The sequence below is a fragment of the Butyricimonas sp. DFI.6.44 genome (genome assembly GCF_022132345.1).
Taxonomy (GTDB): Bacteria; Bacteroidota; Bacteroidia; order Bacteroidales; family Marinifilaceae; genus Butyricimonas; species Butyricimonas muris.
The window spans coordinates 56,166-111,974 of sequence record NZ_JAKNJD010000002.1 but is presented as its reverse complement, the minus strand read 5'-3'; the positions used below and the strand labels follow the sequence as shown (position 1 = coordinate 111,974).

At 47.3% G+C, this 55,809-nt stretch carries 62 protein-coding genes and 6 pseudogenes (2 of these 68 running past the window's edge); 33 read left to right on the top strand and 35 right to left on the bottom strand.

Annotation, left to right across the window (positions count from 1 at the left end):
* A protein-coding gene (locus L0M98_RS03775; protein ID WP_004289476.1) for a recombinase family protein crosses the window boundary here: on the bottom strand, positions 1-222 show its 5' end (the start). The gene continues 438 nt to the left of window position 1, outside the view; the window shows 222 of its 660 coding nt (coding positions 1-222); the start codon lies at positions 220-222; the stop codon falls past the left edge of the window.
* Positions 223-276: 54 nt separating this feature from the next.
* Here L0M98_RS03775 and L0M98_RS03770 point away from each other — a divergent pair, with 54 nt between their 5' ends.
* Together L0M98_RS03770 and L0M98_RS03765 are read left to right on the top strand one after the other, a co-directional pair.
* Entirely contained in the window at positions 277-549 is a 273-nt protein-coding gene (locus tag L0M98_RS03770; RefSeq protein WP_227215008.1) for a hypothetical protein, read from the top strand.
* A 332-nt stretch (positions 550-881) separates the two neighbouring features.
* Positions 882-1,796: a hypothetical protein gene (locus L0M98_RS03765; protein WP_004289474.1), complete on the top strand. Its 915-nt coding sequence runs from the start codon at positions 882-884 to the stop codon at positions 1,794-1,796.
* 204 nt (positions 1,797-2,000) lie between these two features.
* On the opposite strand, the gene L0M98_RS03760 is transcribed toward L0M98_RS03765, so the two are convergent.
* From L0M98_RS03760 to L0M98_RS03745, 4 genes are read right to left on the bottom strand one after another with little or no spacing between them, the layout of a single operon-like run.
* A complete protein-coding gene (locus tag L0M98_RS03760; RefSeq protein ID WP_004289473.1) occupies positions 2,001-3,365 on the bottom strand; it encodes a WG repeat-containing protein in 1,365 nt (454 codons plus the stop codon).
* Between the two features lie 12 nt (positions 3,366-3,377).
* Positions 3,378-4,433 carry an SH3 domain-containing protein gene (locus tag L0M98_RS03755; RefSeq protein WP_227186572.1) on the bottom strand — a complete coding sequence of 352 codons (1,056 nt, stop codon included), beginning with the start codon at positions 4,431-4,433 and terminating at the stop codon, positions 3,378-3,380.
* Entirely contained in the window at positions 4,430-5,143 is a 714-nt protein-coding gene (locus tag L0M98_RS03750) for a hypothetical protein (RefSeq protein WP_224200305.1), read from the bottom strand. Before L0M98_RS03750 ends, L0M98_RS03755 begins: the two co-directional genes overlap by 4 nt.
* Before the next feature lie 19 nt (positions 5,144-5,162).
* Positions 5,163-6,059: a BatD family protein gene (locus tag L0M98_RS03745; protein WP_004289470.1), complete on the bottom strand. Its 897-nt coding sequence runs from the start codon at positions 6,057-6,059 to the stop codon at positions 5,163-5,165.
* Between the two features lie 659 nt (positions 6,060-6,718).
* Between L0M98_RS03745 and L0M98_RS03740 the strand changes: the two genes are divergently transcribed.
* The 3 genes and pseudogenes from L0M98_RS03740 (at position 6,719) to L0M98_RS03730 (ending at position 9,537) form a co-directional block, all read left to right on the top strand.
* Complete coding sequence (locus L0M98_RS03740) at positions 6,719-7,942, top strand: site-specific integrase (RefSeq protein ID WP_004289468.1); 1,224 nt, start codon at positions 6,719-6,721, stop codon at positions 7,940-7,942.
* A 31-nt stretch (positions 7,943-7,973) separates the two neighbouring features.
* A pseudogene (locus L0M98_RS03735) lies at positions 7,974-9,083 on the top strand (site-specific integrase); the annotation flags it as partial.
* Positions 9,084-9,273: 190 nt separating this feature from the next.
* The gene (locus tag L0M98_RS03730; RefSeq protein WP_227215004.1) at positions 9,274-9,537 is read left to right on the top strand and encodes a hypothetical protein; all 264 of its coding nucleotides are present in this window, start codon (positions 9,274-9,276) and stop codon (positions 9,535-9,537) included.
* Positions 9,538-9,756: 219 nt separating this feature from the next.
* On the opposite strand, the gene L0M98_RS03725 is transcribed toward L0M98_RS03730, so the two are convergent.
* The 14 genes from L0M98_RS03725 to L0M98_RS03660 form a co-directional block, all read right to left on the bottom strand.
* Entirely contained in the window at positions 9,757-9,894 is a 138-nt protein-coding gene (locus L0M98_RS03725; protein ID WP_153882950.1) for a hypothetical protein, read from the bottom strand.
* A gap of 1 nt (position 9,895) precedes the next feature.
* On the bottom strand, positions 9,896-12,586 hold the full coding sequence (locus L0M98_RS03720; protein ID WP_004289464.1) for a calcium-translocating P-type ATPase, PMCA-type: 2,691 nt from the start codon (positions 12,584-12,586) through the stop codon (positions 9,896-9,898).
* 26 nt (positions 12,587-12,612) lie between these two features.
* A complete protein-coding gene (locus tag L0M98_RS03715; protein ID WP_004289463.1) occupies positions 12,613-12,786 on the bottom strand; it encodes a hypothetical protein in 174 nt (57 codons plus the stop codon).
* A gap of 46 nt (positions 12,787-12,832) precedes the next feature.
* Positions 12,833-13,153, bottom strand: coding sequence for a hypothetical protein (locus L0M98_RS03710; RefSeq protein ID WP_004289462.1), 321 nt, complete (start codon positions 13,151-13,153; stop codon positions 12,833-12,835).
* Positions 13,154-13,202: 49 nt separating this feature from the next.
* Positions 13,203-14,681, bottom strand: coding sequence for a helix-hairpin-helix domain-containing protein (locus L0M98_RS03705; RefSeq protein ID WP_004289461.1), 1,479 nt, complete (start codon positions 14,679-14,681; stop codon positions 13,203-13,205).
* Between the two features lie 12 nt (positions 14,682-14,693).
* Positions 14,694-16,076 carry a PP2C family serine/threonine-protein phosphatase gene (locus L0M98_RS03700; protein ID WP_004289460.1) on the bottom strand — a complete coding sequence of 461 codons (1,383 nt, stop codon included), beginning with the start codon at positions 16,074-16,076 and terminating at the stop codon, positions 14,694-14,696.
* A gap of 2 nt (positions 16,077-16,078) precedes the next feature.
* Positions 16,079-17,125 carry a TerY-C metal binding domain-containing protein gene (locus L0M98_RS03695; protein ID WP_032597359.1) on the bottom strand — a complete coding sequence of 349 codons (1,047 nt, stop codon included), beginning with the start codon at positions 17,123-17,125 and terminating at the stop codon, positions 16,079-16,081.
* A 6-nt stretch (positions 17,126-17,131) separates the two neighbouring features.
* On the bottom strand, positions 17,132-17,767 hold the full coding sequence (locus L0M98_RS03690) for a vWA domain-containing protein (protein ID WP_032597360.1): 636 nt from the start codon (positions 17,765-17,767) through the stop codon (positions 17,132-17,134).
* Between the two features lie 61 nt (positions 17,768-17,828).
* Entirely contained in the window at positions 17,829-18,467 is a 639-nt protein-coding gene (locus L0M98_RS03685; protein WP_004289457.1) for a vWA domain-containing protein, read from the bottom strand.
* On the bottom strand, positions 18,464-19,075 hold the full coding sequence (locus tag L0M98_RS03680; RefSeq protein WP_004289456.1) for a TerD family protein: 612 nt from the start codon (positions 19,073-19,075) through the stop codon (positions 18,464-18,466). The genes L0M98_RS03685 and L0M98_RS03680 overlap by 4 nt, the downstream gene beginning before the upstream one ends.
* 29 nt (positions 19,076-19,104) lie before the next feature.
* On the bottom strand, positions 19,105-19,740 hold the full coding sequence (locus L0M98_RS03675) for a hypothetical protein (RefSeq protein ID WP_004289455.1): 636 nt from the start codon (positions 19,738-19,740) through the stop codon (positions 19,105-19,107).
* Positions 19,741-19,750: 10 nt separating this feature from the next.
* Complete coding sequence (locus L0M98_RS03670; protein ID WP_004289454.1) at positions 19,751-20,446, bottom strand: TerD family protein; 696 nt, start codon at positions 20,444-20,446, stop codon at positions 19,751-19,753.
* Positions 20,447-20,449: 3 nt separating this feature from the next.
* Positions 20,450-21,007, bottom strand: a complete 558-nt coding sequence (locus tag L0M98_RS03665; RefSeq protein WP_004289453.1) for a TerD family protein — start codon at positions 21,005-21,007, stop codon at positions 20,450-20,452.
* A 112-nt stretch (positions 21,008-21,119) separates the two neighbouring features.
* Positions 21,120-22,517, bottom strand: a complete 1,398-nt coding sequence (locus L0M98_RS03660; RefSeq protein WP_004289452.1) for a hypothetical protein — start codon at positions 22,515-22,517, stop codon at positions 21,120-21,122.
* Between the two features lie 781 nt (positions 22,518-23,298).
* On the opposite strand from L0M98_RS03660, the gene L0M98_RS03655 reads away from it, so the two are divergent.
* On the top strand, positions 23,299-23,595 hold the full coding sequence (locus L0M98_RS03655) for a helix-turn-helix domain-containing protein (protein ID WP_004289450.1): 297 nt from the start codon (positions 23,299-23,301) through the stop codon (positions 23,593-23,595).
* Between the two features lie 32 nt (positions 23,596-23,627).
* Positions 23,628-23,921: a helix-turn-helix domain-containing protein gene (locus L0M98_RS03650; protein WP_039953117.1), complete on the top strand. Its 294-nt coding sequence runs from the start codon at positions 23,628-23,630 to the stop codon at positions 23,919-23,921.
* Between the two features lie 88 nt (positions 23,922-24,009).
* Here L0M98_RS03650 and L0M98_RS03645 read toward each other — a convergent pair whose 3' ends face one another.
* Genes L0M98_RS03645 through L0M98_RS03635 form a run of 3 tightly spaced genes read right to left on the bottom strand, consistent with a single transcriptional unit; the run spans position 24,010 to position 26,898 of the window.
* Positions 24,010-24,390, bottom strand: a complete 381-nt coding sequence (locus L0M98_RS03645; RefSeq protein ID WP_004289448.1) for a hypothetical protein — start codon at positions 24,388-24,390, stop codon at positions 24,010-24,012.
* A gap of 7 nt (positions 24,391-24,397) precedes the next feature.
* A complete protein-coding gene (locus tag L0M98_RS03640) occupies positions 24,398-25,648 on the bottom strand; it encodes a site-specific integrase (RefSeq protein WP_004289447.1) in 1,251 nt (416 codons plus the stop codon).
* A gap of 20 nt (positions 25,649-25,668) precedes the next feature.
* Positions 25,669-26,898, bottom strand: coding sequence for a site-specific integrase (locus L0M98_RS03635; RefSeq protein ID WP_004289446.1), 1,230 nt, complete (start codon positions 26,896-26,898; stop codon positions 25,669-25,671).
* 285 nt (positions 26,899-27,183) lie between these two features.
* Here L0M98_RS03635 and L0M98_RS03630 point away from each other — a divergent pair.
* Together L0M98_RS03630 and L0M98_RS03625 are read left to right on the top strand one after the other, a co-directional pair.
* A pseudogene (locus L0M98_RS03630) lies at positions 27,184-27,426 on the top strand (tyrosine-type recombinase/integrase); the annotation flags it as partial.
* 28 nt (positions 27,427-27,454) lie between these two features.
* Complete coding sequence (locus L0M98_RS03625; protein WP_004289443.1) at positions 27,455-27,820, top strand: hypothetical protein; 366 nt, start codon at positions 27,455-27,457, stop codon at positions 27,818-27,820.
* A gap of 36 nt (positions 27,821-27,856) precedes the next feature.
* Here the strand turns inward: L0M98_RS03625 and L0M98_RS03620 are convergent, their stop codons facing one another.
* The 3 genes from L0M98_RS03620 to L0M98_RS03610 form a co-directional block, all read right to left on the bottom strand.
* The gene (locus tag L0M98_RS03620) at positions 27,857-28,168 is read right to left on the bottom strand and encodes a helix-turn-helix domain-containing protein (protein ID WP_004289442.1); all 312 of its coding nucleotides are present in this window, start codon (positions 28,166-28,168) and stop codon (positions 27,857-27,859) included.
* Positions 28,165-28,458, bottom strand: a complete 294-nt coding sequence (locus L0M98_RS03615; RefSeq protein WP_004319131.1) for a helix-turn-helix domain-containing protein — start codon at positions 28,456-28,458, stop codon at positions 28,165-28,167. The genes L0M98_RS03620 and L0M98_RS03615 overlap by 4 nt, the downstream gene beginning before the upstream one ends.
* 91 nt (positions 28,459-28,549) lie before the next feature.
* Positions 28,550-28,768 (bottom strand): hypothetical protein, encoded by a 219-nt coding sequence (locus tag L0M98_RS03610; protein ID WP_173022753.1) that lies wholly within the window; start codon positions 28,766-28,768, stop codon positions 28,550-28,552.
* 232 nt (positions 28,769-29,000) lie between these two features.
* On the opposite strand from L0M98_RS03610, the gene L0M98_RS03605 reads away from it, so the two are divergent.
* The 8 genes and pseudogenes from L0M98_RS03605 to L0M98_RS22755 all read left to right on the top strand — a co-directional run bounded on the left by L0M98_RS03605 (position 29,001) and on the right by L0M98_RS22755 (position 33,793).
* The gene (locus L0M98_RS03605; protein ID WP_004303766.1) at positions 29,001-29,252 is read left to right on the top strand and encodes a hypothetical protein; all 252 of its coding nucleotides are present in this window, start codon (positions 29,001-29,003) and stop codon (positions 29,250-29,252) included.
* Between the two features lie 12 nt (positions 29,253-29,264).
* Complete coding sequence (locus L0M98_RS03600; protein ID WP_004289438.1) at positions 29,265-30,257, top strand: hypothetical protein; 993 nt, start codon at positions 29,265-29,267, stop codon at positions 30,255-30,257.
* Positions 30,258-30,302: 45 nt separating this feature from the next.
* Positions 30,303-30,713: a PcfK-like family protein gene (locus L0M98_RS03595; protein ID WP_009132163.1), complete on the top strand. Its 411-nt coding sequence runs from the start codon at positions 30,303-30,305 to the stop codon at positions 30,711-30,713.
* 2 nt (positions 30,714-30,715) lie between these two features.
* Positions 30,716-31,999 (top strand): PcfJ domain-containing protein, encoded by a 1,284-nt coding sequence (locus L0M98_RS03590; protein ID WP_004289436.1) that lies wholly within the window; start codon positions 30,716-30,718, stop codon positions 31,997-31,999.
* A 42-nt stretch (positions 32,000-32,041) separates the two neighbouring features.
* Positions 32,042-32,359, top strand: coding sequence for a hypothetical protein (locus tag L0M98_RS03585; RefSeq protein ID WP_004289435.1), 318 nt, complete (start codon positions 32,042-32,044; stop codon positions 32,357-32,359).
* 45 nt (positions 32,360-32,404) lie between these two features.
* Positions 32,405-32,545, top strand: a pseudogene (locus L0M98_RS03580) (DUF6956 domain-containing protein); the annotation flags it as partial.
* A gap of 153 nt (positions 32,546-32,698) precedes the next feature.
* On the top strand, positions 32,699-32,941 hold the full coding sequence (locus tag L0M98_RS03575; protein WP_039953114.1) for a hypothetical protein: 243 nt from the start codon (positions 32,699-32,701) through the stop codon (positions 32,939-32,941).
* Positions 32,942-33,331: 390 nt separating this feature from the next.
* Complete coding sequence (locus L0M98_RS22755; RefSeq protein WP_004289433.1) at positions 33,332-33,793, top strand: hypothetical protein; 462 nt, start codon at positions 33,332-33,334, stop codon at positions 33,791-33,793.
* A 288-nt stretch (positions 33,794-34,081) separates the two neighbouring features.
* On the opposite strand, the gene L0M98_RS03560 is transcribed toward L0M98_RS22755, so the two are convergent.
* From L0M98_RS03560 to L0M98_RS03540, 5 genes are all read right to left on the bottom strand, one after another.
* On the bottom strand, positions 34,082-34,942 hold the full coding sequence (locus L0M98_RS03560; RefSeq protein WP_039953202.1) for an RteC domain-containing protein: 861 nt from the start codon (positions 34,940-34,942) through the stop codon (positions 34,082-34,084).
* Positions 34,943-35,122: 180 nt separating this feature from the next.
* The gene (locus tag L0M98_RS03555; protein WP_004289431.1) at positions 35,123-37,870 is read right to left on the bottom strand and encodes a fimbrillin family protein; all 2,748 of its coding nucleotides are present in this window, start codon (positions 37,868-37,870) and stop codon (positions 35,123-35,125) included.
* An 18-nt stretch (positions 37,871-37,888) separates the two neighbouring features.
* Entirely contained in the window at positions 37,889-38,209 is a 321-nt protein-coding gene (locus tag L0M98_RS03550; RefSeq protein WP_004289430.1) for an HU family DNA-binding protein, read from the bottom strand.
* Between the two features lie 193 nt (positions 38,210-38,402).
* A complete protein-coding gene (locus L0M98_RS03545) occupies positions 38,403-39,359 on the bottom strand; it encodes a DUF5119 domain-containing protein (RefSeq protein ID WP_004289429.1) in 957 nt (318 codons plus the stop codon).
* Positions 39,356-40,654 (bottom strand): DUF3575 domain-containing protein, encoded by a 1,299-nt coding sequence (locus L0M98_RS03540; RefSeq protein WP_039953199.1) that lies wholly within the window; start codon positions 40,652-40,654, stop codon positions 39,356-39,358. Before L0M98_RS03540 ends, L0M98_RS03545 begins: the two co-directional genes overlap by 4 nt.
* A gap of 340 nt (positions 40,655-40,994) precedes the next feature.
* Between L0M98_RS03540 and L0M98_RS03535 the strand changes: the two genes are divergently transcribed.
* From L0M98_RS03535 to L0M98_RS03495, 9 genes and pseudogenes are all read left to right on the top strand, one after another.
* Complete coding sequence (locus L0M98_RS03535) at positions 40,995-41,651, top strand: recombinase family protein (RefSeq protein WP_004289426.1); 657 nt, start codon at positions 40,995-40,997, stop codon at positions 41,649-41,651.
* 59 nt (positions 41,652-41,710) lie between these two features.
* Positions 41,711-42,145: a VOC family protein gene (locus L0M98_RS03530; RefSeq protein WP_039953112.1), complete on the top strand. Its 435-nt coding sequence runs from the start codon at positions 41,711-41,713 to the stop codon at positions 42,143-42,145.
* A 197-nt stretch (positions 42,146-42,342) separates the two neighbouring features.
* A pseudogene (locus tag L0M98_RS03525) lies at positions 42,343-42,816 on the top strand (DinB family protein).
* A 159-nt stretch (positions 42,817-42,975) separates the two neighbouring features.
* Complete coding sequence (locus tag L0M98_RS03520) at positions 42,976-43,311, top strand: DUF3795 domain-containing protein (RefSeq protein WP_199176032.1); 336 nt, start codon at positions 42,976-42,978, stop codon at positions 43,309-43,311.
* A gap of 187 nt (positions 43,312-43,498) precedes the next feature.
* Positions 43,499-43,660, top strand: a complete 162-nt coding sequence (locus tag L0M98_RS03515; protein ID WP_004289420.1) for a VOC family protein — start codon at positions 43,499-43,501, stop codon at positions 43,658-43,660.
* 8 nt (positions 43,661-43,668) lie between these two features.
* Entirely contained in the window at positions 43,669-44,220 is a 552-nt protein-coding gene (locus tag L0M98_RS03510; protein ID WP_004289419.1) for a ClbS/DfsB family four-helix bundle protein, read from the top strand.
* 60 nt (positions 44,221-44,280) lie between these two features.
* Positions 44,281-44,880: a GyrI-like domain-containing protein gene (locus tag L0M98_RS03505; protein WP_227215002.1), complete on the top strand. Its 600-nt coding sequence runs from the start codon at positions 44,281-44,283 to the stop codon at positions 44,878-44,880.
* Between the two features lie 19 nt (positions 44,881-44,899).
* Positions 44,900-45,514 carry a DNA alkylation repair protein gene (locus L0M98_RS03500; protein WP_004289417.1) on the top strand — a complete coding sequence of 205 codons (615 nt, stop codon included), beginning with the start codon at positions 44,900-44,902 and terminating at the stop codon, positions 45,512-45,514.
* A 16-nt stretch (positions 45,515-45,530) separates the two neighbouring features.
* Positions 45,531-46,120: pseudogene (locus L0M98_RS03495) on the top strand (type 1 glutamine amidotransferase family protein).
* Between the two features lie 512 nt (positions 46,121-46,632).
* On the opposite strand, the pseudogene L0M98_RS22645 reads toward L0M98_RS03495, so the two are convergent.
* Together L0M98_RS22645 and L0M98_RS03485 are read right to left on the bottom strand one after the other, a co-directional pair.
* Positions 46,633-47,226, bottom strand: a pseudogene (locus tag L0M98_RS22645) (N-acetyltransferase).
* A 2-nt stretch (positions 47,227-47,228) separates the two neighbouring features.
* A complete protein-coding gene (locus L0M98_RS03485; protein ID WP_007219681.1) occupies positions 47,229-47,396 on the bottom strand; it encodes a hypothetical protein in 168 nt (55 codons plus the stop codon).
* A 459-nt stretch (positions 47,397-47,855) separates the two neighbouring features.
* Here L0M98_RS03485 and L0M98_RS03480 point away from each other — a divergent pair, with 459 nt between their 5' ends.
* The 7 genes from L0M98_RS03480 to L0M98_RS03450 all read left to right on the top strand — a co-directional run bounded on the left by L0M98_RS03480 (position 47,856) and on the right by L0M98_RS03450 (position 52,032).
* Positions 47,856-48,341 carry a hypothetical protein gene (locus tag L0M98_RS03480; protein WP_007219816.1) on the top strand — a complete coding sequence of 162 codons (486 nt, stop codon included), beginning with the start codon at positions 47,856-47,858 and terminating at the stop codon, positions 48,339-48,341.
* Positions 48,342-48,358: 17 nt separating this feature from the next.
* The gene (locus L0M98_RS03475) at positions 48,359-48,784 is read left to right on the top strand and encodes a PcfK-like family protein (protein WP_004289410.1); all 426 of its coding nucleotides are present in this window, start codon (positions 48,359-48,361) and stop codon (positions 48,782-48,784) included.
* A gap of 2 nt (positions 48,785-48,786) precedes the next feature.
* A complete protein-coding gene (locus L0M98_RS03470) occupies positions 48,787-50,052 on the top strand; it encodes a PcfJ domain-containing protein (protein ID WP_004289409.1) in 1,266 nt (421 codons plus the stop codon).
* A gap of 441 nt (positions 50,053-50,493) precedes the next feature.
* Positions 50,494-50,844, top strand: coding sequence for a hypothetical protein (locus L0M98_RS03465; protein WP_004289407.1), 351 nt, complete (start codon positions 50,494-50,496; stop codon positions 50,842-50,844).
* The gene (locus L0M98_RS03460; RefSeq protein WP_004289406.1) at positions 50,841-51,035 is read left to right on the top strand and encodes a hypothetical protein; all 195 of its coding nucleotides are present in this window, start codon (positions 50,841-50,843) and stop codon (positions 51,033-51,035) included. Before L0M98_RS03465 ends, L0M98_RS03460 begins: the two co-directional genes overlap by 4 nt.
* Before the next feature lie 12 nt (positions 51,036-51,047).
* Positions 51,048-51,332 (top strand): hypothetical protein, encoded by a 285-nt coding sequence (locus L0M98_RS03455; protein WP_005776176.1) that lies wholly within the window; start codon positions 51,048-51,050, stop codon positions 51,330-51,332.
* Between the two features lie 331 nt (positions 51,333-51,663).
* On the top strand, positions 51,664-52,032 hold the full coding sequence (locus L0M98_RS03450; RefSeq protein WP_004289403.1) for a hypothetical protein: 369 nt from the start codon (positions 51,664-51,666) through the stop codon (positions 52,030-52,032).
* 58 nt (positions 52,033-52,090) lie between these two features.
* Here L0M98_RS03450 and L0M98_RS03445 read toward each other — a convergent pair whose 3' ends face one another.
* The 3 genes from L0M98_RS03445 to L0M98_RS03435 form a co-directional block, all read right to left on the bottom strand.
* Positions 52,091-53,776: a zincin-like metallopeptidase domain-containing protein gene (locus tag L0M98_RS03445; RefSeq protein WP_004289402.1), complete on the bottom strand. Its 1,686-nt coding sequence runs from the start codon at positions 53,774-53,776 to the stop codon at positions 52,091-52,093.
* 5 nt (positions 53,777-53,781) lie between these two features.
* The gene (locus L0M98_RS03440) at positions 53,782-54,393 is read right to left on the bottom strand and encodes an OB-fold nucleic acid binding domain-containing protein (RefSeq protein ID WP_004289401.1); all 612 of its coding nucleotides are present in this window, start codon (positions 54,391-54,393) and stop codon (positions 53,782-53,784) included.
* A gap of 273 nt (positions 54,394-54,666) precedes the next feature.
* On the bottom strand, positions 54,667-55,809 hold the 3' portion of the coding sequence (locus L0M98_RS03435; protein ID WP_004289399.1) for a glucosaminidase domain-containing protein. The gene runs 366 nt beyond the window's last position; the window shows 1,143 of its 1,509 coding nt (coding positions 367-1,509); its start codon lies beyond the right edge, outside the window — the gene reads right to left on this strand; its stop codon occupies positions 54,667-54,669.

Sequence of the window (55,809 nt, the reverse complement as noted above, 5' to 3'; positions counted from 1 at the left end):
GCTTAGACGCGATATTTCTGTGACAATCAGCGTGTCGCCATGCTTCATGCGCCGTATCAGCCCTCCTAATTTGCGGTCGCACTCCTTCTTCTTGCCGCTGGCGACCTCCGTTACCCATTGGCTGACGGAAAGATTTCTACTGTCGGCGAAACGCCGGATCTCGTCTTGCTGGTTAGCCGGATTCTGTTTGCCCGTACTGACCCTTAAATAACCTATTATCATAGTCCTTAATTATTTTACGGGAGCGACATTGCTCCCGTCCGGTATAAATAAGGCATGATGGTTCGATATGAAAGGATTTTGTATATAATTGTAGGCGTAACATCTTATTTTACAATTATTTTATATCTTTCCGCTATACCCTTTTCCCTTTTCTTCCCGTTAACATTCTCTCGCCGGTTGGATTTTTCCATGCAAAGGTACAGCAGTCGTCCGGCGTCAAGCACCGCCATGCTAACGGCTCGTGGATTTGCCCGGCAGCCTTCCCAAATCAGAGATGTCCTTTCAGTCCCCCGCCATGTCGTACCTGTCGGGTTGGGTATTCCGTGAAATCCCCGGTCGTTTGCTTGCCTTTCCGTCCTTTCCCTACTGTCTGACTTGCATGTAAAATCTCTCCCGGCAAGGAAAGCCGAAAAGCTTCCGAAGAGAGGGAAAAGAAAAACGATGTTTAATTTAACTTTTATGTATTATGCGTACAAATGTTAGTCAAATTACGGACAGGAAAATTTGGGACGGATAGGAAGTGTCTCCGAATGCTATGCTTTAAGCAGAATTTGGACAAACTGTTTGGTTGAAAAGGAATTGCAGCTGTTGGTAGAACCTTATCGACAAGTTCAAAATAGCGGATAGAAGGATATATTAATTTTTAATCTTATCAAAATATGAGTATAATATGTACACGATGTGGCGGCACGCAGGTAGTATGCGAAGCCACGATAAACCCCAACACTAAAGTGATAACGGAAATTTCCGACGATTCTTTGCAATTCGGCCGGTGCGAAACTTGTAAGGTACGAAGCGTCCTGACGGATGTAGAGAAGACAAAGGCCGCCATCAAGAGCGGATTTGCCGGATTTGTCGAGGCAAACGGCAGGAATCCCCATTATGCAAGCTGTCGGATAGTATGGAAGTACACCAACGATTCCGAAGACGTAAAAATCCGGCTGCTGGAAAGCGGTGAAAGTATTGGAAACGACATGTTCTTCTCCTGCAACAGCCTCCATGCCCTCGAATCTCTGGCGAAGTTCGGAAAAGAACCGTTCATCGTAACGGAATGTTACGGGTTCAAGACCTTTACAGAAGAGGAAATCTCCGATGAAAAAGCGTATGAATACGAGTTCGGAGACGAGAAAATCGTTGTTACAGGTAAAGAAGTACGTGCATTTTACTCGGAAGTATATAGGCTGACGGCACAGGACATCGAACAGTTTGCAGCCTATAATACGGCAAAACGCAAGTATTATCGGAAAAATGATTGTCAGCTTACCCCGGAGTTTGTCCGACGGCTGCTTGATGAAGAACATTTGATGAAAGCAGGTGAATCCGACAGTTTCACGATTCAGTTGTTCTTCCTGTGGTATGTGCGGATTCGGAGAGAACCTGAAAATCTTGCACCGTTCAAATACGCTTTGGAAGCCTGTTGCTTGGATAATGTACAGACTTTCAGTCGCCGATACATCACGCTCGAAAAAGCATTGCTTCATTGCCTGAACGGTTTCAATGAGAATGCGGTCATTCCGAACCGTTACCAATCCCTGCAAAACTATTTTTGCAGACATACACATGGCAAACGCTAATCCCCGGCAGAGGATTGTCTTGCAGTACAAGTCTCCGATCCTGTAAAACAGGTTTCGGAGACTTTATTCTGCACGGTCATTTCTCCGGTTGTCTTTCTATGTCGGCAGCTTCCTTGTTTAAGCCGGTACTCTATTCCTTTTATATTCAGCCGAATTATTTTTTATTCTATGATTTTTATTATAATTGTGTATACTTTAATGTTGCTATTCATTCAATTTTACCCACTTTCGCTGGTTAGTACCAGACTCCATGACAAGACATTTTCCGTTTTCTATCATGTAAATGTGGATATATTGGCAAGGGACAACCTCTTTTCCCTGCCGGTTGACAACACCGTTCCGGTACGTGTATTTGGCGACAGCTTTGACCGCTTCGGCATACTGGCCGCCACCCAAGTTGAAGCTTTCAATGCGGACATATCTGTCACAAGGAATAACCAACTTGGCTTCTTCTACGGTAGCACGTCCGGCAAAACCATCCTTTCCGCTTCCTTTGATATAAAGTTTCAGCCAATCGTCATATACATACATTTCATCATAGATTGGTTCGAGCACAATATTTCCGTCCGGGTCTATCATGCCATATTTCCCATCAAGGGAAACTTTGAGCAGGTTGTCCCTATATTGCTCTATTTTGTTATAAACTTGGGATGTGACTTGCTTGCCTGTCCGGTTATCCACCAGATAACAAAGACCGTCTTTATAAAGCGCATACCTGTTTCCCGGCAGCGTTCTCGAATAGTCGTATATGGGCGGAATGACCTCTTTTCCGTTCGAGTCAATGTAGCCAACCTTGTCGTTGAGAATGACATGGGCAAGGTTTCCGTCTGTAAACGCACCTATTTTCTCGTATTTGCATGGTGTCAGTACATTGCCTTCAAAGTCCATCAGACCGTATCTGGAATTATACGAGATGCGGTAATAGGGAGTGTCGTCTTTTGTGCGCAGCACTATCAGGGGCTTGCCTTCTTTATCCTCTATGGTATAGTAACCGTATTGGCAGGGCAGAATCATTTGTTTCTGCGCATTGAGGAAACCCTCCCTGCCGGCTTGGTTAACAACGAATAGCCCGCTTTTCAGTTGTTCTATTTTATCGTATTCAAACGGCACGAGCACTTTACCCTCCGTATCGATGATGCCTGTCTTTCCGTTCTTTACCGCATAGGCTTCGTGTGAGGCAAACGGCGTGATACGTTCATAAATACAGGGAATGATTTCCCTGTTTTCCTTGTCGATGAAACCATACAGTTCCTCTTTTGCCACCAATGCCCTGCCTTGGAGGAAGTAAGCAGCCTGAGTATATTGTAGCGGGATGACGATTTCTCCTTTACGGTCTATGTACCCAAAGTACCTGCCCACTTGCACTACTGCCAAATCTTCGGAAAATTCTTCGGCATAATCGTATTTGCCTTCTATACATTCCTTGCCTTTTTCATCGACATAGCCGAATTTCCCGTTTTCGCAACGGTGCGGTATAAGGGTAGATGGTGGTTGACTGTTACATGACACTATGAGCATAAGCGGAACAGCCAAGAATAAATGTTTGAGCATACTTCTGATCGTTTTCATAATGGACGATGTTTAATTTATTCTGATATATTGAGAATCCTCCTTTCGCCACGTCTTGCCTGAACCTGTTACATCTTTGTAGATTCCAAAGCCATGTTCGTAGGCTTCATACGTACCGTCATAATCTTCAATTATGATATTTCCGCGACTTCCATTGCTCCCTCCACTGCCGGAGAATGCTGCCAGCCCCAGCCACAGTAAAGCTCCAAGTATCAAGGTGCTCAACATTCCAAGAAAAGAAATTCCCAAACCAAAAGCAAACACCGTGAACGAAAGGCTCATCCAAATACCACAATCTCTTAACAAATAGAGCAATACTGCCATATAGGCAACGAAAGCAAGTACGAAATGCCAAGTCTCGTTAAAGAACGGAGTTTCTGGCGAATCAGGGGTGATACTGTCGTATCTATTGTAATTAAAAATACCTAAGAACAGGATTACTCCTACAATGATAAAGATACCAAACAGAAGTTTTCTCCAAAAGCCATCGAAAAGACTGCCCGTAAACTCCCGGTAAATAGTGTACTGGAAGAACAGGATGCCAATAGCTACAAAAAAAATGATAATAGTAAATATCCATCCTACATCCGAAGGGTCGCAGAACCAGACGAGTGCGCTGTCACTCCCAGCTCCGAACATGAACAGTTCAGCCCCGCCCCATAAAAGGCAACCTGCGTGGAACAACGATCTGGTATCTGTACGTAGTCCGATGAAGGCAATGACGGCAAACAGCAATATGGCAAAAGGGGTATAATGCCGGAGTTCGGAAAGACCGACTGTGGAGTAAGATGTTCCAGCCGGAGCAGCCAGAGTGGAGAAAGGCTCAAGGTATTGTTCATGCACATAGCCCGTGCGACCGTCATTCAAAGACACTTGTGCCCAATCATCTTCGCACGCCGTCACCTGCACGAGATCTCCATTGGACAACGATCCGATTTTAGCCCCACCCGGTGCATTGCGCACATTGAGCGTGGAGTTAACGTTTACCCGATATAGACCGGGAGCAATGGCGGCAAAAGCGGTCATCGCAAAAAGGACTACCGCCAGTATTAATAAAAATCTTCTCATGGCAAAACGAACGGTTTATCAAATGACGACTGGCGCAATCTCCATAAGACTGCCGCACATAATGCAATCCAACACAGGTCGATGGCAATATACCCGCATGGCAGCAGAAACATGTTCAGCAGGATAGATACCACCATAACTGTCGCACCCGCAATGCCTAATACTTTGTCTTTCTTAAACAGTAAGGCAAAGACAATGGCAAATGCCAAGAAAGCTGCCCAAAGCGCCCAATTACCGTAATAATTCAAATCGTTCATCCAATTCCGATTATTCCCTACACGGGACGAAAGCAGAAGCCACATAAAAGGATAATCAGACTTGCCTTCCGTTTCCCAATAATTCTCCAAAGAACGGTACATTTCATCTCCGTCAAAACTGGATACCATATACAAGTCGTAAACGGTATTCACCAAAATCGGAACGAGACTGACACACCACAGCACAAAAGCCGTTTCGCCCAGCCACTTGTTTACGTGTACTTTCACTTTGGCGAAGAAAAGCGTCGTGAAGAAATAAAAGCAAACTGTGTAAGGAAAGTTAAGCCACACATAAAGAGGATATAGGGTAGTCGTGCTGTTTCCTCCGAACTCACTATACCAACCAACCTTTACCATTTCATCCTTACCGAAACCGGACAGGAACATCAGATTGACTAACAGCACATACGCCGTAGCCAGCAGCATTGCGGTTACAATTGTTTTCGTTTTCATATCCATAAGTTTTAGCTGTTTATTCGTGTGCATGGAGAGTGATGCCCTGACAGTTCACCCGTTGTTTTACGAATTGGTGGTTGCCGTCCTCAAAAAATGCTTCAAACGGGTCTGAAGAAAGATTGTACCGCCTGATATAAACATCCATGTACAGGTCTCCTATACGAAGTTCTCCCGCCCGTAGGGGATAGAGTAATAACTTCCGGAACACCGCCACCTGATAATTCTTTCCATTCCGATGCTCTATTTGCCATGCGCTGCCCCGCAAATCTATCGGTTCTATTTTGAAATCGTCCGAAGAGATGAGTTGTTCCATATTGGCGAGGCTATCTGCAAGGGATGTGGTATATAACTTGCATTCCAACACGACGGGTTCATTTATACGAGGAGAGCGTTCTGATACGTTCATTGTCATAAAGACATCCGGTTTTGGTTGTGGGTCGGAAGAAGGAGGTAATTTCCCGTCAGGTACGACATTCACTGCGAGTTGCTGCGAATGTAGCTGATGCCCGTTCACCACAATACTTGCAGAGGGAATGGAACACCTGCCCACCTGTAATGCCTGCAACACATAAGTATAAGACTCTTGATATTTCCGGTTTATTTCTCCATCTACTTTTTCCACATTGGTGGCACTGCTTTTGGTGGGGCCAAGTAACACCTTAAGGCCTTTCAATTCGGGCACAGCAAGATTCTGTATTTCAACAGTAGCAGGTTTCTCCGGGAAAGATACAATAAATGTCAGCCGGAACTGTTTATTAATTTCGATATTCTCCGGAGCAGAAACTGTAAACGTAGGATCATTATTTGCGTATGCTTTTGCCGCTGTTCCGATAGCGCATAAGCAACATACCCATGCAATAAGTCGTTGGGAAAGAAATGTCTTTTTTGCGTGAACCGATAATTTATCCATCATCCTAAGTTCTTTTATGTCTTCCCAGTCCTTAGAAGGCTGTTATTAAATAATAAAAGCGTGAACTGCAAATGCCACGTCTTAAATCGAAGGTCGTAGGAAACCTGTAGTACAGATATGGATATAGCAGCCCACGCTATAGCGTGAGAACCACTATGCCTTCCTTGTACTACATCTGAAAATTTCCTACGTTTTCGATTTACAAGATAAGCATAACGCTTCTTTCTTTTCTAAATATGTCTTGGATAGAGTTGTCTCAATCCGATTGCAAATATACGAAGAACTCGCAAAAAAACGACAAAATTTGGATAAATAAAGTAAGTGTTTGGTATTGAGGAGAGTTAAGCCAAATTCTTCTATGCCTTTCCAAATCGCTAAAATGCAGGATAATGAAAGGTTAAGAGACAGATTTGCTACTTATCCGTTGCCTTTTTTAGCCCCGGATAATCCGGCAAAATAACGCTTGACCACCCGCGGTTTTACCGTTCACCATGCAAAGAACCCTATATTTTGCCCGTAAAGATAACCGTTTTTTTCCGTTTTTCATGGAAATACAGGTTATGTTACCGGCATCCGGGGTTTTATTCTTTGTTCCGCTATAATTTTCATAACTGTAAATAACTCTATATCAAGTAATTTTGCAACATAAAAAAAATAGAGTTATGAAACAGACGGATGTAACGGTTACGTTCTACCTCAAAAAGAGCGAAATGAATGACGAGGGACATTGCCCGGTCATGGCGAAACTTGTTGTCGGCAAATTTTCAGAAGCGGCTTTTAGTGCGAAAATGTCCGTACCCGCTGCACTGTGGGCATCCGGACGTGCCACGGGTAAAAGTAACGCCGCGCGGGAAATCAACCGGCAACTGGACGATTTGCGAGCTTCAGCCATTTCCATTTATGACGAACTGTCAGCCACCCGTGAGAATGTAACGGCTGAAGAAATAAGGAATCTGTTGTTGGGGAGGGCTTTCGGGCAGGAAACCCTGTTGGGTTATTTCCGGACGTTCATCGAACATTTCGAAAAACGTGTCGGCGTGAACCGGGAAAAGGGAACAGCGCAATCTTACCGCTATGCTTGTAACTGTGTGGCTGCTTTCATCCAGGAGAAATACAAGTTGTCGGATGTTCCTTTCACGGCCCTGAACCGTTCATTCATCGACAACTATGACCTCTACCTACGCACGGAGCGCCGCTTTGCCCTGGGAACTATCGTGTTGCTTGTCACACGGTTGAACACGATTGTCGGGGAAGCCATCGCGGAAGGGATTATCACTGCCGACCCATTCGCGGGTTATGAAGCCGAACATCCCGAGCGGGAACAGAAATACCTTACCGCAGCGGAGTTACAACGGCTGATGACCACACCCCTGCACGACCCGAAACTCTACCATATCCGCGACCTGTTCCTCTTCTCCTGCTACACGGGTATCCCTTACGGGGACATGTGCCGCCTGACGACGGAGGATCTGGAAGTGGCCGAGGACGGTGAGGTATGGATCAAGACCGCCCGCAAGAAGACGAAAATCGACTATGAAGTGCCGTTGCTCGACATACCGTTGCTCATCCTCGACAAGTACCGGGATATGGCCCCGGAAGGAAAACTGCTGCCGATGTACAGCAACAACGAACTCAACCGGACACTGAAACGTATTGCCGCCATTTGCGGAATTGAACGGAAGCTCGTCTTTCACTGCGGACGCCATACCTACGCCACCGAGATCACGCTTTCGCATGGTGTCCCGCTTGAAACCGTCAGTAAAATGCTGGGGCATAGCCGCATTTCCACGACGCAGATTTACGCCAAAGTGACCGATGACAAGATCGACATGGATACCCGGTCTTTAGAGGAAAAGATTGCCGACCGCTTCTCCGTAGCTATTTAATCTATCATTGACAATCAAATTCACAACGATTATGGAAACGAATAATAAAGAGATAAAACGTCGCAGCACGTTCTCCCTGCTGTTCTACATCAACCGCACGAAAGTCCGCAAGGACGGAACATGTAAATTGTTATGCAAGGTAAGCATCGACACCAAGTCGGCCCCGATCAATATCAACGCGTTTGTCGATCCATCGCTTTGGAATCCGGAAACCAAAAGGGCGAACGGACGAAGCGAGAACGCCCGAACGGTAAACCTGGCAATAGAGAAACTGACCGAAAAAATCACCGGACATTACCGTCATATTCGTAAAAGCCTCGGTTTCGTGACGGCCGAGCTGGTCAAAAACGCCGTGGAAGGAATCGGGCAGAAACCGTTCACCCTCCTTGCCTTGTTCCGCGAGCATAACGAGGAGTTCCGCAAGCGTGTCGGCGTGGATCGCAAGGAAGAAACCTATGAAAGTTACGAGAACTCCTATAATATTTTAGCCTCCTTCGTGAAAAAAAGGAAGGAAAAGGAGGATGTAGCGTTGCGGAGCCTTGACCGGGAGTTCTACGATGATTTTGAAATATTCCTGCGTACAGATCGTGAAATGAAACCCAAGACAGTACACGAGCATCTTTACCGGTTGAAGAAAATGACCAAGCGGGCTGTCAGTCAGGGTACACTCCGGCGCGACCCTTACGGGAAGCTGCACCCGGAACTGCCCCGGCGCAAGAGCCGCCATTTGAAACTCGAAGACCTCAAAAAGCTGATGGAAACTCCCGTCGATAAACCCAACCTCCAGCGGGTGCGGGACTGGTTTCTCTTCGCTACCTTCACGGGGTTGTCCTACGCCGACCTGAAACGCTTGTCCGAAAAAGACATCACGCAGTCGGACGACGGAACGTACTGGATACACATCCGGCGCCAGAAGACCGAAACGCCCTCGGCCATCCGCCTGCTGAACGTGCCGTTGCAGATCATCGAGAAATACCGCCACGAGCGTAAAAGTGACAGGATTTTCAACCTCTATTGCCGGGGGTATCTCATCAAGCTCACCAGAGAACTGGGACGGACATACGGCTTCGACATGACCTTTCATTGCTCAAGACATATTACTTTCTCTTACTCATTGAAAACAAGGGACTTACAAAGATTGTCAGCTTGACAGGTAACGACTTGGAAACCAGCAGGCTTCTATATTCTGCTATGTTCTGCACTAATCATAAGAACGCTTTTCTCATTTGCAAAAGTAGTGTTTTTCTTCCTTATTGCCAAAGTTATTCCTCTGAAAAATAGAGTAAATCAAACATCTTGTCATTATTGTACATTTGTTGCACATCTTGCTGATGAAAATCAGTAGCACTGTCCTACTTTTAATTCAATACCGTTTCCACATTGTATTTGAGCCTAATCGTTTGCGAATAGCCTGCCTGCGCGCTTGTCTGTGTGCCGGCAGGCAGGCACGCAGGCAGACCGGTCGGCAGGCAAGCAGGATGGCTGGCAGGTCGGAGTGCGGGCAGGCTTGCAGGCCAGTGTGTGTATGTCCGCACGTGTTTGCATTCACGAGAACCCACACGCAGTCTGGCTTGCAAGCATTCATGCGGATATAACCACTCTCTTATGCCCTCTTATACCCTCATTTCCTTTCTTCTTTTGGGCAGCTTGGGCATCGGGAAACGATGCTTTGAAATCCGAAATAACAGCACTAATTCAAATCCGTTTGCTGACGGATTTCTTGTGCTCTCAAAAGCACAGCAAGGTGTCCTTCGAGTTACCCGAAGGCTTTTCGGTTACTGCCGAAAAGTGGCAGCAGCAAGGTATGTTTCGAGTTACTCGAAACCTTTCGGGTTACTCCCGAAAGCCTTGCCGCCGGGCTGCTCCTCCGAAGTCGGGCAACCTGTATATATTGAAAAAGAGGATATAGGTTTATACCCCACATCCTCTTTACTTGTTTTCTTGAAAAGCAATTTATCCCCTTTTGGTTAGTAAGTGCCATAACTCTCTTGCCCAAAGAACCAGTGAGGAAAGAACCACTATTATCACCCAGTCTATAAGTTTCATTGGAGTACAGTTAAAGAAATCATAAAGGACTTCAACTATCACTATCTGCCCAATGAAAATAATAGCGACAATAGTAAAGAACTCTTTGCTCATCTTAAGTTGGAAGAAACTTTTTCCTGTTTCAAATGAACGGGTATTGAACATATACCAAAGGTGCGTCCACACAAAAATTGAAAACAATAGAGTCTGTTCGTATGGTGACAATCCATTGGCTTCACCGAGCTTGCAATGCAACAGGTCTGTCATTTGCGTGATTTCAGTGTGCTGGAATATATAAAGGAACACAACAAGCAGCAAGAAGAAAAATCCGCCAACACCGAGAATGTCTTTCATCATAGGTTTGGTAAGGATGAAGGCTTTACGGTCACGAGGTTTGTCTTTCATTACAGATTGTGAAGGTGGTAATGAGGCAAGAGCCATAGCACCGAATGTATCCATTATCAAGTTCACCCACAGCATTTGCGTCACGGTCAACGGAGATTCTGTTCCCATGAATGCACCCACCAACACGATAAAACATGCAGCCACATTGACCGTGAGTTGGAACAATAAAAAACGCTGAATGTTTTGATAAAGCGAACGCCCCCACATTACTGCACGACAAATACTGCTGAATGAATTATCTATAATGGTAATGTCCGAGGCTTCTTTGGCTACGGAAGTGCCGTCACCCATTGACAAGCCCACATGAGCCGCCTTGAGTGCAGGAGCATCATTCGTACCGTCACCTGTTACTGCTACCACTTGATTGTTTCTTTGTAAGGATTCAACCAGACGTTTCTTATCCAATGGACGGGCACGAGCGATAATCTTCAATCCAAGCACTTTCTTATCAAGTTCGTCATCTGAAAGTTTCTCAAACTCCGCTCCTGTTATTATTGCACTGTCACTATCCTTTTTAGTCCATAATCCGATTTGCCGCCCTATTTCTTTGGCTGTTCCGGGAGTATCTCCTGTTACGATTTTTACATTAATGCCTGCGGCCATACACTTTTGCACGGCTGCTGGAACATCTTTACGGACAGGGTCGGCAATGGCAACAATCCCCATGAAAGTAAGGTTATCAGCAACCACTTTACCGTCTGCGATAGCCATATCACTGTCATTCAATACTTGGTATGCAAAACCTAAAGTACGCATTGCACGATTTTGATAGTCCGTCAGTTGTCTGTCAATATCGGCAATATTCACATTCTTGTCGATTTGCTTGCAAAGGGAGCGGATTATTTCGGGAGCACCTTTAACATAGAGGATTTTCTTTCCTTCCAGTTGGGCAGAGTCAACAACTGTCGCCATATATTTCCTTTCCGTCGAGAAAGGCAATTCTTCCACTACATTGGCATCTTCTTTCAGATTGCGGTAATCAATGCCATTATTTCTAAGCCATAAAAGCAATGCCCCCTCTGTGGGATTGCCCAATACCACAGGCTTGTCAGGATTACTTAAATCCAATGATGCCGTAGAATTAAGCGCAATGCCCTCTTTTATTAAACGGCTTGTTTCATCTGTCCCCAATGCCTGATTAGCCAAACCGTAGAATTGAGCTTCCTCAACGCTCATCTGATTTTGGGTCAGTGTTCCGGTTTTATCCGTGCAAATTACAGTTGTGGCTCCCATCGTTTCACATGCGTGCATCTTGCGTACAAGATTGTTAGTTTTCAACATCCTACGCATACTATATGCAAGGCTCAAGGTTACAGCCATAGGCAATCCTTCGGGCACAGCAACGACAATTAGAGTGACGGCTATCATTAACGTCTGGAGTACATATGCCGTAATATGTGCCCATTCCATTGAATTGTCTCCCAAAAAGTAAATCAACAAACGACCGATAACTACTAATGCAGCAAATCCATAGCTTAATTTGGTTATCAGGTCACTTAACCCATCCAATTGTTCGTTGAGTGGTGTCTTTACACTGTCATCAATTTGCGCGGCTACGAAAACCTTGCCGTTTTCTGTTTTATCCCCGACCGCAGTCACACGGAATATACCATGCCCCTCCATCACCTTAGTTCCTTTAAGAACGTGATTGGTAGGATATGTCGCATCTGGGTCAAAATCCTTTTCGTCAACGCTCTTATGGCACATCGGTTCTCCCGTAAGCGTGGATTCATCTACATTCAGACTGACACATTCCAGCAGTTCACCATCTGCAGGAACTTCTGCACCAGTATTAATGATGACAACATCCCCAACAACCACATCTTTCTTGGGAATTTGAGTTGCATTGCAGTTTCGTATGACTTCAACCAGTTCGTCATCATTCACTTGGTTTAATATGGCAAACTCCTTATCCGCCTTTAATTCAAAATAGAAAGCCAACCCGGTAGCAAGTAAAATTGCCACAAAAATGCCAATGGGTTCAAAGAACACAGTAAAACCTTCATTGAGCCCGAAATACTCGTAAAATGAAATTCCAATGGACAAAACGCCCGCTATCATCAGGATGATGATAAGTGGGTCTGTGAACTTCTCCAAAAATTGTTTCCATAACGGTTCTTTCTCTGGTGGAGTAAGGATGTTTACTCCATACTTTTTACGGCTCTCCAAGACTTCTGCATCTGTCAAGCCAATGTAATGCTTTTTCTGTTGCATATACTGAAAAACTTATTGATTAATAATTATTTGCCAAATAGGACTTTAAGTAGAGCTTTTCCCAATTTACGCTCCAATCCAGCCTTGGATGTTGGTATTCCGGTTTGACGGGCAAATTTCTGTTTTGCCTGTGTTATGCCCAGCGCACGTTTCCAAGAAAAACTTACTCCCGGTATTCTTACGATTTTCTTCCTTGCCATATTATTAGTTCCGATTTATCCAGTTTGGTTGATACAGTCAATGTTTTCACAAAACAACTAATATCAAAAGCGTAAAAAAGATACATACAATCAACGAAGTGTCAAGTTGCAAACGTTGCCCCATTTGTATTTTGGGAATAAAGCCTAAGATATTCTGCAATCTCATGAATATTCTTTCTGTTATGCCAAAAGCCTTTTGATATTTAGGGAATAGCTGTTGCTTAAAGGGTGCTATTTTCCAATAAAGTACGAGCATAACCAGAAATATGGCACACAATAATTTCAGTCCGATAATCCAATTACCTCTTGTCAACGTACCTAATAAAATTAATGCAATACCAATTAGCAGAGCGATTGATTTTTTCATTTTGCTTTATATCTATTGCTTCGTGATTTTATAAATGATTATTATCGTTCTAATTGTTAACAAGTTGAACAACAATGAGTCGTCCTCCCTGTCCTTTGTCAAGCAATATCTGCCTTCCTTCTGTTAGCGGCACATATTCGCCTATAGCGATAGGCTTCTTCTCTGTAACATCCATCATGTCAGGAAGATTGCGATTTATCAGAATCCACTGATTATTGAAGAAATGAAAATCCCCAACAGGCTTTTTGTCAGCTTCAGATGTCCGTTCACTTGGAGATACTAAATTATTTGCGTGCCATTTGTACAGAGTTTGCTTGTCATATACCATCAAACGATAATTTTCCGATATGAATTTGCCATGTGAGGGAGCATAATAAAAATTCAATATCGGCAATTGTCCGTGATATGGCTGGCCACAAAACGGGCATTTAGGCTTGGTAGTGTTGTCAAATACAAACCACTTGGCTTCACAATTAGGATTCTGGCATGGCTGTACCAAATCGGTTGTCTTGACTAAGGCATCTTCCCATTCCGCTGCACTCGGACGCTTTGACGGGTCGTGCAAACCTTCTACGAAAGCACGGTCAAACAATTTCTTCAGATACGGGCCACAAATAGTATATGGCATCTTTGCAGGGTCGCCTTGTGGCAACTCGGCAGGGGATAGTTGCTGGGCTTTAACCCTATTGGACTTGTCTGTTGGATTCTCAATAAACAAGGCTTTTGCACCCATAGACAATTCCTCATCACGTCCACTGTCATTGACATCATTCACCTTGCCGCCTCTTAACGGATGCCTATTAAGCAGGTACATATATATCAGGACAGCTAATGCATGACGGTCTGTATAGATACTCGGTAGTTTCCGTTGTTTATCATCTAATGCAAGATGCTTGGTCTCAATGACTTCAGGGGCAATGAAATCTGGTGTACCTATAACCTCAGGAGGAAATTTGCCCGGAACTACTAAACTGTCATCATCAATGATACATGCACTTCCTGTAATCGGGTCAACCAGTATGTTCTTGTAAGACAAATCCGAATGTGCCAATCCTGCCGCATGGAGTCGTCGGACAGCACGTGCAATCTTGATACACATATGAAGGTTAGTCAGCCAATTTCCTTTTTGGTCAGCAGGCAAAAATTTGTTACGCAATTTAGCGGAAGCAAACCATTTTCCCTCTTTTTCTTTACCTTTAAATGGTCCTGAAGAAAAGAAGAACCTTTTGTCATAAAATGGCATTATGATGCCTGTCTTTCCATTCCATTCTACCATTTTTGTAGGCCATGCAAACAGATTTTTCCAATAATTCCCCTCTGGAGTATCGAAAATCCGCTGGCGATAGATACCAACAATATTGGTGATACGCTCTCTGTCATTAGCATTGATTGGCTTGCGATAGAAAGCGACAACATAGGTTTTGTCAGGACTAAAATAAACATCCTTAACCCCACCTTGAGCTTTTATTTCATCATAAAACTCAACGATACTTCCGTCATTTGCTGTCAGAGTTATTTTATTTGCCATTATGCTTTACGTTTAATACAATATTGCAATGGTTCTATCGTCATGGTTTCCCGGTGACCAAAAGTCCAACCAATTCAACAACTGATTTGCAGCTTCCTCATTATCATCCGTTAATTCCACTCCATTCTCTTTAAGGTCAGCCCATAATTCATTCCACTTATCATAAGACTTCAGATTAGCGTCGGTTTCAAACTTGGGGTCGCTAACGCCATCCGTCATAAGGAATAAAGCTGTAAAGTCCGGAACAATCCGGCAATTCATTCTTTGGTAGAATTTATTGGAATCCGAAAATATCTCAGGCATTGTAAGGAAACGTGTTTGCCCGGCATATTCACCCTCATCAGGCATACCGAGCATCATCGCAGTTTCATTATCTTGGTTGTAAAGACATATTGCCCCATCGCCGACCCAGAATGAGGCAACAAACCAACCAAAATCATATTTTTTGCAGATAGCCAGTAACAATGTTGTAGAGTATTCCTTGGTCTTGCGACCTTTTGGTTGAGCCTCTGCCGCTATTGCCTTATGCGCTTTTAAGGCGGCATTACCTACGATTTTGTATATATCCGCACTAATAGCTTTACCTGCCGCTTCCGATTTTTGGTCAAGATGATAGAGATTGATGTCATCATCAAAATTTTCAGAATCAGCCAATTGTTCTTTACAATGCTCAACTGCTACATTGCAAGCTATTCTTGAACCTTCACGGGAATAGGGTGCAGACCCCGCTCCATCGGCCACGGCAATGACATACCAATTCGTTTTTTCGTCATGATACAAACGGAAATCGTCATCACGTGGCTTACCTTCTTGTGCATGTGAACGGCCTCTTTTGCTTGCAGCCACAATATCTTTTTGCGGAGTTCCATCGGAAAGTGCAGCAACTTTTACATATTCTTTTGCCGTATTATCTTTCGGATACTCTATATCTTCGGGCACAGGAATATCTTTCCATAAATCCCTTGGGTCTGGATTGATGATAATTTGTAACATACGTTCCAGATAAGGACGCTCAACAGATAAACCACGATATTTGTATCTTAACGTGACATCAAAAGTTCCGCTTTCTTTGGGAGTTCCACTTATCTTAAAAGATTTGCCATCCTCCTGCTTCTCAATTATAAGCCCTTGCACTTCTTCTGTGAGACCTGATAATGTTATGTCGGTCATTTCTTCGCACGGTATTGATACAATCGCATTATACGGCTTTCTGATAGACGCATTAGGTATAACGATAGGCAGTTCTTTTACCTTGTTCTCTATCACAACAATTTCATTCATAAGATATTCATTATATTCAGCCCACAGCTTGTTAGCATAATATTTGATGAAGCCACTCATGCGTTCATCAGATTCTCCATTGCTTAGGAGGTCTATTGCTTTTTCTATGTTCATAATCAACCTCTTCCCCGTGTTATATCCAAACCGCCATCACCAATAGCTCCTAATGAGCCTTCCATTCCACACCACGGACAAGCGGTAGTTTGACCGTCTGAACACATAATGTTGCCACATTCGCATACGACTACGCCGAATTGATTGCCACAACAAGGACAAGTGGGTACTCCTATCAAAGACATGGTGTTGATGTTGCGGTTGGACTTGCCATCGCTTAATTCTTCATAAGCCTTATCGTCAATTGGATAAGCCCCCACAAGTTTGTAGTCTATTCCTTTTACGTCAAGTTGCTCTAATCCGGGTATTTTACCTACTCGCTTGGCGTATTTGATAAGATATTCCTTTTTTGTATTTGAACATTTGCCGAGCAGTACGACAAAGTTCTCATCCACAGTGCAGTCTTTAGTCGTATCCACCTTTTCAAGGTCAATTCCCGATGTGGAAGCAAGTTGGATTTCATCAGTTCCCATATCGGTAACAGAAACACTTGTTGACTTGATTGAAGCCGTAACCCATTTGAAAAAGGCCTTGAAGGATTGTTCCCCTGTATCATTCAATCTCAACACATTGTCTGAGATTTTTCCAAGCATTTTAGTATCAGTATTGTCACCGATTGAAATACAAACCAAATTCGCTTTTCTCTTATAATGTGCGTTCCATCGGTTGAAGGCTTGCTGTGGATTGTCGGTTGGCATCCCGTCAGTAAAAAGGAAAATGATAGGCTTCCAATCGCCTTTCATTTCAACAGTTGTTTTCTTTACGGACTTGTCAATATCGTTCATCAGGCAGTCCAAAGCAGTGCCTAACGATGTTCCTCCGCCTATAGGAAACTGCGGTGGATAGAACTTGTACAACTCAGTTAAAGGAGACAAGACCTTTTCCTTTCCTGCAAAAACGATGACAGACACAAATACTGTTTCAAGAGCATACGGGTCAGTCCTTAGCTCTTGTATGATATTCCTCATGCCTTTCTCTACCTGAATGATTGGTTCTCCAACCATTGATTCTGAAACATCAATCAGAAAATATATCGGTAATCTTCTCATAAACAATTATATTACTATATTCACTTCCGCAGGTGGTCCTGGCAATTCCAAAGAATCCGTTGTTCCCACACTTTTTCCTCCTACACCTATAACATCAGAAACCCACACAAAGAATTTCTTAAACGATGTGGCATCCATTGTATCAAGTGTAAACACTTGGTCTGTGAGCTTTTTTAGCGGTTCTATCTTTGCTTTGGGACCGGCTGCACAAGCGATTATACTTGCAAAATTTTTATTTTTTACTTTGGGGATGATATTCTCATAAACCTGAATGTCGGAAGGCTTGCCATCTGTTAACACGAAGAGTAATGGACGCCAATCGCCTTTTTGTTCAGGTGTACCCTTTTGAACTTCAACTTCAATCCGATTGCAAAGCATTTCCAATGCCTTTCCAAGAAATGTCGGGCCTGAATCCGGCGTGATGATATTGGGTATCTGTAAATCGGCAAGTTCGGTCAAAGGTAAAATCTGATTTACTTCCCTGTCAAAAGTTATTATGCTTATACAAACAGTTTCCAACGCATACGGGTCTTGACGGAGAGTTGCAATCATATCAGACAAGCCAACCTTGACACTTTCTATCGGTTCACCCTTCATAGACCCGCTGGTATCAATCAAAATATATACAGGTAAATGTCTCATTCTTGATAAACTTTATAGCATAAGTGGCACAAACTGTTTCGTGCCACTTTGCTTTGTTTCTTTACACAACGATATTTACTTCTGGAGGTGGAGGAGGTAGCTCGCTCATCGATGCAACATCGCCGTGAGTATCCTCAACTTTTTGGCTGCCTGTACTGATGCTTGCGCTTACCCATTTGAAGAACGCCTTAATTGTTGCGCTGTCGGCTGTATCAAGCTGAACGACATTTTCTGTAATCTTCTTTAACGTATTCGTGTTAGCACCTTGCCCTGCGGCACAAGCTACGACCATACCGAATTTTCTTTTCTTGAACTCGTCAAGCCCCTTCTGCAAATCATCTGTAGGTTCGCCATCTGTCATAAGAAAAACCAAAGGCTTCCAATCTCCTTTGACTTCTTGTGTGGTTTTGACAATTTCGGTATCAACCTTTTGTGCAAGCAAGGTCAGTGCTTCGCCCAAAGCAGTACATCCGCTTGCTTCAATTTGGGGTTGTTGAAAAGCCGACAATTCTGTAAGAGGTGTTACCTGTTGAGCCACAGAATTGAAAGTTATGATACTAATATATGCTGTTTCAAGGGCATAAGGGTCTCCTCGTAAGGTTGAAATAAGTGTCTGGACTCCATTTTTGACCGCCTCTATCGGTTCCCCGTACATAGAGCCAGATGTATCCAATAACAAGTAAACGGGTAATCTTCTCATAAATATTTTTGTTTGACAGTTTGTAAAGTGCTTTCGAAATCTCTATCTCTTGTCGGTTCACCAATGGCGTTGAATTTCCATTCCCCATTACGTTTATAGAAAATTCCCATTACCATTGATACACTCCCCGCAAAAGTTGGGTCATTCGCAATATCATAAGTAGCAAATACTTCCCGTACCTTTGTAGGAGTTCCTTCATAAATTCTAATAGACGCAAAAGGAATTAGTTTAAAATCTTGACCACGAAAGCTGTTCAATACAAAGGCAATCTTATCTGTTCGTGGATTAACTTTGTGCAAATCAACAGTTATAACTTCATTGTCCAACCCATCGTCTCCATCCATATCTCCTGTTAAATCATCGCCACTATGTTTGATTGCCCCATCATTAGAAGCGAGATGTCTAAACCAAACTTTGTCAATGATATTACCTTGAGCATCAAACTGAGCACAACTGGCATCTAAATCTACCGCTTCAGTTGTAGTAAAACCCAACCAATTCTTTTTCTTAATTGCACCCCAATTGACACCTACACAGATGCTTTGTAGCTTCGCACCATTATCTTTTTCAAGATTAATGCGTTGTCCTTTTTCTAATCGTATTGCCATAAAATATTTTCTTTATAAATTATTCAACATTAGTCCTTGCTTCCTGGCGAGTAGTTAAATCCCCATCCATACATCATGTCACAATCCTTATGTCCATCATGGAACGTAATCAGTCTTTTAACCGTAATGGAATCATCACCACCAAAATCCAATTGAGCTATGGCGCAGAATGTTTTATTTGAAAATTGTTTTCCCATTTCAACGATTACATCTTCATGCCCTGGTACTTTAATCGTAACAACGGCATTTGTTTCAGACCATTTTGCCACGCCTTCATATATGAAAGTATAGACGATTATACGCTTTATCACATTGACCCCCTTAGGGTTTACATAGATTGTTTCCCCAGAAGAAGAGCTACCACCTCTGTCATCACCTTGATGCCAAATGTAAGGCGCGTAATCGTAACATCCCTGCCTTGTTTGCTGATGGCGGTTTCCTCCTCTGTTATGAGAGAATTGCAATCCATCAATCAACATTTTCTTTCCATCCCGAAGCTCATAAAAGCATCCGAGGTCAAGGTCTATGGGCTTTCCAAAAATTTGTTTCATCAAACTTCCCTTACTCCAATTGAGATTTATAATGATTTCTCCCATAGAGGAAGCCCCACCTTTTTCAAGGTTTATGCGATGTTGGTCGCCACTTTTTTCAAGAACTATAGCCATAGAAATGAAGTTATCTGTATTTTTCAACTAATTCCTCAAGACCGCCATGATGCCCAATGCCTGTCGCTTGAATTTTCCATTCCCCTTTGTAGCGATATAACCTGCAAAATTCAATGGAAGCACATATTGAGAAATCCTCATTTAGATCATATCTGAAGTCTTCCTGACCTTCGGTTTCTTGCCCCTGCTTATAAAGACGGACATAAGCACGTTCTACCTGACCAAAGTTTTGTTTACGGTTTTGGTAGTCATATATGCTTACTGTGATTACAATTTCTTGAATGTCATTTGACACTTTTGATAAATCTATATCCATAATTTCATCATCGCCATCTTCTGAGGTAGAACCATCTTGGTCATCTATTGACCCTATAACTGAAAATTCCGGTGAAACGGGTCTTGTCTCCTCTTTCCAATGCATATCAGCCGAATGATAGCAGCCTTGAGTATCAGTATAAGGTGGATATTTACTTGCAGAAAAAGGTTCGAACCGTGTCAAATTAGATGGCAGAACTCTATGTTCACTATTATAATATACCAAGAAATCATCATTGAGTATTTTCTTATTGGCTCCAATCATGAATGCAGACACATCAAGGTCAAATGGATATGGTGATGCCCCTTCATTCACGTCCCATCCAAGCCCAACATGAAAAATATTCATGTTGAGCACGTGATTCTGTCCTTTTACAAGATTTATAGGCATGGTTTATTGATATTTGTTGACCAATGCTTGCAATCCACCTTTGTTACCTATACCCATAGCTTCGAACTTCCATTCTCCGCCACGGCGATACAAACGCCCGAACTCAACGGCTGTTTCAATAGAGAAATCCTCGTCCAAATCATAGCGTGCTATTTCTTCGTTGGTGATTGAATTGTAGATGCGGATGTAAGAGTTTCTAACCTGCCCAAAATTCTGTTTCCTTTCGTCTGCCTTATAAATTGTAGCAACAAACAGAATCTCCTGAATGGAAGGGTCAACTTTTTGCAGGTCAACATTCAATGTTTCATCATCCCCTCCGTCACTATTGCCTCCAGTAGTGTCATCACCTGTAGATTCCACCGCTCCGTCTGGAGATTTCGGATTATTGTAGAATATGAAATAATTGTCATTGGGAATTTTCTTGTTGCTTCCCAACATAAATGCAGAGGCATCCAAATCGAAATCAAAACCTGTACCTTCATTCGGGTCCCATCCGAGACCTACACTAACTTTAGATAGACCTATGCCTATCCGCTGTCCTTTTTCCAATGTAATTGCCATAATCGTATTTGCTTAAATTTTTACGCAAAATTAGGCAATAAGTATTTGATTTACAGAAATCTGCAATATTACACCCGATAAAGGAAAAAATCGTCTGCAAAAAGTTGCAAGGTTATAAGGCCAATACCCGGCTCCAAAAAGCAGAATCCTCAAAACGGCAAATTTGCTTTGCTTGCATATCGTAACATAGACACAGTTCCGGAGGAATGGCTACACAGTAATTGCCAAAAAGATTTCGTTGAACCAAGTAGTCATCGGCATTGCTTAATAATTCTCCGATTTGGCGAATTTGTTGTTTAATCAAACTTAACATTGGCAACCTGTTTTCCGAAAGATATATTTTCGGTGCACGAGATTTATCGCCGCCAAAACCTTCATAAATCATCTCATACTTTAGCTGTATGAGTTGCATACGGTGGTCAAATCTTTTTAGAGCTTTTACATTTTCTGGTTTACTGAAATTTATTCCACCACTTCCTGATTCCAACAAAAATAAGGCATACAAGGCTTTCTCTCTTCTATGAAGTTTTGATAACTTTATTTCGGCCTCAGGCAAGAGAATCTCTCCATGAAGCAGGTCTATAACAACACTGCTTCTGACGCCTTTTCTATCTGTAAATATGTCAAATACCTGCTTGTAGTAACCGCGATAAACAAATCTTTCCTTACCTTCAAAAGAAGGATTCAATACTCTTGGCTTATACAATTTCATGAACAAGTCTGTAAAATCCCTTGCTATATTGAGAGCGTCCTTTTCGAGAGTTATCGAAAGAAAATTTGAGTATATCTTACCTTCAACAAGCGAATCGTTTATACACAAAAGCATCGACGGTAACGATTCGTTCAAGTCTTTGAGATTCATTTTCCCGACAATGCCTTCCTTGCAGAAATCAGAAGTATTCAACGAGGTTAACTGCCGTATCATATCTCCCATCTGTTTTTCTGAAATTTTAGGATACAGAAATGAAAGCAATGATAATAATTTGCTTTGTGGCAATGACTTATAATGCTCGCATACCTTTGGGAGATAGACAAAATTCAAACCTATCAATCGGAATTCATTGGATATTTCCCTGTAAGCATCAGAGATTTCTTTATTTGCCTCCTTGTAATATTCCCCTTCAATATAAAGTATCTGTGATTTTTCGGCTAACGTGTTATTGGGTAAAACTGTCGAATATATTTCAGCTTGTGTGAAATATTTTTCAGACAAACAAGCTATGATGGCAAGTACAATAAGCCCCTCTTCTCGACTAAAAGCGTTGTCTGACAAGGCCAAATTGTAAAAATCTCCAATAATGTCATGGATTAGACCTGGAGATAAATTCTTTAACAGGCAAACAGCATCGGACAAAGTCATGGAATCGCCCATAGCTTCATCATCTTTCGTTATGCGGTACTTGTCTTTGATTCCATCCAAGTAATCAATTTCTCGTAAGTCGATAATAGAATCAGCTTTCACAATGTCTGAAACTATCCGCATAATACCAGCACGTTCATTCTGCTTCATTGCCGAGTCAAAGTGCGGACTTGATTCCCGGCAAGCCTGCTGTTACACAAAAAGATTTAGACAAAAGAAAAGCGTGGGAATCATGCTTGTTACTCGTCCCACACATAGAGGCTCTGGCATCGCCCTGTTAGTCGAAACGAGCAACGCCGAAGCCCACGCCGATATGTATATAAACGAATATGATGCAAACAACCGACAAGGTCTGCCTGCATACAATCAATCGGATATAACATACCCATGGACATCTACCGTTGCTTTGAATTTGACTAACAATTCGAAACTGCCAGATTTCTATGTGTCAAGAACAAAGCGTCAAGTAAACGCCTTCACATTTTGTCTGTCCTCAATCCCGACCCATCATAGCCCACTGTTATCCATTTAGGGGGATGACAGCCCGGCGTGAGCAGCCTTTCTATACACAACCTCTTTTGAAAGGATGAGCTTAGAAAGAAGTCGAGGACTGTTGCAAAGATAACCAATTGCGTCTTAAATCAAGAAAGAAATATGAAAAAGTTTATTATTGCAGAGCGAGATTGTTTTATTAAGACCAACGGGATGATATGCCTCCACACTACTTAAAGTAGTATGGGAGCAAGCCGTTTCGGTATGCCCGAAACACAAACTTGCTCCTATCAAAACTCCGTTGGACTAATTTAGAATAACTCTGAAAACGCCACTCTCTGCCACAAGCTGCCACGATTGTGCCAACCCATTGTTGATGCACAAAGCCCATTTACTTTGCGTCCAAAACCGAGTATCAACAATAAAAACAGTATCGACAATGGAAGTATTGATTTTTCAGAAAGAGGCGTTTGAGGAAATGGCGGCGAAGTTCAGCCGCTTCTCAGACCGTGTGAACGAACTCCTTGCCAAGCAAGGCGGCAAGTCATTAAACCGCTGGATGGACAACCAAGAGGTCTGCCAACATTTGAACATCAGTCTGCGCACCTTGCAGACGCTACGTGACAACGGCACGCTGGCCTATTCGCAGATAAACCACAAGGTGTTTTACCGACCGGAGGATGTGCTGCGTATTGTCAAACCTGTGGAAGACAGACGGTCAGGTAAAGGCTCTTGATTTTTTATATGGCCACTAAATCCAACGTAACAATGAGTGAAATGATTACCAAGAACCATGCGCTTGTCGCCGAGTTCGGCAACAGCCTTGACCGTCTGCTGGACGGCATCGAAAACTTCATGGCAAACAGCCGTCCGACATTGGGCGGTGAACGTTTCCTGACGGACAGGGAGGTGTCGGCACGGCTGAAAGTGAGCCGACGCACCTTGCAGGACTACCGCAACAACGGGGTGGTGTCCTATTACCAGTTAGGTGGCAAGATTCTGTACAAGGAATCGGACATCGAACGGATGCTTGCCGCCAATTACCGGGAAGCGTTCAGATAGGCTTATAAAAACGGTGTTACCCTCAAACGGCGTAAGAGGTAGCCTTACACGCCGTTTGAGGGTATTTCATACGCCGTCTGAGGTCGGTTCAACTTTCCGCTCTCTTTCCACATGACGGGGAGAGCGAAAAGAAAAGGTTGATGGGTTGTCTGTCGCTTATGGTCAGCCTGCCCATAATGAACCGTCTGAAAACCATGCTCTCCCGACTTCTCAACCTGAAGGAAACGGCTATCACCATTTCAAGGCTGTAAACATCGTAGCAAATCCTACCATCCTTCCTGACGTGCCGCTTCGTTTCGCTTTCCAATAACTCGCCATTCTTGTATATGGCGTGTATAGCCTTGCGGATGTAACATCCGAACACGTTGAACGCATCGGACATTTCCTGCTGCGTCATCCAGACGGGAGCGGTCGGCATCGTGACCGCCCCGTTTTCAGTGATTGTGATTATTCCCCGTTCCATTGGCATTCCTCATTTATTCATTATCAATGTTTGTTTCTTTTAACAGTTCTTGTTTTTTGTACCATTTGCCCGTCCCGTACATCATTCTGACCGCCATCAGGTTGTCCATGTCCTTTGAAATCTTCTTGTCCGTAATCTCCGCGTACCGCTGGGTGGTTTTTATACCGGAGTGTCCCATCATCCTGGCGATGCTCTCGATGGGTATTCCCTCAGAAATCAAAAAAGTTCCGAAGGAGTGCCTGCTTTGATGGTAGGACAAGTTTTCTTTCCGCCCTATCGCCACGCCCAACTCGTGTATCTCGAACCACATCTCGTCACGGCTCGGAAGCGGAAAGACGGGCTTTGTGTCGTCCGTCGTATTATAGAGGTCAAGTATCTGTTCCGCTATCGGGTGCAAGGGAATGAACGCCTCCACGTTGGTCTTCTTGCGGTTGATGCGGATGTAACGCCTGCCGTCAGCAGTCGTGCCGATATGGTGGGGATGGAGCAGCATGATGTCCACATACGCCAAGCCCGTGAAAATCGAAAACAGGAACGCCCTCCGACCCAGTTCCTGTAACGGGTCGAGCATCGGGGTTTCAAGGATGGCTTTCAGTTCCGCACGGCTGATGTGCCTGTGCTTCGGTGCGGGTTTCTTCTCGTATTCCATGTCCTCCAACGGGTTGGCACGGAGTATCTCGTAGTCCACAGCGAGGTACACCAGCTTGCTCAGCCAGCACAGGCACTTGTTCATTTGTGACGGCCCGAAGTTCTTGTAGCGTTTCAGGAAGGCTTTATAGGAACTGCCGAACTCCTCCGTGATATCGCTGAACTCGATGTCCTCCTTGCCCAATGACGTGAGGTAATCTTTCAGGTACTTCTGGTAATACTTTGAGTTCCTGTATGTCGATGTGGAGTTTATCTCCTTTGAGCGGACAAGCAGACGTTCAAGTTCCCTTTCGCCCATCTGCAACAGCTTGGCGGGAATGACGGCTTTCCTTGCCAGTGCGTTCTTCAGTATCTCCGCGCTCACCACGTTCTGTTTCTTCAGCGAATCTTCATAGGCAAGTTCAACGGATTTGCGGAACTCCTGCAAGCGGTTGTTCTCTCTGACGGTGCGGATTACGCCCGTCTTGTTGTTCCAGTCCTCCGGCCTGCAATAGATGCCCGTTGCCATCGTGGAACTCTTGCCGTCTATGGTGATGCGGCACAGGACGGCGGTCGTGCCGTCAGCTTTCACTTTGCTTCGGTTGATATACGGTAATATGGAAAATGTACTGCGCATGGTTGTGATGTTTTTATCAGTTAGAGAATAAGTTTCAAATCTTTGGTCGCTTCGATGTATTTGTCCATGTCTTCAAAGAGCTTCTTCGGAATGACACGGGCATAAACTTGGGTGGTGGTTATATCGGAATGCCCCAGCATCCGGCTGATGGTTTCAATCGGCACTCCGGCTTCCAGCGTAATCAGCGAGGCGAAGGAATGACGTGCCTGATGATAGCACAAGGTGCTGCTCACCCCTGCGAGGACAGCAAGCGATTTCATGTGCTGCCGAAGATTAGGATGCCGCACCATAGGGAACAATGTCGGGCGGTTGTCATCATGGTATTTCTCAATCAGGGCGAGTGCTTCCGGCAACAGTTTCACGCTTGCCTGAAGCTCGTTCTTCTTGCGGCGGTATTTAAGCCAAAGGTTTCCATCGTCATCCGTGTACAGATTATCCCTTGTTACGCTCACCGCATCCGCATAGGCAGTGCCCGTATAGCAGGCAAACAGGAAGAGGTCACGCACAAGGATGTGCGTGGTGCGGCATGCAGGTATCTCCACATCGCGTATCTTCTCGAAATCCTCGCGGCTCAAGGCTCTTGGAGTGCGTTCACTCTGTTTTGGCAGGGTGAAATTGGCGAAATGGCATCTTTCGGCATATCCCTCCTTGTAAGCTATGCGGCATATCTTTTTCAAGATGGCGAGGTAATGGCGCACCGTATCTACAGCATATCCTTTCACGTCCATCACGAAGTTCTGGTAATCGTGTATGAACTGTTCGGAAAGCTGCCCGAAAGCAATGTCCTTCGTCTTGAACTGCCACTGGATGAACTCGCCCAGTGTCCGTCTCATGTAGTAATAGGCGGGATAGGTTCCTTTGGCACGGTCAATACCGATACGCGCCTTCAAGTCCTCGCAGATGCGGTCGGTCATCCTCAGGAGGGTCATCTGCGTGTCCATGCTTCCCTGAAACAAGTCCTTGACCGCCGTAGCGTCAAAGTCCTGTCCACGCTCAACCAATGTGTCGAAAGCATTATTGACCGCAAGCAGAAGCTTGTCTATTTTCGCATTGGTTTCCACCGCCTCACGGCTCTTGCCGTCCAGACGGCTTTCCCTTGCGTTCCACAACTCCGGCTTGCACGACAGCTTGCATCCGAACTGCGCCATCGTGCGGTTCACCGTTATCCTTCCCATTATCGGGGCTTTGCCCGACTTGTCCGTTCCGCTCCTTTTCAGGTAGAGCAACACCTTGAATTTTTCCACTTTCATACGCTTACTGTTTTTGTCGCAAAATTAATTCATGAGTAAGCGTCCATTGATTTGCAGAACGGTGCGTATCAGTGCAATCAGCACGGGCTTGCAACAATTTCATTTTCCGTGCGTTACCTGTTCTTGCTTCGGTAACTGACGGCTAACGGCTTGGAAACTGAAATGGCTCAATATTCCGCACTCCGTTGCGTTTCCGGTATTTGGCAGAATAATGAAAAACCGCTCATTTCAAACGGGTTACGTTTTGTTGTTACTTGTTTGCTGACGGCTGCTTTGTGGGTTCTGTTCCACAAGGCGAGGCACAATTTCGGGACACATATCACGCTCTCGTTGGGTGTGCCTATCGAAACTGTCAGCCGCATGATGGGACACAAGAGCATTTCCACCACGCAGATTTACGCCAAAGTGACCGACCGCAAGGTGGACGAGGACATGAAACGGCTGAAAGAACAGACCAAAGGCCGGAAAATAAATCTCTACGAGGAGGACGAACCGGAAACGGCAGATATTATAACGGTAAACGGTTGAACAGTATAACAAAAATTGATAAATTTGTATGACTATGACGACAAGAGAACCTATCAGCATTGAAAACGGGCGGGTGGAAATCCACGCGCCGGAGAACCGTGTATGGCTCACGCGCCACCAGATTGCCGACCTGTTCGGAGTCTTCGTTCCTGCCGTGGGGAGCAACATCCGCTCCATACTCAAAAGCGGCATACTCTGTGAGGAGAGGGTTTACCGCCGGGAGCGCAACCGTGACGGCGGTATTGTCGAGCTGTATTCGCTCGAAATGATCGCCGCGCTGGCTTTCCGCTTAAAATCCGGGAATGCCGAAGCCTTCCGACGGTGGCTTGTCCGAAGGGCCACGACGACCGCCGTCGTCTGGCAGCTCCCCGGCATGAACACGATATTGAACTGAAAAAGAAGAACGGCCAATGTTTTGGCCGTTCTTCTTTTATACCCATTCCTGTCCCCCGATACATTTCTTCCGGGAATCTTCCAGGAATTTCTGTATCTCGGATTCCATGTATAGTACCTTGCCCTGAATCAAATAATAGGGAATGATCCGCGCCGTGCGGTATTCCTGCAATGTACGCCTGCTGATTTTCAGCAGCCGGGACAATTCCTCGTCGGTGACGAACCGCTCTCCCTTGAGTGTCCGGCCTCCGGAGGATTCCAGTTTATCCAGTGCCTTGCCGGCCTTTTCCAAGCGCCGGAAGAGATCCGCCACACACGGATCGTGCTTGTCGATGAAATAATGGCTCATAACGCGGCGGTATTAGGATAGTGCGACGATTGCAGCAGTTTCCCGACATCTTCCGGTTTGTAGAAGATTTTGTGACGGATGCGGCTGAAAGGCAGCAACCCTTTCTCCCGGTAGGTTTGCAGGGTACGTTTCGATATACCCAGCACGTCACAGACATCCTGGTTGTCCAGCCATTTTTTCAAACTCACGTCCTCTTGCCTGCGGCATAACGCCTCGGCTTTTCTTTCAATGGCTTCCACGTGCCCTGCCAGCGCGTCGAAAGCCTTCACGTCCATACTTATTATTTCCATGTTCTGTTTCATTTTTTGTTTCCCGGATGCCCAAAAGTACACAAATGAACAGTATCTTGTTATCAGCCAGTGGTATATGGACGTATCCGTCTTAAAAGTGGCAGCGAGTGGCTCCACGTCCGGCGGAAACGATCCTCCGCCGATACGGGATCGGCACGTTCCGATACGCCAATCGCCCGTGAAAGGAAATGTTCGCGGGCGATTTATCATTCCATGCAGGGTGAGCCGTGAACCGACTTTCGCGAGCGTTCACGGCATATCGTTTTCTCCCCGTTTCTCTCCCATAACCTTTTCCTCTCTTTTTTTTCATGCCGCGGAGCGCGGTATGGAAATCTGTTGTCAGTAGCAAAGGTAGTTACGGGGCTCACGCTGCTGCAAGATCGGGCCGCGGGGCGGTTTGCCGCAAAATCTTCCTCTTTCCCTGCGGGCGAGCGTATTTTCCGACAAAATCTTGCAGCAGCTATCCCCGACACCTTTTGATGCTACCGAAACAGATTCCATCCATACCGGCTCCGCTACGGCATAAAAAAAAGTCAAAGGTTATGAGAAACGAAGAGAAAAATAAATGGAAACAGAAATCCTCCAACCTTCCACTTGGCATAAAGGCAAAGGTCGGGTTGGCGGTAAAGGTCGGGGCGGTGGCTTTGGGCTTCCACGTGTGGGGTATCGATTTTATTTGGGTCGTTTTGGGCTTCACGTTCTGTTATGACATCCTGCGGGGCATTTTCTCCTGCCTTGTTTCTCTCGTGGCTCTAACCGGCTTTTTCTATTTCCTATTCACTCACATCTTCTAAATTTTTACAGGTATGACAAAGTACATTTCATTATTCGGAGCGACTACCACGGACACGCAGGTGCAGGTAGTCAAGGAAAACCAGGTAATCATCGGTATCGGTGCGGGTGCGAGCAGAAAGCGTTACGTCGTTTACAAGGTGGAACACACCGCCCGTGGCTACGTGTACCACATGGTCGATACCGAAACAAAGGAAATCAGCCAAACGGACATTCTGCGACCCCTCTCGCAAACATTCGGTATCGGCAGGTACTACGACGACGTGAACCCCGAGTTCATGGACGCTTTCGAGGCGGCTTTGCTCGTGAGGCAGGCGGAAGAGCAAGCCACGGCGCAGGCCATCGCCGCCGCCAAAGAGAAAGCCGAGCATGACCGCATAGCGGAAATAGGAGCGCAGAGGTTACGCCGCATCATGCCCGAAGGGGTGCAGGGCGTAATCATCGCCGAACTCAACGAAACGGAATACACTGACCCCTCTTACGAGTGTTCGACCACCCGAAGCGTGCGTACCGTCATTCTCGGCTTTTCGGCCACCTCCCGCAACGGCTTCGGGGAGTTGAGAAAGGCGGCGGCCAATTTCCCGCAAACGGCGCACCTCTCCGAATACGACCCCAAGAACGAACACCGCTATCCCGTTTTCACGCTCGGCAAAAGTCCGAAATACGGGTGGAGTGTCTGCAAACTGACCCACTACACCCGTGAAGGGTACATCGACAGGCTGGCATATATCGCAGGAAACGAGGAGAATATATGTCTGCCCGAGCCGAAAGACGAAAAACGGGCGGAACGCACTGAAACGAGCGTGCAAGGCGGGTTTATCATCGTGGACTATTCCGAGAAGGCGATAGCCGTATTCGGGGACACCAAGCCCGTCAAGGACGCCCTTCACGCACTCGGGGGACGCTTCAACGCACGGCTGACGCATGACGGGCAGAAGAAAGCGGGATGGATTTTCCAAAAGACCAAAGAGGACGAGGTGCGGCGGCTTCTCGGAAAGGACGAATAAATGTTGAACACGGGGCGGTTCGCCGCCCCACAATACCAAAAAATCATGGCACAAGGAACAGATTATTTCAAACTGACGATACAGAACTATCTCGACGCACGGGCACGGGAGGACGAACTTTTCGCACCCCGATACGCCAACCCGAAAAAGAACATTGACGATTGCTGCACTTTCATCATCAACCAAGTACGGCAGAGCGGTTGCAACGGGTTTGCCGACGAGGAAATATACTCTATGGCACTCCACTATTACGACGAGGAGGACATCGACATCGGCAAACCCGTCAGTTGCAAGGTAGTGGTCAATCACACCGTCGAACTGACCGAGGAGGAAAAAGCCGAGGCACGGCGGAACGCCATACGGAAGGCCGAGAGCGAAGCCTACGCCAAGTTGGCGAAAGCCAAGTCCAAACCCAAGAAAATCGAAGATAACAAACTAATGCCCAGTCTATTTTAGTTATGAAACCGAGAACAAAATTCCAACAGAGCGTTGTGGCGGCAAGTAAACACCTGCCGCCGCTTACCCCCGCACAAATCGAATGGGGGTACAAGAACTGCATCGAGCATATCGGACGCCGCACGCCGAAAGGACTTATCACCTGCACCGAGTGCGGCCACACGTGGCAGAGCGAAAACGGAGAACTCACGGACAATCTGTTAGGGTGCGAGTGTCCGCACTGCCACACCACGCTGAAAGTGGAAACCACCCTGCGCCGCAAGTTCAACGATTACGAGTATTTGTGTATCGTAACCCGCTGCAAGGGTTTTCAAGTCCTGCGCTTCGTCTATATCGAGTGTTGGGCGAAAGTGGGACAGATGCCCGTTTACACCCATATCGAAGCCGTACAGCGGTGGATTGCCCCCGACGGACGCTCCGCAACCTTCGCACGGCTGCGCCCGATGGGCTTCTTCGTTCACGGGTGGAGTTGGTCGAGCGCATTGGAACTGCGGGCGGAGAACGACGGGAAATACAACATCACGCCCACACGCATCTATCCCCGGCAACGGCTTATCCCCGAACTGCGCCGAAGCGGTTACGGCAAACAACTCCCCGATGTAACCCCTTTCGACCTTATCCACCTGCTGCTCTCGGAGAACAAGGCCGAAACGCTGCTTAAAGCGGGACAAACGGCACTCGTGCGATTTTTCGCCTGTTCCTCCCGCAATATCGCAGACTATTGGCCGGCCATCCGTATCGCCATCCGTAACGGGTACGCTATCGGGAAACCGACGGAATGGTGCGACTACATCGACCTGCTGCGATTTTTCGGGAAAGACCTGCATAACGCCCATTTCGTGTGTCCCGCAGACCTGCCCGCAGCGCATGACCTCTACATGGCAAAAAAACGGCGGCACATGCAAATGGAACGGCGGCAGGAGGAACGGCGCAAGGCGTTGGAACAGGAAGCCTCGTTTGTCGAAGCCAAAGGGCGGTTTTTCGGAGTGGAGTTTTCCGACGGGGAAATCTGCATCAAGGTATTGGACAGCGTTGAAGCCATACGGCAGGAGGGCGAGGCCATGCACCATTGTGTGTTTACCAACGAATACTATCTGAAAGCCGACTCGCTCATACTCTCGGCCACAATCGACGGCAAACGTATCGAAACGATAGAGGTGTCCCTAAAACGCATGGAGGTCGTGCAGAGCCGTGGCGTGTGTAACAAGAATACCCCGTACCACGGGCAAATACTGAAACTGATGAAGGGGAACATGTCCCTTATACGGAAACGAATGACAGCATAAAAATCGGGGCGGCGAAAGCCGCCCTACAAAAAAAACAAAACAATGAAAATCATCTATAAAAGCTACATGGCACGCCCGCCCAAACCCTTCGGGGAGTGGGATTGGGAAGTTCGGGAAGCAGTCAAGACGGCCCTTGCGCTCATCGAGGGGAAAAACGGGTTCAAAACCCATTCCGAGATATGGCGAAGGTGCAACCTCGTCATTACCGTGGGACACAACATCTACACCACGAGTATCGAGATACGACCACCCGAGCAGGACGTGATACGCCGCAGGAGCAACTGGCATAACGGCTACGCCTACTACTGCAACGGCGTGTTCTGGGCGAACATGAGCAGGGTTAGAGTGGAACTTGTCTGATTAAAAAATTTCGGGGCGGCAAAAGCCGCCCGTAAAAGCGAGAATATGAAAACGAATGAAGTAAACAAGGAAATCTCCTATGAAACGCTGCTCGTAACCTTCGGCGAGGGTATCGGGCGGCTCGACACCATGTTCGACGACCCGCAGGTGTGGGGCGTTGCCACGCTGAAGCAGTGGATCGACGGGGATGTTATGTAAATTTTTGCATAAGATATGCCCGCTCCGCCTTTCTGGGTGGAGAAGGCCACGAATTTCGTTTTCTCTTTCATTGTTCCATGCGTTTTTAGTTATACAATCGGGTAATCGTTCATCTCTTCACGTATCTGGGCAAGTGACGGCATGAGATTTTATGCTGGTATGCCGGCACGCATATATGCTGGTGCGCTGGCAGGCTGTTACGCCGGTATGCCGGTGCATGGGCGCGTGTCCGATTTTATACTCACGCGCAACCGCATTTGCTTATCCGGACAAAGACCCGCTTTTTCCTCTGCACACGGTGTTTTCTGCATCCGTCCGCACGTGTGCGGACAGGGGGATGTGTCATTACCCGTATCCGTTCTCACGTGCAAAGTAAACCCTTAAAAACACGGGTTGTATGCTCTTTTTCCGCTATGGCCGCGTGTGGCGTCAAAGTGGACGCAAGTGGCATAATCGATTATAGTACAAGCGATTGAATAGGTCGGTATCTTTGCCTCGTGAACGATCCCGACGCTAATGAAGCCGTCCTTGCCCCGTTTTACGGCGGCTCTTTCAATGTTCTGTCCGCGAGCGGGCAGAAGGTATTTGCAAAGGGCAAATAGCAAGCTGTGTTTTCTGCTGCACGATTCTCGTTTTGCAGCAGAAAACAGCTTGCCCGCAAGGGGGAGAAAGCACCTCCGGAGTCGGTGCTTTTCAGAAAGGCGGCAAGCCGCGAAGGGATCGGAATTTTCAGGAACCGGTGGGGCCCTGGCCTCTCCTTAAAATTTCGATGCGATGGAAAAGAACAGAAAGCCCCGAGGGGGCAAAGGGGGACGACCCGCGAAAAACGACCCGGCCGTTTACCGCTTTTCGGTAAACTTTTCAGCCGTGGAACATGCCCGTTTCCTCGACCTTTACGAGCAGTCCGGGCTATTGTCAAAAGCCGCTTTTATCAAAGCGAGAGTGTTCAACGAGGCGTTCCGGGTGGTAAAGACCGACCGGGGAACGCTCCTTCAGGACACGGCGGATTTCCGTGAGGGAATAATACAGCTTCCGGTTGATGGTCGAACAGGTGATCACGTGATCCGAGCGGAGGCGTTGAAGGGTACGCCCGCTGATGCCCAGGTAACGGCAGACCTGCTCGCCGTCCATCCATTCGTCGTTTATATACTCCTTATTCCGTACACGCTCCTTTCCAGGGGGAGAGGCGATTGCGGCCCCTCTATTTTCTCTATACGTCCGACAAGCTCGTTATAGGCTCGCGAACCGAACACTATGATTTTCATACTCTTTTTTTTTAGTCTGTTACAAAGGTCGGGGTTATATGGACAGCTTAAGACGAGGTCGGTACGACTTTTTTTTGATAATTTGCAGTGAACTGATTCTCAACGGTTCATGCGGTGAAGACATACGGGTGCAAACACGGGTGTTCAGAAAAGTTCCAAAGACAGTTACGAGGGAAAACCGACCTCGGTTTTTTTTGTTATATACAACGCTGATTATCAGTGCTTCTATAAGGGATAAAGTGCCTTACCGGTTCATGTTCTACTCGGAATTGCCGTTTTTCTTGTTTCGCTTCCACGTCTGCATACGTTTAAGCAGGGCCTCTGTCGCCTTGTCAAGCCACGGTGTCGGGTTGTTTCGGATTTTCATATCGCAGAATGTCCTCGAAAGGTTCATGTCGAGGTGTACGTTGAAAGCGTTGGAAATGTAGCTGGCCAGTTGCGTGAGTGGCACATTGCCGAAGCAGCCTTTACTGTCGAGCAGGTAAATAAGTTCCGTCAGATCCGTCTTCGAGTCCTGCCATGTCGGACGCACGTCAGGCAATGGGAGAACCATGTTCCGGTGGTTCGTACTCTCCAGTGATTCCAATTCGCCCATAAGATAAACCGACAACATGTCGTTGGCCAGGATTTTCGCCACCTTGAAATCCGCGTTTGTCGAAAACTGCGGGTCGAGTTCATAGTAGAAGGTTTCCAGGTATTGCTCCGTGTCGGTCTGCCCGCGCAGGAAATAGAGGCTGTCCAGGTGTGTGGCGCCGCTGCGGTAATAACGGATAAAGTCAAGCCGTTTGCGGGTGTACCGACCCAGATCATCCATCTCCGTCAGGAGGTACTCCTTCTGCGATTCGATACTCCCCACCGGACGGTTCATCTCGATATTGTAAATCTTCCGGTAATAGATTAACCGGGAAAACAGGCGGGGTTTTATCTCCTTGAAAAACAAGATTTCTTCCTCCTCGCTGGCGAACTCGTAAGAGATGATGAACTCTTTCAGACGCTTGAACGCGTCACCCAAAACACGTGATGCCTCGATAGACTTGTTCAGTATACTGTGATCGGAGGTCTCTATCTGGACGATCTTACGCTCGATCTCTTTCTGGAGTTTTTGTGTAAATCCTGTCATTTCCATGGCTTTGAATCGTTATAGATGAATTGACTGATAATTTAAAAGCAAAGCGGCGGGCGGGTGTTATCCCATCCGCCGCCTGCGATTTAGATTTTCTTAGGATTGAAACAGCAATGACACGTTGCATGAACGGTTGTCATCGCTGGAGTCTCACTATTTTAAGCATCTCCCGCACGCTCATTCCCTAACGGGTTGCACCAAGTAGGCGCTGGCGTTGCTGTAGGTGTTTTCCGGGGCAACTATATAAGGCCGGCGGATGACAGTGTTAGTAGCATATACGGCCTTCCAGCAGGTACCATCTATACCGCACATGGTAGGCTTGCCTCTCTGATAGGGGCGTTGACCCGCAAACGAAAAGAAGACTGTACCGCCCGCAGTGTCGTAACTTCCCTGGCCCATCATCTTGTTACAATACAACTCCATACCAAAATTATAGGTAGCCTCCGTGTCGTCGCGATAGGGAGTATTAATCTTGTCGTAGCCGCTTCTGTGCGTGCCATCAAACGTAAATCCCGTGAAGGCGTTCGACGCAGGCAGATGGTAGCCGACGGGCGAGGGATCGTAAATCGTCTTGACCACCGCATTGTCGTTATGCACATTATACTCCATGTTGTCGGCACTCCAAAGGTTGTAATAATGAAGAGCACCGGAGAACCAGCTGGATATTCTCACGCCATAAAATATATGCGGGTTCTGGATGCTAGCGCCGATGGAGCTTTGGTCATTCGAGAGTTTAAACGCGTAGCCGTCGGAATAGCAACTCTTATCGACAGAGGAACCAGAAGCGTCGAGCATACCGGGCAGCATCGGATCCTTGCGGCCGAACTGATAATAGGGCGCATTGCCGGGATTTACGACTGCAGGCGTTTGTATGAGCGTTATGACCTTTATAGCACCGGTTTCCGCCTGTGTAAAGCGCACCTTCACGCTGCGGGCATCGTAGGTGGTGATGCCTTCATAACAATAGCCGATACAGTTTCCCATAAAGGTATATTGCACCCCTTGGTAATTGGTCACGACCTTGTCGCGCTGGGTCTTCCGGGGATCGTAACGCTCCTCCACGGTCGGGGGGAGTCCCGGCACGAAATCCGTCACCCATATATGCCAGCTCCACATGATGGTGTTGGCGGCGTCACGCACGGCGACGATGGCGTTTCCCTGCTTGATCGATTCCTGCGGCACGTCGAAAAGCAAGCCGCGCTTGTCAGGCGAAAGGCGGACGTTCGTCACCAGTTCCGGCTCGTCCTGCCATACCAACGTGGCATTGGCGGGCGTGCAGTTCGCGTTGTTGTAGATATACGGATCGGTGATAACCGAATCGAGATGGTTTACGAAGTGTGTCAAGTAACGCTCTTCCTCATCCGGGATGTCGATGACCGACGGGATATAGGCCGAGGTGTTGGCCGCCCCGTTCTTGACGGCGTTGCCATAAACCAGCGGCAAGCTGTATGTACCGGGGGCGTTGATAACGTAGCAGTTTGCCGTGTTCACAGGTTCGGTGCCGCCCTTGGTCGAGAGGTCGTAGGTACCGCTCACGGGAGCTGCCGCCCGCAACACCTCGTTATGCGGGTTGGAGGTAACGCCCTGCTGGGCCGCGATCGTGGCAGATAGCATCGTGGCAGACGTGCCACCGTTACCGCTCGCGGTGAAAGCAGTGAGCCATTCAGGACGGTCGATCACGTTGTAGCCCCCGCTACCGTCATCCTCGACGAACTCGGCCGTCCACGCCAGCGGCACACCCTGCGTTGCATCGCCTTCACGGGAGACGGCGAGATAGCTGGTCACCGAGTACTCGCTGGTACCTCCTTGATAGGTGAAAGCCTCGGGAGCAGTCACCTCGAAAGTCGGCACGACGAGGATGCTCGAGGTGGAAATCCGGTAAGTGACGGTCTTGCCCTGGGGCCATGTCGCCCCGGCGATGTCGGCTTTCAGCGTCCGCTCGGTTCCCGTCAGGTCATCGGTAAAGACCACCTCGATCTCCGCGCCCTGGGGCAGCTGCTGCGGGATCATCATGAAAGTGCCCTCCCCGGAGGTGATCTCATTCCCGGGCTGGCCGTCCACTTTTTTATCAAGCGTCTGCGAGAAATCTTTCGTTTCCTCGAAAGCACTCCACGAGTCTCCGTCCATATCATAAACGGCCTTGCCGTACACGCCGCGGAGGGCTATTTTCGTCACACTTCCTTTTTGCATGTCGTCACCGACAACGAACCGGACGGCGGTCAGGGCGTGGCTGAAGGTCAGCGGGGCCGTGGCGTTGTGGTCGCCCGCCATCTCCCCGGAAGCGGCCACGAGCAGGTCTTTCTGGTCTTGTACCTTTTCGGGAACAGTATAGGTTAAGCCGGGGTATCCCGCCTCATGCTGTGCGGGTAGCTCGATCCCCGGAGTGTTGTAGGGCGCATAAGCGAAGAAACGGAGTTTCTGCCCCTCGCCCGGCCAGTTGTGATCCGCCGCGGGCGACCACACGCCGCCATCGCCGCGCACCTCCGTGTTGTACATGAAACCGGGCGTGGCGCTGCCGTCCCACGCCCCCGTGTAGAGGTAGGCCAAGACCCCGAAATTCCCGTAGGTCTCCATGTCCTTCACGGGAGCGGAACGGGTGCCGATCCGTTCGTCATCCGCAAGGGCGTTGCCGGTATTGTCGGAGATCATGGCGTGCAGGTACAACCCCTCGCCGCCGTCCGCGGCCTGCAGGGGCAGCACGCCCAGAAGGGAATCCCTCGGGGTCGTCTCTTCCGCGGGGCTACCCTCGGCTCGCGTGGCACGCCATCCCGCCCCGTCGGAAACCGAGAAGCGGATGCCGGGCCCCGTGTGTACACTCGTTTGCAGGTCGTCCTGGCACGAGGCGAACAGGAGAACCGAAAACAATACCGGCAGGCTCCGGTTCCCGAGCCCCCGGCATAAATTCTTTTTTAGATCCATATTCATGTCATTTAGTCATTTATATCATGTTTCCTTATCGGTGCATCGAGCACGCCTCCCGTGGATTCCTTTCTTTATGACAGCCTCGCGCAAGGACTTTCCCGGGGAAAATTTCACGACCTTACGGGTCGGAATCCTCATCCCCAACCCCGTGAACGGGTTGCGTCCCGGGCGAGCCTTGTGTTCCCGCACGCAGAAGGCGCCCACGCCAGACCACGAGAGTATTTCCCCTCGCGCCATACAGTCCTCCAAAATATTCTCGAAAGCGCTCATTTCTTTCGAGGCATCCACGACGCACAACCCGCTCGCGGCGGCTACCGCTTTTATCAGCTCCTGCTTGTTCATGGCCCTGTTTTTTATATCCTGTTTTTTTGTTCAGGCGAAAATTGCCTTTAGTGACCGGAAGGGGACAGGGAAAGCCCTCTCGCGGCTCTCCCCCCGGAACGTGTCGCGCGTGTGCCTCTTCACCTACGACACGTTTACCCGGTTCAACCCCTTCCGGCCCGTTTGCCCGGCCGTCGCGCGACCGGAGGGTTGGTTACATAGTTGTTATATCCTGCGCGCCGGCGTCTTCCCACTCGCTAACCTCCACGGTGAACTTGATGGGGCTGCCCAGGATATCCTCGCCCGGATCGAACGGGTCAACGGTAGGATCTTCAGGTTGTTCTTTCTCCGGATCGACCTTACCGGCACCCTCCGAGAAGTCAAGCGTGTAGATGTACTTCTTACCGGCCTGCCAGTTCGTGCCGACAGCCACGGCGGCCCAATCATACTCGCCGACAGATTCTGCCGGATATACACGGGCCCCGTCCTTGGTCGTGATGTTCACTTTCACGGCAAGGTAAGCGCCCTTGTTCGCGTTGGGCATGTCCGTGCCGGGCAACAGGCCTCCCGCGAGGCCTGAGATCGAACCGCTGACACCAAAGACATATTTCAGGTTCTCGACGTTGCGGATCTCGACCGTGTACCTGCAAACCGACTGTTCCGGGTAAAGCGTGATCCTCTGCCGAACCGGGACATGTTTCAGCTCGATGCTTTCCGCGTGGTCGCTCCAAAGCATATCCGGGGACAGCGCGACGCGCTCGTCTTCAGCCCCGTCAGCCCTCGGGGCACCCTCGGAGCGCACGCCCAGGGCGGAAAGGCCCCCCAGCAGCGGGCTCGTCTGGGTCGTCACCTCGAAAGTACCCTTGCGTTCCGTGTTCCGGTAAACGATATTTTCGGTGTCGGAGTTCAGGCACAGCGCCTCGTACTTTCCGATAGGAACGCGGATGGTGCCGCCGTCGCGACCCGTGAAATCATAACGCAACGCCTCGCCGTCACCCGGGAACAGGTAGAGCGACATGGAAGCCGGGGCGGCGTTGGGAGCGTTACGCCAGTCGAAGACCACCTCCACCTCCACCGCGTGCGCGTGGTCGAGGCACAGCTCCTTGTGCTCGCAGGATGTCGCGGCGACAAGGAGTGCCGCCATTGTCACCGTATGGAATATCTTTTTCATCGCTTGCCTCCTTTCTTTTCGTTGTAATTACCCCGGCCGATCAGCCACACGAGGGAGATTTCCGCTTTCGTGGGCCCGAACCAGTGGCGCTGCCTGGTCTCTTTCCAGACATAATGATCGTCGACGGGGTCGTATGTATGGTATTCGCCGCCCCAGTAGCCCAAGCCGATGACGAAATCCAGGTTCAGGCGACGGGCGACGGGCAGCGAGTAGCCGTATTCCAGACCCACAGCGTAGTTCATCTTCTCCCAAAGCGTGCCGCCCGGTTTGCCGCCCATGTAACCCGTACCCCCGAGCTCGAAGTCGTACGTGAACAGCTGCCCGTAGAGTCCCAGGTGATGCCCGGTAAGCGGTTTTTCTGCCGCGCGACGACCGAAGTATTTGCGGATCTCCAGCTCCCCGCCGTAGAGGCGCCAGTAATTATGACGCTTCTTGCTGTTCCACCAGGCGTACATCCAATTACCGCCCAGCGACCAGCCGCGGCCCAGGTAGAACTCCGCTCCGATATTCGGCACCAGGGCCACGTCGTAGAGCAAGTTTGTTTTCAGCGACATGTAGAAGGGTTTGCGGGCCGGGACAATAGGGCAAAGTACATCCATCGTGTCGCGTCGGATGACCTCCACCGTGTCCCGGTGCTCTACGACAACGGTATCGCGCGGCGGGGCGACCGGTTCAGGGCTGGAAGTATCCTCCCGCCCGGTTTCAACGACGACGAGCACTCCCGAGGCGCGCAGTTCCGGGAAGAAGCGCTCTTCCATGTAACACCACGGCTCGCCGCCGTGCAGCATGCCCAGCTGACGCTGGCGGCTATCCACGACCTTGCCCTCACGGATAACGAACTCGGGAGTATGATACAGTATCTCCAGCACTTCGTCCCGGTAGGACATATCGGAGGATTCGACCAGGGAGGCGAGGCCCTCCCAGTCCACGCCGGGAGATTCGACCTCAAAGGCGTGACCATCCAGGGAAACCCGCTTTTCGAGATAGGAGCGGATGGCCGTGGCACGCCGTTCCGACAAACTCCTGTTGATTTTGGAGGAACCCTCCGGGGAAGCTCCGGAAACGACGCGAACCGATCGAATCTGGAAGGTGGTATCACCCCGAAACGAGGCCAGACGGCGGGAGAACGAGTCCAGGCGGGAACCGTTGTCCCGGAACGTGGAATCCAGCGTGGCCTGTCCCTGCTGGAAATAGACCTTCACAGCGGCGGTGTCACGCGGTAGTGGCTCCTGGGCCACCGAGAAACCGGCGGACAGCAGCAACAGAAACGGCAAGACGAGTAAGCTTTTTCTCATATATTCTGTTTTATCCGTACCGGGAGGCATGTGCAGGAAACAGCCACCCCGGTACATTACATTATTAAATTGCAAGCACGCGAAAACAAGCAGTGATTCACTTTTTATCCTTCGTTTTTTAGTGAAATTATTATTTTATTGATTCGAAATACTTTCTAAAGCTAATCCCGTCTTTTAATGTTCTATTATTCAATATTTTGCACGAAATGCTTGTCTAGTTGAAATAAATACAATACCTTTGCCTCTGAAAACGAACGATTTATCGTGCAAATAAATAGAGTGATTATACCTTTTAATTGTCGGGAAAAGGCAATTTCGTGCTTTTTTAATTTTTCCGACTATGGTAGTAGCTTATTTAAGGGTCAGCACGGGAAGGCAGACGCTGACTAACCAACGACACGAGATCACGAGATTTGCCGGTAGTAGAAACATGGTGGTGGATTGCTGGGTCACGGAAGTCGTGAGCGGCAGCAAGAAAAGACGCGACCGGAAACTCGGGGCAACGGTAAAGCGGTTAAAAGCCGGGGACACGTTGATCGTGACAGAACTTTCCAGGTTAAGCCGCACGCTTACCGATATTATGACGATCGTGGGGGAACTGCTCGAAAAAGGCGTGTTCCTGTACAGTACCAAGGATCGCTATTCTTTTGACGATACCATCAACAGCAAGGTGTTATGCTTTGCGTTCGGCCTGGTGGCCGAGATCGAGCGAAACCTCATATCCGCCCGCACCAAAGAGGCCCTGGCGGCACGACGGGAACAAGGCGTCATACTGGGTCGCAGGAGGGGAAGCTATACCAAGCTCCAACGCCTGATCGACGCGGGAGAAGAAATAGCCGGCTTGTTAAATGACGGGCGGACGATCGCCATGATATGCGGGAGGTACGGCGTCGCAAGAAACACATTCGACCGTTTCAGGGCACTATTTCTGCAAGCCACGGTTATAGAGGGCAAGCGAAACTACAGTTTCGATCCTGATATACGGATAAACAAGTGAAATACTGTTAACTCCAGGAGTATAGATTCGACACACAATAACTAAAATATCATGTGAATATGAATAAAATTACTTGTATTTGCCTTGGTGTCCGCAACATGAGCCTTGCAATAAGATTTTATCGTGATGGACTCGGTTTCGAAACCTGCGAGAAAGGAGATGAACCACAGGTTATATTCTTCAATACACCAGGTACGAAGTTTGAGCTTTATCCGCTGGGGCTGCTCGCCAAAGACATCAGTGAAACGAATCCACCGAAAATTGCCGAGGGCTTTGCGGGAATTACACTCGCCTACAATGTGGAAAGACGTGAAGAGGTGGATGTGGTTATAGAAAAAGTATGCAAAGCAGGAGGCAGAATCGCGAAAGAACCCGCGGAAACTTTCTGGGGCGGTTATCATGCCTACTTCTCCGATCTTGACGGGTATTATTGGGAGGTGGTGTGGGGGCCTATGTTCGAATACGATGAGAATGGTCTGCTAAAAGATTTGTGATTTTTAATCAAGCGAATTGGATATAAGGTGAAAACTGTGCCTAGCTCATGTTGTCTCGTATGCAAAGAAACCGAAGTGCAACGAAATTAGGATGAAGACGATTCTAATAATCATCGCAAAGAGTAAAGTACAAACTCATCTGATTTGCCTGACGTTGAGGAGTTGAATGTTTTACTGTTTTTGACTCAATAAAACAAATAATAAAAATGGATTTTTCAAATGTTACAAATGGGATTCTACGGTATATTGATACTTGGGAGCAAAAATTGATTGATTTACCAGTTGATACAATTACAAAAAAGAGGAATAAACAAAACAGGACTATCAAACAGATACTGGATCATTTGGTTGATTCTGCTGCAAATAATCACCAACGCGTGGTTCGATTACAGTACAACGATAAACTTGACTTTCCCGATTATCAACAGGATAATGACTTGTGGATCGCTTTACAGGATTATCAAAATGCTGATTGGAATATTACGATTCAGTTGTAGAAGTATTACAATCTGCACATGATTCAAGTGATAAAATCGGTTGACCATACTAAGCTTGAAAATTCATGGCAGAATTTCGAGGGTATTGCTGTAACTCTTCGCCAAGTGATTGATGGATATTTGGGACATATTGAGTTGCATCTTAACGAGATACAGGAATTAATAGAACAATAAAAGCACGACGGTACAAAGAAAATTATTATTTTTGCAGCATAGAATAAATGGGGAAAGAGATATGCGAATTGACTGCATTGACATAGAAATGCTCGCTCCCTGCGGTATGAACTGTATGGTCTGCCATAAGCATTGTCATACACGGAAAACGCAAAAAACTTGCGTCGGCTGTACGCGGGAAGGCAAAGGGAGACCGGAACATTGTCGCAAGGCAGGATAAAGGACTGCGTGCTGCTGAAAGAGATTACTTATTACTATCAGTGTGGCGACTTCCCTTGTAGACTTATAAGAAACCTCGAAAGAAGTTACAACAGCCGTTACAAGGAAAGTCCGGTCGAAAATAGTGAGATTGTAAAGGGAAACGGGGTATTTTATTTCATTTCATGGAAACACACCCCGCTCGATACACCTGCACGGAATGTGGCGGCATTGTCTCATTGCACGACAAGGTTTGCACGGAGTACGGAAAAAGAACACGATAAGAATGAAGATTAAAAAATATATGCCTGTTGGATTTATGTCAGTGATTTGCAACGGTCGAAAAAATTCTATCGCAATATAGGGTTTGAGATAAAAGCCATTGATGGCGACCGGATAGAGTTCGATTTGGGCGAGACATCGTTTGCCATCCTGAAAAGAACCGGAGAGAAAAGGTGAAGTTGTTGCCGGCAAGACAAGGATTATGTTGGAGGCGGAGGATATCGAACTTGTCCGGGATGAGTTGAGAAGCAAAAATGTGAAGATCATCGGCAACATCAGAGAAGAGCTATACGGCGAATTGCTGACTTTTGAAGCCCCCAACGGGCATTGCCGGAGTTTTAGCAAGGAACTCTATGATAAATAATAACGACTATGGCAAGAGCAACGACAAAAGGGGATTTGATAACATCTGCCAACGGACAATTCGACAAGATGTGGAAACTCATCGACAGTATGAGCGAAGAACGGCAGAAGGCAGCCTTTGCCGACGAAATGGCAACGGCCGGGAAAGAAACACATTGGAGCAGGGACAGGAACCTGCGTGATGTGCTTGTATATCTGTACGAGTGGCATCAACTGCTACTAAGGTGGATAAAAGCCAAGCTTGACGGCGGGTACAAAACCGTCCTGCCCGAACCGTACAACTGGAACACATACCCGGCAATGAACGTGGAGTTTTGGAAGAAGCATCAAAGCACGCCATTGACACAAGCAAAAGCGAACTTAAAAGAGAGTCACAAGGAGGTAATGACTCTGATAGGGCAATTCTCCAACGATGAACTCTTTGTCAAGGGGGCGTTCGATTGGCCTGGCACTTCCACTTCCACTTCCACACTCGGTGCTTACTGTGTTTCGACAACGGCAAGCCATTACGACTGGGCGATGAGGAAGATAAGGATGCATATCAAAACAAGCAACAAATAGATAAGATGGAGGAATAAACCAATGGCTTTTGACTACAAAAAAGAATACAGGGAATTCTATATGCCCCCCAGCAAGCCCGGTATCATTACCGTGCCAAGCATGAACTACATAGCCGTTCGAGGACAGGGAGACCCGAATGCAGAGGAGGGAGAATACAAACAGTCGATCGGGCTTTTGTATGGAATCGCGTTTACCATCAAAATGAGCCAAAAAGGCGATCATCGGATCGAAGGGTATTTCGATTATGTCGTGCCGCCGCTCGAAGGCTTCTGGTGGCAGGATGGCGTAAAAGGGATCGACTATGCCCGAAAGGAAAGCTTCAAGTGGATATCGGTCATCCGTCTTCCGGACTTTGTGACAAAAGCAGATTTCGAGTGGGCAATCCGGGAAGCAACGAAGAAAAAGAAAACCGATTTTGCCAAGGTTGAGTTTCTCTCCTGTGATGAGGGCTTATGCGTCCAATGCATGCATGTCGGTTCTTATGATGACGAGCCGGTTACTGTCGCACTTATGCACGAATACATGAAGAGCCGGGGCTACGTCCTCGACATTACGGATAAGCGCATGCATCATGAAATCTATCTCAGTGACGCCCGGAAAGTCGCTCCCGAAAAGCGAAGGACTGTGATCCGGCACCCGATAAGAAAAATGGAAGAATGAAGAATTTTACACTCAACAAATGAATATCGATAACTTATTAAACAAGATACGGCAAATAGAGCATGGTTTTCACCACATCCTTGATGGGGCTAATGAAATCCTTTCCGCATACCCGAGGAAACAATTTTTTGAACTTGCCCTCGAACTGTTCAGGCATGAAGCCTACCAATTCAGGATGCTGGCGACAACGCTATTGGGTAGATTGGCAACAGAGAATAATAATGCTCTTTGTTTTCTGAAAGAGACGGTCAGTATAGACAAGAATTGGCGTGTACAGGAAATGCTTGCAATGGCTTTCGATGAAGTTTGCAAGTATAGAGGATATGAAGCGTCTTTACCGCTCATCGAAGAGTGGCTGAATGACGACAATCCGAATGTTATCCGTGCCGTAACTGAAGGGTTGAGGATTTGGACAACTCGTCCGTTCTTCAAGGAGAATCCGTCAATTGCCATTGCGTTGATCTGTAAGCACAAGGCACATGAAAGCAAGTATTTAAGGAAATCCGTGGGAAATGCCTTGAGAGACATAAGCAAGGAGCACGCAGAATTGATACGGGATGAGGTTCAGCGATGGGAGTTGTCCAATCCCCGAATTCTCTTTACCTACAAACTTGCGGCGAAGTTATTAAACTAAGAAGATAGATACATCAATGAAACAGAAAGTTTTATTTGTCTTGTTAAATGGGTACGCAGACTGGGGGGCTTTTCTCTCCACGGCCCTTCATGTGGCCGTGATACCGGATGGTGAAATCAAGTACGAAGTGCATACCGTTGCACCGACATTGGACACTGTCCGTCCTATCGGCGGTTTCAGAACTTTGCCCGATTATTCTTTTGAGAATATGCCGAAAGACTATGCAGCCTTGGTGCTTATCGGCGGCAACCGTTGGGATTCTCCCGAAGCGGAACTTGTCGCCCCATTGGTAAAAGAGGCTTTGGATAAAGACAAAATCGTCGGGGCGATATGCAACGGTGCTTCGTTCTTGTGTTCGCACGGTTTTCTGAACCATGTAAAGCATACGGGCAACGGTATTGACCAACTCAAAAAATGGGGTGTACAGTTTATACTAACGTAGAAAATTATGTGGAAGCACAAGCTGTCAGTGATAAGAACATCGTTACGGCAAACGGTGTAGGACACTTGGAATTTACCCGTGAGATGCTTCTGTTACTGGGAGCCGACAACCCCGAGCAGATTGACAAATGGTATGATTTCTACAAAAACGGGTGTGTGAGATAAAACAGTAGTTCTGAAATTCTAATTTACCCCTCTGTGCAAACCACCGAAATATAGCGATAATCACACTCATTTACAGTTACTTACCTCCTATTCTCCCTCTAATACCCTTTCCTCGAATAGTTCCGATTAAGTCTTTCATGAAGTAATTACTTTTTTTCGTTTTTACCGCTTGTACTCTTGGTTCTTCCGTTTGAATTACTTATTTTTGCCTCAGATTAAGAGTTATTTGACAGTATTGAGAAATATAGTGGTTCTAAACACTTTCCAATTTCTTATCCGTTGCCCGTTCTCGTGTGAGTTCTTCCCAATCTACTAATAGCCAGTTAAATATATTCTAACTGCATCAAATATACGAAAAAACTATCAATAAACTCTTTTCCTGATTAGAAAAGAAATTGCTATTCAGTAAATTATATAACTTGAACCTTATGACCGCATTTGGCGACTGCATAATATGCACATAAAAAACGGCCTCGAATGATTATTCCGAGACCGTTTCTGTCAAATTCAAGTTATATCAGTCCTTTATATGGCAAGCGCGTTTTCAAAGGTGCGTCTTGTGGAATGTCATAAATATTGCTTTTCTATCTCTTCTGTCTTGTATAGAGGAAGAAAGCCGTTTTTGTCGTAATACTTAAGCACCCTTTCCTCGTTGTACGCATCCACTACGATAAAGCGGCATCCCGTTTTATTGTCCTCGTGACGGAACCAGTCTTTTATAAAGGTCATCAGTTGCTGTCCTACATGGCTCGGTGTGCCCTGATATTCCCGGTTTACCCCCAGTCTTCCTATCAGTACAGCCGGGTAGCTACGCCCACGTTTTGGGTTTACGATATTACGTTACAAACGATTTTTGTCATTGGAAGAGATTAATTTGGTCTTGATGCTGTCATTAGCCAAGGTAAACAACGCTACAATACGGTGCGGAAATTCAGTCGTCACCCAACAATAAGTTTTCCCTAAAAGTTCATCCGCATATAAATCGGCATCATGAAGGAAAAAATCATCAAGATCATCCTCGCCGCAAGTGAAAGGGAGACACTTTTCCCGCACTTCCCTATATAGGCAGGCATGACGCAATCATCGTATAAAGAAATCCCGTCCATTGTTAGTTGAATCGGAATGAACGGGATTTCTCCAATACCTTTTGTAGCCGTTTCTTGGCCGCCACGGACAACTGTGGAGTTACCTTTACGGCATTCTTTTCTGCATTACGCACGAAATCTTCTGCCGTAGCACCTTCCAAAACCGGAATATTCTTAATCGTTATAACCATAATCATTAATTTTATGCAAATACTACTTTATTACCATACAACAAAATGGTACGCAGAATTTAACAATAACAGGGTTATATCAATTCACAAACAATTTGCCACTTTTTTATGTGGTTATTCTAACCATATTACATTCCTCTTACTATCCTGTCGTCGCTCCCTCGCCGGTTAGATTTTCCCATGCAAAGGTACAGCGGTCGTCCGGCGTCAAGCACCACTGTGCTAACGGCTCTTGAATTTGCCCGGCAGCCTTCCGCAAATCAAAGATGGCCTTTCAGTTCCCCGACATGCCGTGCCTGTCGGGTTGGGTATTCCGTGAAATTCCCGGCCGTTTGCTTGCCTTTCCGTCCTTTCCCCGCTGTCTGGCTTGCATGTAAAATCTCTCCCGGCAAGGAAAGCCGAAAGGCTTCCGAAGGGAGGGAAAAGAAAAGCAAGTTCAACAAATTAAAATTCAAGGTTATGCACAGCAAGATTTTTCAAATTACTCGAACACGAGTGGACAAGGACGACTACATGAACGAGGACACCCTCATGCAAGGCGATGACAGCTTTTTCGATTATTGTGCCGAGATTGACGACGAAGAACGCCAGTACCATATCGACAACTTGGTAAACAACATTCTGCCCAAAGGCATGTTCGAACTTGTTTCCGACGATACCATACGCTACAATGGCGGTGCGGCACAATGGAGAGAAGAGTTTGTCGCAGACATTCGAAGCAGGGCGGAAGCCATTACCCCCGAAAGCGTACAGGAATGGATTGGCCCGGTCTATCAGCTTGAAAAATTTCTGAAAAACCCGCTCGATACCGCCTACTGGTTCTACATGGACGAAGAGGGATTGCAATCCCACGCCGAGCAATCCTACGAGTTCCTGCGGCAGGTATGCGAATTTGAACCCGGCACGCTACTCTATATCGGCGGTGTTATCGACTATCATTTTTAACCTCAAAATGCAAAACGATGAAAGGTACGGAACATTTCAAACAGACTATCAAGGAATACTTGGACGGCAGGGCGCAGACAGACGAACTTTTTGCTGTCTCCTATGCCAAAGAAAACAAGAACTTGGACGATTGTATCACGTTTATTCTCAATCAAGTAAAGGCAAGCGGCTGTTGCGGAATGACTGACGACGAGGTGTGGTCGCTCGCCATTCATTACTATGATGAAGACAACATCGACGTAGGAAACCCCATTAGCTGCGGTGTCGTGGTCAACCACAAAGTAGAACTGACCGAAGAAGAAAAGGCACAGGCACGAAAGGAGGCGCTGAAAGCCTATCAGGAGGAAGAAATGCGCAAGATACAGCAACGCCACAGCAAGCCGAAGCCGACTGCCAAAGCCGCACAGAGCAACCAAACAGAACTTTCACTTTTCGATTTCTGACCATGAAAGCACGAACGAAATTCCAACATAAGGTAGTAGCCGCCAACAGGCGGTTACTGCCTATCACGGAGAAGCAAACAGAATGGGCGTTCCGTCATACCGTCGGACATTACGCTTTTCGCACGCCCAGCGGACAAACGACCTGCCTCGATTGCGGGTATCGGTGGAACGAGACGAAAACTAAACATTGCCATTGTCCGAACTGCCATGCCAAACTGACGCTCAAAGACACGCTTTGCCGCAAGACGGACGAGAAAAGTTATTTTTCCGTCATCACCACACAGGACGGATTTCAGGTACAGCGGATTTTCAGAATGACCGTTTATTATCACAAGAGCCGGAAAGCTCGGACGGACGTGTGCGAAGTGGCCAGGTATTGGTTGGACGAGAACGGTAAAACTGCTCTGACGGCCTTACAACGGGCAATGGGACGTTACTTGGATTGTTTTCTGTACGGGTCGGGATTGGAACTGCGGAACGACAACTATGTTTATAAATATATTGCGGATTGTTACGTTTATCCGAGATATACATCTATTCCGAAATTACGACGCAATGGTTTGAAAGGTTCGTTCGCCGACATCGCCCCGCAAAAGCTGATGAAAGCTCTGCTGTCTGACAGCCGTGTGGAAACGATACTCAAAAGCGGACGCAAACGCGACCTCAAGTATTTTATAGACCACCCGCAGGATTTGGATTTCTGTTGGCCGTCCTACAAAATCGTGTTACGCCAGAAGTATCGGATAAAAGACATGGGAATATGGACAGATTATCTCCGTATGCTCGACAGGTGCGGCAAAGACTTGCACAACGCCCACTATGTTTGCCCTGCCGATTTGAAAGCCGAACACGACAAGTACCAGAACAAGGTGCGTATTCTCCAAGAGCAGAAAAAACGCATGGAGCAGATGAAACGGGCAAGGGAAAACGAGGCACGTTTCAGGGAGTTGAAAGGCAAGTTCTTCGGTCTGGAGTTCACGGACGGGACGATAGTCGTCCGTGTGCTGGACAGCGTGGAAGCCTACTACGACGAGGGCAATGCGTTGCATCACTGCGTAGGACAGTGCGAGTATTACCTCAAGCCGAATACGCTGGTATTCTCCGCACGGATAGAAAACAAGAGGGTCGAGACCGTAGAGTTGAGCCTCGAAACATTCAAGGTGCTGCAGTCGAGAGGGCTGTGTAACAAAAATACGAAATACCATAAACGGATTATGAACCTTGTGCATAAGAACATCGCACTTGTCCGAAAACGTATGACCGCCTGATACCGGCTGCTGTCGGTCAACCACCTGCCAATCGGGACAGGTGGTTGTTTATATTCCGGCCGTTGCCGCATACTTTTGTAGGCAGCTATCTTCACTTGAATAGCCCAATCAGCCATTTATATGCCATGAGCAGGCAGGACGTTTATAGTTTGCTTCTCCCTTTTATACCGTCGGATTATCATTTCCTCGAAGCCCGTCACCGCCACAGGCTGTTTTTACCGTGCAAAGGTACGGCGGACGAACGGCTGACCAAGTATCGCAGAGCTACCTTGCTGAAATTTGACGAAAACTTTCCGAAATCACAGATCCCGGTATTTCATAAAATTTCATCGGCGGTTCCTTGTTTGCGGTTCTTGCTTCCGCCGTCGGGTATCGCACATAAAAACCGACCCTGCGGCGGGCTGAAAAGCTCGGAACAAAGGGAAATAAAAAAACGAAACGATGACAACAACAGAACAAATTATCGCAGTAGCCACAGGATTGGGCTGGCAAGCATCGACAACGAAGTACGAAAATAGAGTGGTGTTCGATTTTCAGCAATATACGCCCAAAGGGCAGGATTTCAACGTCTCTGTTGAAATGAAAGACGGGGATTTCGACAGGTTTCTGTGTGAATTGGAAAATTTCTACGAAGGCTTCGACCCCGACTATGAAACCTACCTGTGGATAGGCAATGACGGGCACGGCAAAAACGGTGCGCCCTACCACATCAAAGACATCGTAACCGATATGGAAGAAGCCGAGAAAATGATAGAAACCCTGTATGAAACATTAAAAAAAGCAATAGCATGAGAATGAAAACACTTTACACAAAAGATGCGGAAAGGACAGGAATAAGCCGCTTTCCAAATTTCCACAAGACAGGAAGCATCACCGGAATGAAAGAACTGTATTATGGCAAAAACGCCCTTTTGGTACGTTGTGGCAATTACATCTACAATGTATCGAGCGAACCCGAAATTTATTATAACATAGCACATTAAATGATATTCATTATGGAAAGGACAAGTTGTAAGACGGATTTTCAGAGTTGGAAAGGTATAATGGCTCTAAAATTACTCTGCTGCAATATAATTGCAGGCCGTTTTGATTGGAAGAAATATTGTACGCCACAACCTTACTGTGGTCAGGATATTTGCGTCATACCATTACATTGCTCCTACGGACAGATAGGCTATACCGTGTATTTCCCTTATGCTGATATGCCGGAAGTGGAATACGATTGGGAAATGAACAAATTAACTATCGACAAAGAGAACTGGGAAAGCTATTTAACGTGAGTATAATTCAAATATAGCCAGTTGCCCGTCTTTGAAAAACATACATCAATGGCGGGCTTCTTTCAAAAAACAGTATGTTGTTATGGTAGAAAGGGAGTTGGAAATAAAGTTGTATTAAAGGAGCGGGGCATGGAATATTCATTCAACCATATATTTTCCCTGAAATTGAGCAATTTCTTTGCAAAAATCATCTGCTATACGATAAATCTCCGTAACTTTGGTCTCTGAAAACATCATGGTAATTGCTTAAATGTCGTTAATTGAATACTATAAATTCAATGCTTTTATTGCTATGTGCCTAATTTATTTACAGAATTAGAATTGAAAGAATATGACACAGACTTTTTATACCAAATGGCAATCTTCTGTCCTTGCAGATGCAGGGAATTATGTATCAAAGGAATACAATAACTTCCAAACGGCGTTGTTGAGTGAAATATCCAAATATGCAAAAGCCGTGGATGCGGCAGTTGTAGCCGAGAGCAAGGGGCATTACCTTACAAGTTGCTTTATTGAGCGTAACGGTAAATTCGTGTACATAAGCCATTCTTCGGATGCGCGGATGGACGGTGGGGTAAAGATAGAACTTGATTCGTTCCTGATACGGACTGCCCGGCACGTAAAGGATTATACTGGTGGTATCAATCAATATTGCGATATGTCACAGCTACAGTCAATGATTGACAAACTGTTGTCTTAATGTAATGTATAAGAATGTGAGGTGGCTTCACTTCAACGCCACCTCACACTCGTTTCCGTTATCGGTGCAGACCGCTGATGTAGCTTTCCTCTTGCACTTCGGCCTGGTATTCTTCCATACCCTCCAGTTTCTCGTTCACGCTTTGCAGGTTGGCTTCCATCGACAGACAATGGTTGTAAGCGAAGCGGTGTCTGTCGGGTATATCCGTACCGGTAAACGGTCCGGCATTGAGCGTGTCGGTTTCCCTGTTATACCAGACGAACAGATGTTTTCCGTTCGGCATCTCGAACATCGGGAGTTTCTGATGTTTCAGGACATCAAACTCTTCCGCCGCCATATCCTTGGCCACCTCTTTCACATCATCGCTGGCGCGGTCGGTTCCGTAACGCCGGATATGGTCTCGCACCTCCTGTTCCGTGTACTTCAGCATGATGTCGTAAGTGCCCCCGACACTTCCGTTGTACACTACGGCAAAGTCTTTATCCTCGATTAGCAGATCATCTCCCCGGTTCTGGAGGGGAGAAGCGAATGTATGCTGCTCGTCCATACCGTTGCCGTCGTAATACTCCTTGGCGAGTGCCAGCAATCCCTTGTAGTCGCCTTTGTCCTTCAATTCGTCCAGTTGCGTCGTGTCATCGGTGGATTGGAGATAAGCCACCGATGCGTAAAAGATACGTTCCTTGGTCGAGTGTTTGTTCTCTTGCTCTTCAGTAACATTTTGTTCCAACTCCTGTGCAATCTTATCCACCTTTTGAGTAACGATTGACGAAGCCCTTTTCACGTCCAGAAGCGTCGTCTTGATAAACTGTGGCGATTCCTTCAATTCATCGAGCCACCCTTTGAGGTATGCGCAACTGTCTTCCTTGATATGCTTGGTCATGCCATAGCGTTGTGCGATCAGTGCACTGCCGAGTTCGGCCACCAGTTCCTCGCGGGCATACTCTTTCGAGCCGAAAGATGTCGGCTGGAGGCGGTCGAGAACACCCTCGGCGCCGGTGGAGTGGACCATTTCATGAAACAGCGTTCCGTAAAAGGCTTCTCCGGACTGGAACTGTTCTTTTTCGGGCACGATTATCTCGTTTCTCGTAATCGAGTAGTATGCTTCGTCCTGATGTCTCGGTTTGATAGGACAAATCCAAAGGTTATCCCGAATCATCGTATCGACGGGCGCGAAACTGAAATGTTCGCCGTTTTCGATCCTTTTCCCGTTCTCTACCTCCAACTGCTCCCACAACTCCGGTCGTGCCTCCCGCAAGTTGGTCTGGGCGACATTGAACACCCGGAACACCTGCATTTTGGGATAGACGTTGTATTGCGCCTTCTCCTCGTCGGAGAGCTTCTTGTAATCGTCATACTTGATTTTTTCCTTTGTCTCCTTGTGTATGCAGGTGAATGTGGTCAGCATCACGGGAAAGGATTTCTCGCCTTTCAGCACAGATACCCTTGGCAGTTCTTGTCCGTCCTTACCGGGTTTGTTGAGCCGCTGCACGCAGTCGAACGTACAGAAACGGGGAATCTTGTACCCTTCGTTCTCACAATGCAGGAGCAGCATCAGGGCGTTCATACCGTTGTACTCGCGCCCCGACAGGTTACGCGGCCATTGCAGTACACCCTCGGTAAACCACGGCTTGTGCCAATCTTTCTGGATGCTTTCGATTTTCTCGATCATCATCTCGGCAAAGAGGTCCAGCGCCTTATCCTCGCTGTTCGGTCCCTCTGTATTTCGCTTTCTATAACCGGCCATGACTGCTACTGATTGGAGTTATCCGATTCGGGAACATATTGCATCAATTCTTCCACTCGGCAGGAGATGTCCGGCTTCCCGTTATGTACCGAGACCGTCAGTTCGCCCTTGGCCTCTACCTTGACACCCGGTTGCAACCACTCTTCGCGTTGCCTGTCGAAGCAGAAGAAGCGCACCCACTGGTACTCGAAATTCTCATCGACCTTCTTGATGCTGAATGCCGAGAACATCGTGTAGGGTTTGTCGTTCCTGTCTTTCCGTTCCTCGATATTTTTGCCCACTTTACCGCGAAATGCCATATCTCCTTTGAGAAAATCCGCCGTGTCTGAGGCAACCGGATCGATACGGTCTGCAAAAAGGTTGAAATAGAGTTTGTCACCCCTGCGTTTCAGAAACAGCGTTCCTGTAATCTCCACGTGCGAACCGTTCCGATAACCTGATGCCTCCTCTTGGGAGCCGTCTTTGCTGACACTGATTTCGATAACTTCGTTTTGACCGTCTCGGTCCGGAATCGTGACACGTAGCGGAAAAGACAGAAACGAATTTCCTTCCTTGTTTGTTCTCGCCGAAGCATTGCGGCCTATCGTGCCGCATACCGTAACATTACATTTAATCATTTTGCTTTTGTCTTTTAATGATACACATATACCATCTGACAAACAGGGTCCTATGAATTGAAGTTGAACAGACTGGTGGCGGCCCTAATCAGGAGCACGTATCCTTATGTAGATGAATCCTGCTGCAATCAGCAACTGCACCCCCATGACGACGAGCGTTGTCACCCAGCCCAGCAGCAGGTAACAGAGCAGAATGTGCAGGACGCAGACGGATAGTCCGAATAGATACCCGCATAACCGTATCATCACGCGTTTTATCATGGCTTTCGGATTTTATCGTTTCAGGATTTCCGTCTGTCCCCGTTGCTCGGCCATTCCCTGCTCGAAATTCAGCGAGGCTGCCTCCGAGAGGATGACCGTGTTCAACAGTCCAGTCACACGCAGTCGTTTGGCTTCTTCCGAAAGAGAACCGTCGTTAAGCGTCACCGACAGGCGGCTTAACTCGGCAGAGGTCAGTTCCCGCGATACCTGGACGCTTCCGTTGTCCGCTTGCAGGACAGCCCGCCCGTTTTCCCCGATCACGAGGTCGCAACTTTTCATGCCGGGCAACAGCGATGTCAGGTCGATTTCCCGGCGGTCCATCGCCTCGGAAATGGCCGCCTTTTGTTCTTCCTCGTTTTTGCTGTCGATTTGCGTCGCCAGCAACATCAGGGAGGTAAAAGCGGTCATGGCCATCTCCACGATAGGGTCGCTACACCCTGACAGTCCCACGCCGCTGTCCTCCGAGGAGAGCAGTTTTTTCATCCATGCATCGGGTGAAAGGTTTTCCTTGGCATTCTCCGGACTTTTATATTTGGCGAACAGGTCGTTGCCGTTATGCAACACTTGTTGTTTGATGTTGCCCTTTTGTGCGATTTCAGCCAGATACGCTGCCGGATCGACGTCCCGTTGCGTACCGTCCGCATGAATTTGCCGGACACTGAAATGCAGGTGTTCCCCGCTCTTGCCCGATTTACCGAGCCGATTTCCGGCCTGTACTGTATCATCGGTTCTCACGAATACCTCGCCGAGGTTTTTGTAGGTACACTGTATTTTGCAGCCGTCCGCACGGGGGTATTCCACCGTGAGCGATTTGTTTCCGACAGCGACGACCTTGCCGCCTTGTTCCGTCGCCAGCACTGCATCGCCGTTGTTACATCGGATGTCCATGCCTGTGTGCATTCGTTTTGTCCCGTCCTTGGTGTCTTGCCGCATACCGAACGGTGAGGTGACGAAAAGAAACTCTTTCCGTTCCACCGGAAACGAATAGTCCACTGCATTTCCGGCTTCCCGGAGCGGGTTCTCTTCCACACCGAACCGCTTTCCCTGCGCTTCCATCTCCTGCATGACCTGACGGTCGTACTTTTGCAGCCCGTTCTGCTCGATGATACGTTGCAGACTGTCGGCATAATGCCCGCCCGTGGCATAGCCCGCCTT

Excerpts from the sequence above, each read along its gene's own strand:
- L0M98_RS03550 (WP_004289430.1), bottom strand. The coding sequence starts at position 38,209 with ATGAACAAGCAGGAGCTGATAAAAGCGGTAGCCGCCGCGAGCGGGTTG.
- L0M98_RS03750 (WP_224200305.1), bottom strand. The coding sequence starts at position 5,143 with ATGAAAACGAAAACAATTGTAACCGCAATGCTGCTGGCTACGGCGTAT.
- L0M98_RS03480 (WP_007219816.1), top strand. The coding sequence starts at position 47,856 with ATGCACAGCAAGATTTTTCAAATTACTCGAACACGAGTGGACAAGGAC.
- L0M98_RS03755 (WP_227186572.1), bottom strand. The coding sequence starts at position 4,433 with ATGAGAAGATTTTTATTAATACTGGCGGTAGTCCTTTTTGCGATGACC.
- L0M98_RS03705 (WP_004289461.1), bottom strand. The coding sequence starts at position 14,681 with ATGGCAAATAAAATAACTCTGACAGCAAATGACGGAAGTATCGTTGAG.
- L0M98_RS03475 (WP_004289410.1), top strand. The coding sequence starts at position 48,359 with ATGAAAGGTACGGAACATTTCAAACAGACTATCAAGGAATACTTGGAC.
- L0M98_RS03765 (WP_004289474.1), top strand. The coding sequence starts at position 882 with ATGAGTATAATATGTACACGATGTGGCGGCACGCAGGTAGTATGCGAA.
- L0M98_RS03770 (WP_227215008.1), top strand. The coding sequence starts at position 277 with ATGATGGTTCGATATGAAAGGATTTTGTATATAATTGTAGGCGTAACA.
- L0M98_RS03590 (WP_004289436.1), top strand. The coding sequence starts at position 30,716 with ATGAAACCGAGAACAAAATTCCAACAGAGCGTTGTGGCGGCAAGTAAA.
- L0M98_RS03690 (WP_032597360.1), bottom strand. The coding sequence starts at position 17,767 with ATGAGACATTTACCTGTATATATTTTGATTGATACCAGCGGGTCTATG.
- L0M98_RS03500 (WP_004289417.1), top strand. The coding sequence starts at position 44,900 with ATGAATATCGATAACTTATTAAACAAGATACGGCAAATAGAGCATGGT.
- L0M98_RS03740 (WP_004289468.1), top strand. The coding sequence starts at position 6,719 with ATGAAACAGACGGATGTAACGGTTACGTTCTACCTCAAAAAGAGCGAA.
- L0M98_RS03545 (WP_004289429.1), bottom strand. The coding sequence starts at position 39,359 with ATGAAAAAGATATTCCATACGGTGACAATGGCGGCACTCCTTGTCGCC.
- L0M98_RS03460 (WP_004289406.1), top strand. The coding sequence starts at position 50,841 with ATGAGAATGAAAACACTTTACACAAAAGATGCGGAAAGGACAGGAATA.
- L0M98_RS03515 (WP_004289420.1), top strand. The coding sequence starts at position 43,499 with ATGTTGGAGGCGGAGGATATCGAACTTGTCCGGGATGAGTTGAGAAGC.
- L0M98_RS03620 (WP_004289442.1), bottom strand. The coding sequence starts at position 28,168 with ATGAGCCATTATTTCATCGACAAGCACGATCCGTGTGTGGCGGATCTC.
- L0M98_RS22755 (WP_004289433.1), top strand. The coding sequence starts at position 33,332 with ATGGAAAAGAACAGAAAGCCCCGAGGGGGCAAAGGGGGACGACCCGCG.
- L0M98_RS03470 (WP_004289409.1), top strand. The coding sequence starts at position 48,787 with ATGAAAGCACGAACGAAATTCCAACATAAGGTAGTAGCCGCCAACAGG.
- L0M98_RS03450 (WP_004289403.1), top strand. The coding sequence starts at position 51,664 with ATGACACAGACTTTTTATACCAAATGGCAATCTTCTGTCCTTGCAGAT.
- L0M98_RS03680 (WP_004289456.1), bottom strand. The coding sequence starts at position 19,075 with ATGGCAATACGATTAGAAAAAGGACAACGCATTAATCTTGAAAAAGAT.
- L0M98_RS03605 (WP_004303766.1), top strand. The coding sequence starts at position 29,001 with ATGAGAAACGAAGAGAAAAATAAATGGAAACAGAAATCCTCCAACCTT.
- L0M98_RS03700 (WP_004289460.1), bottom strand. The coding sequence starts at position 16,076 with ATGAACATAGAAAAAGCAATAGACCTCCTAAGCAATGGAGAATCTGAT.
- L0M98_RS03665 (WP_004289453.1), bottom strand. The coding sequence starts at position 21,007 with ATGGCAATTACATTGGAAAAAGGACAGCGGATAGGCATAGGTCTATCT.
- L0M98_RS03640 (WP_004289447.1), bottom strand. The coding sequence starts at position 25,648 with ATGCGCAGTACATTTTCCATATTACCGTATATCAACCGAAGCAAAGTG.
- L0M98_RS03505 (WP_227215002.1), top strand. The coding sequence starts at position 44,281 with ATGCCCCCCAGCAAGCCCGGTATCATTACCGTGCCAAGCATGAACTAC.
- L0M98_RS03535 (WP_004289426.1), top strand. The coding sequence starts at position 40,995 with ATGGTAGTAGCTTATTTAAGGGTCAGCACGGGAAGGCAGACGCTGACT.
- L0M98_RS03575 (WP_039953114.1), top strand. The coding sequence starts at position 32,699 with ATGAGATTTTATGCTGGTATGCCGGCACGCATATATGCTGGTGCGCTG.
- L0M98_RS03455 (WP_005776176.1), top strand. The coding sequence starts at position 51,048 with ATGGAAAGGACAAGTTGTAAGACGGATTTTCAGAGTTGGAAAGGTATA.
- L0M98_RS03635 (WP_004289446.1), bottom strand. The coding sequence starts at position 26,898 with ATGAAAGTGGAAAAATTCAAGGTGTTGCTCTACCTGAAAAGGAGCGGA.
- L0M98_RS03440 (WP_004289401.1), bottom strand. The coding sequence starts at position 54,393 with ATGATTAAATGTAATGTTACGGTATGCGGCACGATAGGCCGCAATGCT.
- L0M98_RS03560 (WP_039953202.1), bottom strand. The coding sequence starts at position 34,942 with ATGACAGGATTTACACAAAAACTCCAGAAAGAGATCGAGCGTAAGATC.
- L0M98_RS03715 (WP_004289463.1), bottom strand. The coding sequence starts at position 12,786 with ATGGCAAGGAAGAAAATCGTAAGAATACCGGGAGTAAGTTTTTCTTGG.
- L0M98_RS03600 (WP_004289438.1), top strand. The coding sequence starts at position 29,265 with ATGACAAAGTACATTTCATTATTCGGAGCGACTACCACGGACACGCAG.
- L0M98_RS03730 (WP_227215004.1), top strand. The coding sequence starts at position 9,274 with ATGAAAATCAGTAGCACTGTCCTACTTTTAATTCAATACCGTTTCCAC.
- L0M98_RS03595 (WP_009132163.1), top strand. The coding sequence starts at position 30,303 with ATGGCACAAGGAACAGATTATTTCAAACTGACGATACAGAACTATCTC.
- L0M98_RS03610 (WP_173022753.1), bottom strand. The coding sequence starts at position 28,768 with ATGAAAAAAAAGAGAGGAAAAGGTTATGGGAGAGAAACGGGGAGAAAA.
- L0M98_RS03510 (WP_004289419.1), top strand. The coding sequence starts at position 43,669 with ATGGCAAGAGCAACGACAAAAGGGGATTTGATAACATCTGCCAACGGA.
- L0M98_RS03660 (WP_004289452.1), bottom strand. The coding sequence starts at position 22,517 with ATGAAGCAGAATGAACGTGCTGGTATTATGCGGATAGTTTCAGACATT.
- L0M98_RS03445 (WP_004289402.1), bottom strand. The coding sequence starts at position 53,776 with ATGGCCGGTTATAGAAAGCGAAATACAGAGGGACCGAACAGCGAGGAT.
- L0M98_RS03625 (WP_004289443.1), top strand. The coding sequence starts at position 27,455 with ATGACTATGACGACAAGAGAACCTATCAGCATTGAAAACGGGCGGGTG.
- L0M98_RS03645 (WP_004289448.1), bottom strand. The coding sequence starts at position 24,390 with ATGCCAATGGAACGGGGAATAATCACAATCACTGAAAACGGGGCGGTC.
- L0M98_RS03720 (WP_004289464.1), bottom strand. The coding sequence starts at position 12,586 with ATGCAACAGAAAAAGCATTACATTGGCTTGACAGATGCAGAAGTCTTG.
- L0M98_RS03685 (WP_004289457.1), bottom strand. The coding sequence starts at position 18,467 with ATGAGAAGATTACCCGTTTACTTGTTATTGGATACATCTGGCTCTATG.
- L0M98_RS03670 (WP_004289454.1), bottom strand. The coding sequence starts at position 20,446 with ATGCCTATAAATCTTGTAAAAGGACAGAATCACGTGCTCAACATGAAT.
- L0M98_RS03710 (WP_004289462.1), bottom strand. The coding sequence starts at position 13,153 with ATGAAAAAATCAATCGCTCTGCTAATTGGTATTGCATTAATTTTATTA.
- L0M98_RS03760 (WP_004289473.1), bottom strand. The coding sequence starts at position 3,365 with ATGAAAACGATCAGAAGTATGCTCAAACATTTATTCTTGGCTGTTCCG.
- L0M98_RS03745 (WP_004289470.1), bottom strand. The coding sequence starts at position 6,059 with ATGATGGATAAATTATCGGTTCACGCAAAAAAGACATTTCTTTCCCAA.
- L0M98_RS03465 (WP_004289407.1), top strand. The coding sequence starts at position 50,494 with ATGACAACAACAGAACAAATTATCGCAGTAGCCACAGGATTGGGCTGG.
- L0M98_RS03485 (WP_007219681.1), bottom strand. The coding sequence starts at position 47,396 with ATGGTTATAACGATTAAGAATATTCCGGTTTTGGAAGGTGCTACGGCA.
- L0M98_RS03615 (WP_004319131.1), bottom strand. The coding sequence starts at position 28,458 with ATGGAAATAATAAGTATGGACGTGAAGGCTTTCGACGCGCTGGCAGGG.
- L0M98_RS03675 (WP_004289455.1), bottom strand. The coding sequence starts at position 19,740 with ATGGCTATAGTTCTTGAAAAAAGTGGCGACCAACATCGCATAAACCTT.
- L0M98_RS03655 (WP_004289450.1), top strand. The coding sequence starts at position 23,299 with ATGGAAGTATTGATTTTTCAGAAAGAGGCGTTTGAGGAAATGGCGGCG.
- L0M98_RS03695 (WP_032597359.1), bottom strand. The coding sequence starts at position 17,125 with ATGAGAAGATTACCGATATATTTTCTGATTGATGTTTCAGAATCAATG.
- L0M98_RS03650 (WP_039953117.1), top strand. The coding sequence starts at position 23,628 with ATGAGTGAAATGATTACCAAGAACCATGCGCTTGTCGCCGAGTTCGGC.
- L0M98_RS03585 (WP_004289435.1), top strand. The coding sequence starts at position 32,042 with ATGAAAATCATCTATAAAAGCTACATGGCACGCCCGCCCAAACCCTTC.
- L0M98_RS03555 (WP_004289431.1), bottom strand. The coding sequence starts at position 37,870 with ATGAATATGGATCTAAAAAAGAATTTATGCCGGGGGCTCGGGAACCGG.
- L0M98_RS03530 (WP_039953112.1), top strand. The coding sequence starts at position 41,711 with ATGAATAAAATTACTTGTATTTGCCTTGGTGTCCGCAACATGAGCCTT.
- L0M98_RS03540 (WP_039953199.1), bottom strand. The coding sequence starts at position 40,654 with ATGAGAAAAAGCTTACTCGTCTTGCCGTTTCTGTTGCTGCTGTCCGCC.